Consider the following 56479-nt stretch of genomic DNA (forward strand, 5'->3'; position numbering starts at 1 on the left):
CCGCGCAAGATCATGTGGGCGAGTGATGAGGATTTGCGGGCTGTCGGGCTAAGCCGCCAGAAGATCCGCTATGCCCGTGCTCTGGCTGAAGCGCGTATTGACTACAGGGCGTTACGTGACGCGCCTGATGCAGAGGTTATTTCAATCCTGACCGAAGTATCCGGCATCGGCGTCTGGACAGCCGAGATTTACGCCATGTTTTCGCTGGGCCGCGCCGATGTGATCGCTCCGGGCGATCTGGCCCTGCAGGAAGCCGCGCGCTTTCTTTATGATTTACCCAAACGTCCAACAGACAAGGAACTCAGGCAGATGGCCGAGGCATGGTCGCCCTGGCGGTCGGTTGCGGCGCGGGTTTTGTGGGCCTATTACCGGGTGGCCAAGAAAAGAGAAGGGATCAGATGACACGGGTTTTGAACGCGCTCAGGAAAGAGCCGGTTTCGGGCGACACACGCTCGGTCGTGGTGTTCGTACACGGCTATGGGGCGAACGGGGCCGATCTGTTGGGCCTTGCCGACCCATTGGGCGAGCATTTGCCCGACACGCTGTTCGTCGCCCCCGATGCGCCGGAACAGATCCCCGGAATGCCGAACGGGTTTCAGTGGTTCCCGATCCCATGGATCGACGGCTCGTCCGAAGAAGAGGCGCGCCGCGGGATGGAGATGGCGGTAGAAGACTTCAACGCCTTCCTTGACGCGCTGATGGTGGACGAAGACGTGCTGCCCGAGCAGGTCGTACTGTTCGGGTTCAGCCAGGGCACGATGATGAGCCTGTACGTCGCCCCGCGCCGCGAGGACCCGGTGGCCGGGATCGTCGCGTTCTCGGGCCGTTTGCTAGAGCCAGATTTGTTGCCGGATGAAACCGTCAGCCGGATGCCAATCCTGTTGGTCCATGGGGATGCTGATGACGTGGTGCCTCCGCAGTCTTTGCCCGAGGCGGCAGAGGCCCTGCAGGCGGCGGATTTCAAAGAGGTCTACGCCCATGTCATGAAAGGCACCGGCCACGGTATCGCGCCGGACGGCCTGAGCGTGGCGCTGGCCTTCATGCGCGACAAGCTGAGCCTGTAGGCGTGATTGCGGTTCGCCCCATGATATCCGAGGATTGCGCGGATATTGCCACCTTCACCCGTCGCGATCCTCTTTTGCGCGGCGCAGGGCGGGCGTTGTTTCAGGAAACCTTGAAAACTGCGGCGGCCATGGGGTTCAAGGCGATCAATGCCACCATACGCGCATTTCGCCACACCACATATGGCTGTGTTTCAAGCCGCGCTAGCTGAGGTCGGTGTGATCCCAAGCGCGATCTATCGCGTTGTGGGTGGGGAAAAGCAGCCCTTGCGCTGACGGATTCAGGCCCAAAGATGCCCTTCCGAAAATTCGACTGAATTGCCCGCAGGGTCCCGCACGTACAGGGATCGCGCGCCACTGGGCCAATCGAACTCGGCATCCAGAGGGATGTTCCAATCCAGCAGATGCTTTCGCATTGCAGCCATCTCATCCCGTGTCAGGACAAGGCACACATGCCCCGGCCCACGCGCGCCATGCGGAGGGACCGGCAGATCCGGGTTTAGCGGCGGCTGCTGGGTCTTTTCAGGATTGAAGATCAGCAGGACTGAGGCTCCGACCCGATAGAACACGTGGCGGTCCTGAATGCGTTGTATCTGTTCCAGCCCCAGAACCTCACCATAGAAACGCTCAGCAGCGTCCAGATCATCCACGTACAGCGCCGCTTCCAGAATGGCTGAGGGGGCCGGTATCCCGGGTGTCACCTTCATAGGGTACAGTTTAGCCTGGCCCGCGTGACCTGTCACCGTCGCGGGCGTCGATCGCGTTTACGCTGTGCCGTGGCCTGTATCTGCGGTATCGGCAGGCTGTCCCATTGGCCTGCCTCCAGCCCTTCTAGCGTCCAATCTCCGATGCGATAGCGGATCAGGCGCAGGGTCGGCAGGCCAACGGCCGCTGTCATCCGGCGCACCTGCCGGTTCTTGCCCTCGCGAATCGTCAGTTCGATCCAACTGTCCGGCACAGTCTTGCGTTCGCGGATCGGAGGGGTGCGGGGCCAGAGGTCTTTGGGCTCATCAATTTCCCGCACCTTGGCGGGGCGGGTCAGGCCATCCTTTAACTCGACCCCGTCGCGCAGGGCCTTGAGGGCCGCCATATCCGGCTCGCCTTCGACCTGCACCCAATAGGTTTTGGCCATCTTGTGCTTGGGGTCTGATATCTGCGCCTGCAGCTTGCCATTGTCGGTCAGCAACATCAGCCCTTCGCTGTCACGGTCCAACCTACCGGCGGGATAGACGCCGGGCAGGTCGATGAAATCCGACAGTGTACTGCGCGGCGATTCCGCGTTTGCGCGGTCGGTGAACTGCGGCAGCACGTCAAAAGGTTTGTTGAATCGAATGAACCAGCTCATACCTCCGCCATAGCCTGCAAAACATGCTGTGTGCAACCTGTGGATAACTGTCATCTGTCTGTTACGGATTCGGCTTACCCAGTCTTCGACATATTGTGGAAACTCAGGGCTTGTCAGAGTTTTAACACGATATATAGTTATCTTAAGGCTAGGGCGGGTGCTCTCCGCTCTGGTGTCACAAACGGGCAGCTGAGAGCGAGGAGCGATTCTGTGATGGACGGAGACTTCAGGACCGATTTTGTAAGAGAGCCGGGTATGCTCAAACAGCATCCGGCCTTGGTTTTGAATGCCGATTACCGCCCTTTATCCTACTATCCCTTGTCTCTGTGGCCGTGGCAGGAGGCGGTCAAGGCGGCCTGGCTGGACAGGGTCGATATCGTGGCTGAATATGATGAGGTCGTCCGCAGCCCGAGTACCGAGATCCGAATACCGTCGGTCGTTGTCCTCAAAGACTATGTTAAACCCAGAAAGCGCGTGGCCTTCACGCGCTTTAATTTATTTCTGAGGGATGAATTCCGCTGCCAGTATTGCGGCAGTCGCGACAACCTGACCTTTGACCACGTGGTACCGCGCGCCGCCGGAGGGGTGACGAGCTGGCAAAACGTGGTCGCCGCGTGCAGCCCATGCAACCTGCGCAAAGGCTCCAAGTCGCTTCGTCAGGCAGGCATGAACCTGCGCAAACCGCCGCGTCAGCCCAATGCAGAGGCTTTGCGCAATATCGGACGGAAATTCCCGCCGAACCACCTGCATGACAGCTGGATCGACTTTCTCTATTGGGATGCGGAACTGGACGAGGCTTAGGCTTTCGCCCGCCACGCGGCCAGCCAGAGCAGAACCAGAACCGCAGAGATGGCTGCGTTCCAACCGGCCATGGACAGACCAAACAATTCCCACGGAATCTCGTCGCATCGAACCAGCGGGGCGGACATGATCTGGTTCATCAATTCTTCTGCCGACAACCCTCCGATATCACCCGAGGTGCAGGTTGAGGGACCTTCCCACCATCCCTGCTCGACACCAGCGTGGAAGAAACCAATTCCGGCTGTGATCAACGCAGCCAAAGCTCCGATCAGTGGTAGCGGGTTGAGTTTTGGCAGCATCAGGGCCAGAGCGCCGATCACGACTGCAGCAGCATGTGGATAGCGTTGCCAGATGCACATTTTGCAGGGTGCGAGACCGCCAATATGCTGAAAACCCCATGCGCCCAACAGTAGGGCCGCCGACCCTCCGGCAGCGAGGATCACGTAAGTCGATCGTTTTGTCATAGAAATTTAACCGCCAGAAAGCCACCAAACAGCAGGATGATGAACAGGGTGAACATAAGCCCGAGGCGCTTTTCGATGAAGTCCCGGATCGGTTCTCCGAACTTCCACAACAGGCCTGCCACAAGGAAGAACCGCAACGCGCGCGCCAGAATGGATGTTGCGATAAAGGTGCCCAGCGGCATTGCGGTCCAGCCGGACATGATGGTGATCACCTTGTAGGGGAAGGGGGTCACACCGGCCGCCAACACGGCCCAGAAGCCGAAATCGTTGAAGCGGGTGTTGAACTCTTCCATCGCGTCGGCCTTGCCCATGGACTCGAGAATGGGTTGTCCGATGCTTTCATAGGCAAAAGCGCCAATCGCGTAGCCCAGCATGCCGCCCAGAACCGAGGCCACCAGCGCCACGCCGGCAATCAGCCACGCCCGCGAGGGACGTGCCAGAATCATCGGGATCATCAAGACATCGGGTGGAATCGGAAAGAACGAACTTTCGATAAAGGCCACAACTGCAAGCGCCCACAGGGCGTGAGGGTGCTCGGCCAGCCGAATGGTCCAGTCATACAGGGATCGCAGCATCACACTCTCTTCGTCGCGTCTTGGGTCGTGACAGGCAAACCACGGGCGTGCAGAAGGGTCAACTGCCGTGCGGCCAACAATCGACGGGGCAGTATGTTTTTGCCTCTGGACCTTCCCAGTCAGGGACGCTAATCCAATATCCGTGGCCCAAGTGGCGGAATGGTAGACGCAGGGGATTCAAAATCCCCCGGTAGTGATACCGTGCCGGTTCGAGTCCGGCCTTGGGTACCAAAGTAAAAACAGAGGGATAGGGGAACCTGCTCTCTGTTTTTTCTTTTGTACGTTACTTATCTGGTACTCATGTCGATCCTCGTGGGGCATGAAATCTGCATTCCTCTGAAAAAAACGTGTTTTGCCGCGATGCGGGGCCATTGCCTCAGTAGCCGCCGCGCGATGGGGAAAGATTTGAAAACAACCTCATATCTGATGTCAGCGGCGTTCTGTTGACGGGCTGGCCTTGACTTTCAGTGTATCTGAATGAAACTTCGGACCTGTTGGGAGATATCGGAAAATCAAAATAGCTGACCCTTTTGCAATGCGGATTGACGTGTCCTATCGGCACAATACCCAATGCGGGTCCCGAAAGGGGGGCGTCGGCCTTTTCCCAACCAAGTGATAATAGTGGGAGTTCTACAATGAAAAACAGCAGCAAGCTTAGCCTCGGCGCGTTTGTCACCGCTGCAATGATGGCCCCTGCCGCCTATGCGGAAGAGTTCATCACCATCGGTACAGGTGGCGTGACCGGCGTGTATTACCCGACAGGTGGCGCGATCTGCCGTCTGGTGAATAAAGGCCGCAAGGAACACGGCGTGCGCTGCTCGGTCGAATCGACCGGTGGTTCAGTCTACAACATCAACACCATCCGCGAAGGTGAGTTGGAGTTCGGTGTGGCCCAGTCCGACTGGCAGTACCACGCCTATAATGGCACCTCGAAATTCGAAGATGCGGGCGCGTTCGAAAATCTGCGCGCGGTGTTCTCGGTCCACCCCGAGCCGTTTACCGTGGTGGCCCGTGCCGATTCCGGCATCACCAGCTTCGAAGACCTCAAGGGTAAGCGTGTGAACATCGGTAACCCCGGTTCCGGTCAGCGCGGCACCATGGATGTCGTTCTGGAATCCCTGGGCTGGACCATCGACGATTTTGAGTTGGCATCCGAGCTGAAAGCGGCCGAGCAGTCGGCAGCTCTGTGCGATAACCAGATCGACGCGATGATCTACACTGTTGGTCACCCGTCGGGTTCGATCCAAGAGGCGACCACCGCATGCGATTCCGTTCTGGTGAACGTGACCGGCGATGCGATTGACGGCCTGATCGACGGCAATTCGTACTACCGTACCGCGACCATTCCGGGTGGCATGTATCGTGGCTCGGACGGTGACACCACGACCTTTGGTGTGGGCGCGACGTTCGTGACTTCGGCAGATGTGTCGGATGACGCGGTCTACGCGGTTGTCAGCTCGGTCTTTGAGAATTTCGACGACTTCAAAAAGCTGCACCCCGCATTTGCGAACCTGAAGCCGGAAGAGATGATCTCGGACGGCCTGTCAGCACCGCTGCATCCGGGTGCTGAAAAGTACTACAAAGAAAAAGGCTGGGTTCAGTAAACCAGACCCAAAGCAGGGTGCCCAAGGGCGCCCTGCAACCCAAGCCCGGATCGAACGGGCAAAGAATAAGGCCAAAAAGGCCACATGACGGGGAGACATCTATATGAGTTCCGACACGCAATCCAACCGACCGCTATCCGAAGAAGAACTGCAGGAGCTTGTTGCCTCCTCCGATGCGGGCGGGCGTAACCCGGTCGGCAACGTCGGGGTATTTCTGGCGATTGTTGCCGCGCTTTGGTCAGTGTTTCAGGTCGTTTTGGCCTCGCCAATATCAAACGTGATGTTGCCCGGTAGCGTGGTCAACAACTCGCGCCAGATCCATCTGGCCTTTGCGATGTTTCTGGCCTTTGCAGCCTATCCAGCGCTGAAATCCAGCCCTCGGAACTATATCCCCGTGCAGGACTGGATCATGGGCCTGCTGGGCGCGTTTGTGGCGCTTTACGGCTATTTCTTCTACGAGAAGATTGTGAACGCCGGCGGTCTGGCGGACGACACCGATAAATGGATCGCGCTGGGTGGATTGCTGTTGCTGTTCGAGGCCGCGCGCCGTGCGCTTGGCCCGGCAATGGCGATTATTGCGACGATCTTCCTTGCCTATGTGTTCTTCGGCTCTTCCGAATGGGTGCCTGAGGTGATCCGCTGGAAGGGCGCGAGCCTGAAAAAGGCCATGAGCCATATGTGGATCACGTCCGAGGGCGTGTTCGGTATCGCGCTTGGTGTGTCGACTAAATTCGTCTTCCTCTTCGTTCTGTTCGGCGCCTTGCTCGATAAGGCCGGGGCGGGGAACTACTTTATCAAGATGGCCTTTGGCGCCCTCGGCCACCTGCGCGGTGGCCCGGCCAAGGCGGCGGTTGTAGGCTCAGCGGCGACCGGCCTGATCTCGGGGTCGTCGATTGCAAACGTTGTGACCACTGGCACATTCACCATTCCGCTGATGAAGCGCGTGGGCTTTTCCAGCGAACAGGCGGGCTCGGTCGAGGTCGCCTCATCCGTGAATGGCCAGATCATGCCGCCCGTCATGGGGGCCGCGGCCTTCCTGATGGTGGAATATGTGGGCATTTCCTATGTTGAGGTTATCACCCACGCCTTCCTGCCGGCTGCGATTTCCTACATCGCACTGGTCTATATCGTGCATCTGGAAGCCGTGAAGCGCAACATGCCGACGCTTGGCAACCGTGAGGTTCACCTCGCGCGGACCGTGGTTGGAATGCTGTCCTTCTTCCTCGTCTTCGCCGGGCTTTGCTATGGCTCTCAGTTCCCCGTCGAAGCGGTCACCAGCATGGTGCCAACGGCCGCCGGTCTGGTGCTGAGCCTGATCGTCTGTGCTGTCTATGTGGCGCTGCTGTATCTGGCCGCGCAGGTCCCGGACCTTGAGCCGGATGATCCAAATGCCAAAGAGGTAGAACTGCCCGTCATCGCGGACATCTACAAGGCCGGTCTGCACTACCTGCTGCCGATCATCGTGCTGGTCTACTTCCTGATGATCGAGCAGAAATCGCCCGGTCTGTCCGCCTTCTGGGCAACGGCGCTGCTGTTCGTGATCCTTCTGACGCAAAAGCCGCTCAAGGCGATTTTCCGGGGCCAAAGCGAGGTCTACAACCGCTTCATCGACGGTGTTGCCGACCTATGGCAGGGCCTGATCGACGGCGCGCGCAACATGATCGGGATCGCCTTGGCCACGGCCACGGCGGGGGTGATCGTGGGCACCGTGACGCTGACCGGTGTGGGCCAGGTAATGGCCGATCTGGTCGAGTTCCTGTCAGGCGGCAACCTGATCCTGATGCTGATCATGGTCGGTATCCTCAGCCTGATCCTGGGCATGGGCCTGCCGACCACGGCGAACTATATCGTCGTCAGCTCTCTGATGGCCGGAGTGGTTGTGGAACTGGGTGCGCAGAGCGGATTGATCGTGCCGCTGATCGCGGTACACCTGTTCGTGTTCTATTTCGGGATCATGGCGGACGTGACGCCTCCGGTTGGTTTGGCAAGCTTTGCGGCTGCCGCCGTGTCCGGCGGTGACGCGATCCGTACGGGTTTCACGGCATTCTTCTACAGCCTTCGCACCGTCGCGCTGCCGTTTGTGTTCATCTTCAACACAGACCTGTTGTTGATCGATGTAACATGGTTCGAAGGGATCACCGTCGCCATATTTGCCACGATTGCGATTTTGGTCTTCACGGCGGGCACCATGGGTTATTTCCTGACCCATAACCGCATCTACGAAAGTGTTGCCCTGATCGCGGTGGCTTTTGCGCTGTTCCGGCCGGACTTCTTCATGGACCGCATCTCGCCGCCTTATACCACGGTCGAGCCTGCGGCCTTCGTGGAAACCATCGGAGAAACCCCTCCGGGCACCGAGGTGCGCGTCGTGGTCAGCGGCCCTGACTTCGACACGCTTGAGATGACCGACACGACGGTCGTTGTCACCGTGGGTGAAGAAGAAGGCGGCGCCGCGCGCGTTGACGCCATGGGCCTGCTGCTGTTGGACGAGGACGGTCTGGTCAAGCTCGAAGAGCCGCTTTTCGGTTCGCCCGTCGCGGATGAGCTGGGCATATTCGACTATTACGGCGATGACGCGGTGCGTCTGAGTTCGGTCAGTCTGCCGTCCAGTCAGCCTCCGAAACAACTGATCTATATCCCGGCGATGCTCTTGTTGGGGCTGATCGCCTTCCTGCAACGCGGCCGCGCCGCCAGACAAGAAGAGGTGACAGCATGACACAATCGGTTCTCTGCGCCATTGATATCAGCAACGGTGAACTGGACAGCCCGGTGCTGAAGAAAGGGGCCGCTCTGGCGGATATGGACGGCGCGCAGCTGGATGTGGTGACCGTCCTGCCGGATTATGGTGAAAGCTGGGTCTCGGGGTTTTTCGAGGCCGACCATCACGAAAAGGCGCTGGAACAGGCGCAATCTCAGTTGACCGCGCTTTGTGAGGCGACCCTGGGCGCAGAGCGCAACGCATCTGTCCGGCATGTCGTCGCCACCGGGACCGCCTATCAGGAGATCCTGAAAACCGCGGAAAACGCGGGGTCCGACCTGATCGTAATCGGCGCGCATAAGCCGGATCTCAAGGACTATCTGCTGGGGCCGAATGCCGCCCGCGTGGTCCGGCACGCAAATGCTTCGGTCTATGTTGTGCGGTAAAACGTTTCGAGTTTACCTTGAATCGCTTGTTCGCTGCCTCTCCCTTCGGTCGAACGCGAAAAGCGATGCAGGGGTGTTTCAACAAAAACTCGAAACGCTATAGATCAGTATCCGGTCATCTCTAGATAGCCACGCCCTGCGTGGCTGCCTGAGACGGTGACCGGGCCTTCCCAGTACTCAAATCGCGTTCCCATCCACGCATCAGGGATCAGGGCCCCGACCTCAACATCCACATCATAGTCAGGCAGTGTGACACTCCACAGCACAGGCACGTCGCGCCCAGCAACCGTCGCTTTTTCAAGCGGCGTGAATAAGGCGGACCCATCGGGCAAGGCCCGCGTGCTGCCATCCGCATTGATCCAAGTGGCCGCCGTAAAGTCCTGACGATCGCCACGCAGGCGAAAACCCATCAGTTTCTCGCCGGAGTCGAAGCTGAGCGAGAACCAATCCCAACCGCTCTGATCCTCGGCCAGCGGTTGCGAGGACCACTCGCGATCCAACCACGCCTGACCGGTGACGGTGACATTCCGGTCCGGCAGGTGCAAGGTACCCTCGACGGCGTAGAACGGTTGCGAGTAGTAGTAGCTCGCCTGTCCGTCGGCGGATTTTACCGAAAAGCCATCGTCCCCATGAAAGACCAACGGCCCTTGGGCGTTCAGCGCAAGGTCATAGCCAAAATCCGCGCCATGGGCCGTCAGGGACAGAGTATCAAAGTCCGGTCCACTCATCCGCCATTCGTCGATCCACGCCGCAAAAGGTTGCGCCGTGACACCGGCCTGACCCACACCACCGCGCGACAGGCGTTCCGTAAAGAAGTGGCGCTCAGGTGTGGTCATTGCCGCATGGCCCATCCAGATCTGGGGACTCTGCCAGCCTTCGGTGTCAAAAGGCTTTAGGGCAGATCGGAACAGGGTCCATTGAATGCCATAGTCCGTCCCATCGTCGCTCTTCAGGTTGGCTGTCAGGTACCACCATTCGATCCGGTACGCGGGATGAGGGCCATGATCTGCCGGGAATTCGAACGTGTAGCCGCGCTGAGGCGTTTCGAACCCTTCGGCCGAACCTCCAAGCCCTGCATACCCCTGAGCCAATGCGCCAAAGGGGAATAGAAACAGCAGAGCTATAAAAAAAGCCTTAGCGTTCATTGGCAAATACTCTCAGCAAATCGGCGGGTGGCAGGCGCAGCAGACGCAAGGCGGGTAGGGCGGCCGCGGCCAGTGCGGCGATCAGGGTCAGCAGGAACAGAGCCAACCAGTCCCAAGGGAAGACATACATGGGCAACCGCCAGCCGAAGGCCTCGACATTGATCACGGCCAGCAACACCCAGGCGAGGATCAGCCCAAGAGGAAGCGCAAGGCACGCCGTCATCGCGGCCAGAATGGCGCTGCGCGAAAGTTCCAGCCGCGCCAATTGCGCGCGGTCCAACCCAAGCGCCCAAACCGGCGCGATCTGGGGCAGGCGCTGGGTCCAGAGCGTCAGGAGGCTGGTGAGGATGGCAAACCCCGCAACCCCAAGTGTCAGGACATTGAGGGCAGAGGTCACCACAAAGGTCTTTTCGAAAATCGCGCGGGATTGGGCCTTCATTGCGGCCTGCTGGACGACGGCCTGAGGCGCAAGGTCGAACCTTTCGCGCAGGGTCTGCGCCAGATCGGTTGCGCGGTTTGGGTCGAGACGAATGCCGAACCGGCGCGCCTCTTGCCCCGGTGCGATCAGGTCCAGTTGAGCCATCGAAACAATCGCCTGTCCGGTTGGATTGCCATAGTCCGAATAAACCCCCGCGACCGGCAACCGGTGGTCCGGGCCTAGGCGTAGCACGTCGCCGGGCCAGAGGTCGGCGCGTCGTGCAAGCTGTTCGTTTATCAAAACCGCATCACCCGACATGACCTGATCCCAACTCTCATCGGTGCGCGCGATCAGTGGCCAATACTGGCGATAGCTCGGATCATCGACCACACCATACAGGAACAACGGCCCGGTTTCATGCGCCAGTTCGACGTTGCGGATGGGAAGGATGGCGGTGACTTGCGGCTCTAGCCACTGGGTGATCTCATGCCCTTGTTGGTCGCTTTCAGCGGTCAGATACAGTTCGGAGGTCAGTCGTTGATCCAGCCATCCGACAAAGGTGAGGCGGAAGCTGGAGACCATGGTTCCCACGCCGATATTCGCCGCCAAGGCCAGCAGCAGCGCCATCAGCGCGAGCGACAGACCGGGCAGTTGCGCGCGCATGTCAGCCCAGACCCATTGCGCAACCGGGCCGTGGGCGCGACGGGCGCAGAGGTTTAGCGCAACAGACAGGCTGAGCGGCAACAGCAAGGCCGCACCTGTCAACAGGCCCGCCAGCAGCGCGAAGCCACCGATGAGACCTCCGACCGTGGTATAAACCAGCCCGCCAAAGACAAGCAGCGCCACGCCGCAGTAGGCCGCCAGCCGTTGGCCTTGTCCACTGCCGCGCCAGGCTTGCACGCCCGGACCTGCCAATAACGGCATGCGTGACAGGCGCCAAAGGGCTTGCGCGCTGGCGATCAGGGTCCCTCCGAGCGCCATTCCTAGTCCGGCCAACGCCCATACGGGTTGGAGGGTCAATTGCCCGGTGACAGGTGCGCCGTAGAGACCGCGCAATGTGGCGGCCACATCTGGCAAAAGCGCTCCGGCGAGGAAGAAGCCCAGGATCAGGCCGATGATGCCCCCGATCAGGGCCAGAAGGGTCAGCTCGGCCAGGATCAACCAGACCAGCCGACGCATCGACACCCCCAGCGCACGCAAGGTTCGGATCATGCCGCGACGCTGCGCAAAGGCCAGACCAACCGTACCATTGACGATGAACAGCCCAACGGCAAAGGACAGCATTCCAAACGCGGTCAGGTTCAGGTGGAAACTGTCGGTCAGCTGCGCGGTATCGACTTGTGAGGCGGGGCTGATCCGCTCTAACTCCGGCGCGATTTCGGACAGTGGAGGGGCCGAACGGGGTTGGTTTGGCAGAACCACTAGGCGCGAAATCTGACCGGGCGCACCGAGCAAGGTTTCGGCGACTCCTATGTCGGTCAGGATCACATCCGGAGGAAGCTCGGATGTGATCAGCACCGGTGGCAGATCGTCCTGCGACTGCAATAGGGTGGCCAACTCAGCCGAAGCCAGCAAGCGGCCCGGTGCCGTCAGGATATCTGCAGGATCTGTTTCGGCCTCAGCCTCGGTGATCGCAGGGAGGGCTGGATAGGCGAGCATATCGACGCCGAGCACGCGCAGCGTTTGGCCCTGTATACGATAAGGCCCTTCCAGCACCGCTGCCACCTGCCACCCGGCGCGGCGCAGCTCGGCATAGCGGGCCAGCGGGATCACCCCCGAAGGATCGCGCAACTCATCGAACTGACCCAAGGCAAGCTGCGCATTGGCCCGAGCGTAACTGGCGCGGGCCTCGGCATTGATCGCCTGAACCGCCGACCAAAGCCCTGTTGCCAATGCGATCCCGATCAGTAACGTCGCAAGCTGCAACCAATGGCGTCGCCAATGAGACGTTAGCGCCTGTATTGTGGCTGCCGTCATTGAATGCGCCCGCCTGCCAGATGAACTCTGCGATCCAGTTGGCCTGCAATGTCATGCGAATGCGTCACCAACAGCAGCGCGGCGCCGGACTCAGTTACCAGAGACAGCATCAGGTCGAGCACAGCCGCACTGGCGGTTTCATCCAGATTGCCCGTCGGCTCATCCGCGAGCAGCAGCTTAGGCCGCACGGCCATTGCGCGCCCGATGGCGACGCGTTGCTGCTGACCGCCGGAAAGACGCTCGGGGAAGCGGGGCAAAAGATCGCTCAGGCCGAGACGATCCGCCAGGTGCGCCTCCCATTCGAGGTCGTGGCAACCTGCCAGCCGTGCGTGGAAGGACAGGTTCTGGGCGACCGTCAACGACGGGATCAGGTTGAACTGCTGAAACACCAGCGAAACATGTTTCCGTCGAAGCCCGGCGCGCCCGGCATCGTCCAGATGTGACAGAGCAATACCATCCAGCGTGATCTCTCCGGCGTCGAAATGATCAAGCGCGGCTGAAAGGTTCAGCAAGGTGGATTTGCCACTGCCGCTTTCGCCGGTCAGTGCCAGCGTCTGGCCATGGTCCAGCGTCAGCGAGACATCCTGTAGCACAGGCCGTCCACCGGGATAGGTCTTGTGAACATGTTCAATCGACAACAGCATGATCCGCCTCGCTTTTCGTCCTAGATGTGCAACTGTTTGATCCGCTGTCCAGTGCCGACTGGGCATTGATGTGCAACAAAGGCGTGCGCCCTTGTGCTTGACCGCCGCAAAGGTCATGCTGAGGCGACCGTATCGCAGCTTGATTCAGGACGTAAAAACATGACCTTGCTACATCAGATTGTCTGGGGAAGCACCTTTCTGGGCCTGTGTTTTCTGGTCGAGATCCTTCTGTTGACCTGGTGTACTGTTGTGATCATGAAAATGGGGGCCAACCTGGAAAAGAAAGGTGTGTTTCTGGGAACGGCGGTGCCGATCGGGATTGCGCTTGGCTTTATTATCGCCATCCACACCATTCAGGTCTGGATCTGGGCGATCGTCTGGGTATTGCTGAATGTGCTGCCCGATTGGAATACGGCCATCTACTTTTCCCTGGTGACTTTCACGACGCTGGGATATGGCGATATCGTATTGGGCGAGGCGCTGCGGATTTTTGGATCCTTCGCGGCCGTCACGGGGCTGTTGGCCTTTGGCCTGTCGACCGCGTATATGGTTGCGCTGATGACGCGCGTGTTTCAGGACAGGATTTTCTCTTAAAGAATAGGGGCAAACAACCGCGCAAGAGGGGCGCCAAAACGGATATGGGCCGGTTGCTGGGGCAGAGAGCGTGTCAGCTCGTAACTGTTATCGAAATCGGCAGACAGCATCTGGCTGACGGCGTCCGCCGCGCGCGGGTCGAAAAACAGCGCCATCGCTTCGAAATTCAGCCGGAATGAGCGGTTGTCCAGATTGGTCGTGCCCACCGCGGCCAGAGCATCATCCACCACAAACGCCTTTTGATGCATGAACCCGTCGGTGTAGCGAAAGACGCGCACGCCACAGTCCCGGATTTCATCGAAATAGGCGAAGGCGGCAAGCCAGGGCAGGCGGTGGTCAATCACGTCCGGCACCAGAATGCGCACATCGACCCCGCGCATGGCCGCGTGTTGCAGGGCAGTCATGATGTCGATATCCGGCACGAAATAAGGCGAGGCGATCCACAGCCTCTCTCTGGCCTCGGCGATAGCGGAAAAAAACAGCATGGCACCGGTTTCGGTCTCATCTCCTGGCCCGGTTGCCACCAAAAGGGCGTTCATGTCCTGTTCCGACTCGTTGCCTGCCCAATCGAGCTGGTCAATCAGGTCTTCATTCCGCGCCCAGTGCCAGTCTTCGCAGAAAATCAGTTGAAGCTGCCGCACGATATGGCCGGTCATTTTCAGATGAGTATCGCGCCAATGCCCAAAGCGGGTGCTTTGGCCCAGATACTCGACCCCAACGTTGTGGCCGCCGATGAACCCGGTTTCGCCATCAATGACTACCGTTTTGCGGTGATTGCGATAGTTCAGTTGAAGCCGGAAGTTCGGGCCGCGTTGCTGCTTTGGGTCGCCCACATCTATCCCGGCCTCGCGCATCGTTTCAAGATAAGCGGTCGGAAGACCGTAGCTGCCAACAGCATCCGTCATGAAACGGACATGCACACCGCGTTTCGCAGCGGCGATCAGCTTTTGCTGCAACTCCTGCCCCAGCGCATCATCCCGGATGATGTAAAACTGGATCAGGATGTAGTTTTCAGCCGCGTCAATGGCCTTGAAAATCGCATCGAACGTGGCCTGCCCATCGACCAGCAACTCGGCCCCGTTCCCGCGCGAGACGGGCAGGTGGGCCAGAACCTCAAACGGACGAGGGTTGAGTGTCATGGTCGCGGGATCGGGTTTCGAATAGTCGGCGAAAGTCTTTATGCCTTCGACAACCCGCTCGCTTTCCTGCCGCGCGATGCGGTAGCCGCGAAAGCGGTGGTGGCCCAGAAACAGATACATAGGCACCGCAAGGAACGGGGCCGAGATCAGAAACACCACCCAGCCCACAGCCCCCTGAGGGGTACGCGCGGTCTGCGCCGCGCGTAGCGAGAACACGCCCGCCGTCACGTAGAGACAAAAAACGAGGGCAGAAACAAGCAATGTCCACATGGGTGCGGCGGCCTCCGGCGCGGGTCAGTTTGCACCAGTGTAGATGCGCGACCAGTCCTGCGCCATATCCACAATGACCCAGCCCATGCCGGGGCCTTGATCCAGCCCGTCGACCAGACGACCTACGGCACTGTCACGGTCATAGGCCCATTCCCGTGCAGCATCTGTATGATGAACAAGAACACCCAGACGCGGACCATCACCCGCGGTGGTCCATTCCAGCATGGCGAAATCACCATCCGAGTTGCCTCCGGCAAGGATGGGGCGCTTTCCGATCGTGCGTTCGATGTTGATCGGCTTGCCCTCTTTGTCGTCGACAAAGGCGATGCCCGGTTCCTTGACAATGGTCGGAACGCCATCGACCTGAGTATAGCTGCTCGTGCCATAGGTACCCAAAACCTGTTCGGGCGGGATACCATAGGCCTGTTCGGCAAAGACACGCATGAAGTCCAGCCCGCCGCCCGAGACGATATAGGTCGAGAACCCCTCATCGCGCAGAAAGCGCAGCAGCTCGACCATCGGTTGGTAAGTCATCTGATCATAGGGCAAGCCGGTCTCGGGGTGTTGTGCGTTGTCCAGCCAATCCGCCACAGCGGCTTGAAACTCTTCGACGCTGATGCCCGAGTGCGAGGCGTTTACGACCTCGATCAACGCCTCATGACCGCCTTCCAGAACGGCGGCCAGATCACCCTTGGCAGCGGCTTGCAAGGTCGGAGTGGTCAGGATGGTGGGGTCCTGCGTGGCCAGTTCGGACAGACGGTCCATTGCGAAGATGAACTGAAAATAGACCGGCTGTTCCGCCCAAAGCGTGCCGTCATTGTCAAAGACCGCGATCCGGTCGGCGGGGGTGACATATTCCGGGCTGTCAGGATCGGTCACGGCCACGACAAAATCCAAAATCGCATCTTTCGAGGTGCCTTGCGTCCAGCTAGGCAAAGGATCTGCAAGCAACACAACCGGGGCAATTGATAATAGGGCACTTAGAACAGCGTGTTTCATGAAATTCTCGGTGGTTTCTTGAATGAATAGGGCCGCCCCGTGACGGGCGGCCCGGTGGATCTACGCGCCAAGTTTAGTTGTTGGCCGGCGTTGTCAGCTTTTCCATTACCTGATCCAGGTTGAAGCTCGCCGCCTTCTGACGCGGCGGGTACTCTTCAAACGTGCTCAGGAATGTACCGACATATTGCTGGGCGGGAACCAGGAAATAAGCCCGCTCCAACAGCCAGTCATAGTAGGTGTTCGAGGTCCGGTAGGCCCGCTCATACGGGTCGCGGCGCAGGTTGATGATCAACGGGATGCGCAGCTCGGTCCAGGGTTCGATCCACGCGCGCAGGGTGCCCCAGGCTTTCTGCTCGAGGAAGATCAGCTTCCAGTCTTCGAAACGAAGCGCCGTCAGGTCGCCATCATCCGAGAAATAGAAGATCTCTTTCCGGGGGCTTTCCGTGGCCTCGCCGGTCAGCAGCGGCAGGATGTTGTAGCCATCCAGATGGACTTTGTAATCGCGGCCCATACCGGTCGAACTGTAGCCCGTCTTCAGCTTTTCCTTGATCTCGGGGTCGCCGGCGATCGCAAGGTAGGTGGGCAGCCAGTCCATATGGTGGACGATCTCGTTGGAGACAGAACCGGCCTCAATCTGGCCCGGCCAGCGCACCATCGAGGGCACACGCCATCCGCCTTCCCAGTTGGTATTCTTCTCACCCCAGAACGGCGTTGAGGCGCCATCCGGCCACGTGTTCATGTGCGGGCCGTTGTCGGTGGAGTAGTGAACGATCGTGTTGTCTGCGATGCCAAGCTCGTCCAGCAAATCCAGAAGTTGCCCGACATGCATGTCATGTTCGATCATGCCTGCGGTGTACTCGTCGGCCACACGACCCGAGATTTCGTTGGCCTTGGCGCGCATCTCGTCCTTGACGTGGGTGCGGAAGTGCATCCGGGTGCCGTTCCACCAGACATAGAAGGGTTGACCCTGCTCATTGGCGCGCGTGATGAAGTCGATGGCGGCGGCCACGGTTTCATCATCCACGGTTTCCATACGCTTGCGGGTCAGGGGGCCAGTGTCTTCGATCGTGCCATCGGATTTGGATTTGATCACACCGCGCGGGCCGTACGCTTCGCGGAAGGTGCGACCGTCAGCCAGAATGCGATCACCGGGATAGTCTTCGTTTTCCGGTTCTTCTTCGGCATTCAGGTGATAAAGATTGCCAAAGAACTCGTCAAAACCGTGGTTTGTCGGCAGATGTTCATCTTTGTCACCCAGGTGGTTCTTGCCGAATTGACCGGTGACATAGCCGTGGTCTTTCAACAGACCCGGAATGGTGGGATCTTCGACCTGCATTCCCAAATCCGCGCCTGGAAGGCCGACCTTGGACAGACCCGTCCGATACACGGATTGCCCCATGATATAGGATGACCGGCCCGCTGTGCAGGACTGCTCACCATAGTAATCAGTAAAGATCATACCTTCCTTGGCAACGCGGTCGATATTGGGCGTCTGATACCCCATCATACCCATCGTGTAGGCCGAGATATTCGACTGACCAATGTCATCGCCCCATATCACAAGAATATTAGGCTTCTGGTCCTGTGCCCAGGCAGGCAGGGAAAGCGCAACGGCAACGGTCGTGACAGCGACCCTGCGCAGAGCCTTGCGCCAGTTGTTTGCAATTTCCAGTGGAGGTGACATGGAATACTCCTTAGTAGACGGGAATTATTGGCCCGGCAATTTTGTTTAGTGGCATCGGCTGTTGCAAGACAGATGGCCGCGAACAAGTTGTTGATTATCAGACGAAAAATGATCTATTTTTCCGAGAATCTAACGAGACTAGTTTAAGCTATGAAATGTATCGAAAACCTATCATATGAGAGATTTCAAAGATACAAATGTTTGATGTAGATGAAGATATTCGCACCCTGACCCAATCGGAATGGTTTGGAGGGCGCGGGCACAGGTTTCAGAGCGATCTTATGTCTTGCGCGGTGCGCAAGAACTTTGATGCGGGTGAAACGCTCTATCATTATGGCGACACGGCCAATGGAATTCACGCGGTCCTCAACGGGTCGGTGCAGATCACGGCGCCAGCGGATGACGGGCAGGAGTTTGTCGTACATCGCGATGGGCGCGGGTTTTGGATCGGGGATCTTGCACTGTTTGCAGAAGCGCAGCGTCTTGTCAGTGTTATGGCCATGCAAAAGACCCGGGCCTTGTTCTTTCCCTCATCACGGATTGAAAGGCTGGTGCAGGACAATCCGGAATACATACGCGATTTCTATGCGTTGACGCGTGAGAATATGAAAACCGCGTTGCGTATCACGGCCAATCTGGCCGTAACAGGCACCGAGAAACGCCTTGTGCTGCGTCTGTTGCATCTCGACGAAGGGGCTTCGAATGACGGTGGTTGGATCGTTGTCTCGCAGGAAGAACTGGCTGCGATGGTGGCGGTTTCTCAACCCACCTTGCACCGCAATCTGCATCGTCTGGTGGATCTGGGTCTGGTCGAACTTGGCTACGGGCGCCTGCGCCTGATCGACCGCAGCAAATTGATCGCGAATTGCCAGAGTTGACTAAGGATTGAGCGGAGGCAAAGCATCCCTGTCGCGCGCTACCGGACCTCGCAACGAGGCCACGTTTTGAAGGGCGCGGCCCCAGTCCTCCGTGTTATTGCGGCCTGAATACCGCGCAGCTCCGATACGGGTCAGACATTCCTCTAGATTCCGCGCATTTTCAAGCGGTCCGCCGCGCATTTTCCAAAGCTCCAAAGCGGTATAAGTTGCCGTTAAATCATGGGCTTGTACTGCTGTCTTCAAAGTATCCACGGCATATTGTCGTGATGCCAGGTACCGATTTCGCCGTGCCTGTCGCAGATCGCTGTAGCGTGGGTAGAGAAATCGCACCAACGCGCCAATTGCGATAAGGACAACTGCGACCAACGCGCCCGCTTTCAAGACCTCTGCCAAATTGGGCGGCTGCCATTTCGGCGGCGCAAGCGTCAGCTCTGTCTCCGGAATATAGGCGGTTTCAATCTGGTTGGTCTGCAGGTTGAACCAGTCGATGGATACCGGCGGCAATTGCGCATCACCTTCCTGCTGCGCGATATACACGACCTCTTCCAGGCGTTGGCCGGACAAAACTCCACGTTCCTCAGATTCTGAAATCCGGGGTTCCTTGGGATAAGCGCGCAGCAGCGGGCTTTGCTGTTGCGGTGTCAGAACCGGGATCAACAGCGGCGTTGTGCCAGAGATACGCGCAGTCAACTCGCGCGTAATGGCATCCCCGGCCTGCATGTCGGTTGGGCCTTCGAGATTCTGCTCAAGGGTGAACCCGGTTGCGATGATCAACGGGTCCAGGCCTTCCGCGCCATCCGGTATTTTGGCTGTGACCTTGACCGGAGGCAGGTCAACCAAGGCTTGAACCGGGGCGTTTGTCGCGGGATCGGCATAGGTTACGGCAACTGTCTGCGCGTCGAATGTGATGTCGCCGGCAATCAGAGGATACACACGATAGCTGCGCTGAACACCCGACCATGTCTCTCCGTTTGCGGTCTCGCTGACTGGCCCCGAGGCTCGTTCAGGCAGGCGCACCAAAAGGTTTTGTTGCTCCAGAGAGGGAAATTCCGGCGGTTGTGGCATGAAGGTCGGCACCAGAACCTTGATCCGAACAATCGCTGGCTGGCCGACGATGACGGGCTCCTCCGGTGCTTCAACCGTGATCTGCGGGGCGGTCGTTTCGCGGCCTTGCGCGACGACGGATACCGGGAATAGGAGAATGAAGAGGAGCGCGTATCTCATTCTGTTCGCTCCTGATTTTCCAACAGGAAACGGTTGCGCAGGAAATCCTGCATGTCGGTATCAATGGTGCTTATCCATTGCTCCGCATTCAGCGTTTGCGGTCCATCCTTGGGCGCTTGAACCGTGGTTTCACTGCCCCGCGCGTCGTCATTGTCAAAGACCGTATCGTCCGCACCAATCCCAGCGTCTTCACCTGTGTCCGACTGTTCCCGGGTCGTTTCGACAAAGTCCAAGATGGCTTTAGAGACCTCAAGGTTATGTTGCGCCTCTGGCCAATTCGGGCGACGTTCCAGAGCGACTTCAAACGCCGTAATTGCGGGGCGGTACTCGCGGTTTCGGATACGGGCCATACCTTCGGCAAAAGCGGCCTCGGCCGTATTCAAACCTGCGAAAATCTCAGAGGCCTGTTCATATTGTCCGTCTTTGAGATAGGCATAGCCCTTGTGATACGGGTCCTCAAACAGCTCGGCCGCGTCTCCAAACCGCTTCTGGTTCATCGCAATTTGCCCCTGCTGATCCGATGTCAGGAACCAATCCCGCCAACCCTCGGCGCGTGCGCCCGAGGGCGGAAGGACGAACAGCGCCAAAAACGCCCATCGGATCACCCATCCTTTGCGGAACCACAAAAGCGACAGCAGCGCAGCCGGCCAGGCCAGCATCCAACCCTTGTCTTGCCAGTCCAAACGATCGTCATCGTTCAGGGCTGCGGTATAGGCCGACTGAATTTGGCGTTGCAGCCGAGAGATATCCCGGTCGTCATCCGTAAACGCAATAGTCGAAGCACCTTGGACATTTCCCAGCTGCGCGATCCGGTCGCCATCGGGCAGCATGGTCAGGAAGAAAAGATCATGAGTTGAGGTGCTTAGATCAGGAACCTGAGATGGATCAAGATCGTCCAGAACGAATAAAACCGCACCCGGGCTCTCGCTTTCGTCCAAAATGGATTGCGCCAGCGTCAGGGCATCAGCGGCGGCATCACCTTGCTTGGGCATCACGGCTGGCGTCAGCCCCTCAAGCAGCGGGCGCAGAATGTTGGCATCCTCGGTCAGAGGCGCAACGCTGTGCGAGGTGCCGGCATAGGCGATCAGTGCGGTGCGCGCTCCGGCGCGTTCGGTGATCAGGTCGGCGATTTTGAACTTGGCCCGGTCCAAGCGCGAAGGCGCAAGATCGGAGGTCTCCATACTTTCGGTGACTTTGAGGGCGATCACCAGCGGCGCATTATCCGCGATCAGCGGATTGGGTGCGCGCGACCATGTCGGCCCTGCAGCTGCGAGGGTGACAAGTGAGGCGATGATCATGGCGACGTCGATGGGATGAATTCGACGGGTCTCCTCCGCGCCCAATTGCAGGGCGGCGGCAAGATGGGGCGCGATCCCGGAAGTCCGTTCAGATTGGCGCGAGGGTTTGGGTCTGATCCTCCACCACAGGACCGCCATGGGGATGAGGAGCAACAGGTAATACACTCGAATAAAATGGAAATCCGTTAGGTCCATTGTCAGCTAACTCCCTTTTTTCGGTGGGAGAAATGGAACCCGGCTGTGCTGATCAGAATGGCCATCAGCGCCAGCAGCAATGGAATATAGGACAGGCTTTGACGGGGTCGATAGCTTTGGGTTTCAACGGTTCGTGGGTTCAAATCATCAATTCGCGCATAGGTTTGCGCCAAAGCTGTCGTATCGTCGGCAAAGAAATACTCTCCGTCCGTGCGGTCGGCTATGTCCTGCAAGGCCTGCAGGTCGACGCGATCTTCGCCCGAGGCGTTCGGATCTCCGACGCCAATCGTGTAGATGACCACGTTTTTTTCGGCAGCAATGGCTGAGGCGTTTACCGGCGTCATGCGGCTTGAGGTATCCGCCCCATCGCTGAGAACGATCATCAGGCGCTGGTCCACTTCGCTTGACTCGAACGTGCGTATTCCAAGGCCAATAGCATCGCCAAGCGCCGTGTTTGGACCGGCCATGCCGACTTGAGTTTGATCCAGGAAGCCGTTCAAACTATTGAGGTCTTCGGTGAAGGGGGCCTGAATGAACGCGCGAGTGCCAAAGATGATCAGGGCCATCCGGTCGCCATCACGTTCGGCAATGAACTGTTTCAAGACGCCTTTGACGGCGTCGAGCCTCTGCATCGGCGTGCCAGAGTCAGTCTGAAAGTCGCGCTGATCCATCGAACCTGAGATATCCAAGGCAAGAACAACATCCCGCGCGGATTTCTCGATCACAATTGGCTCGCCCAAACGCTCGGGTCTGGCGAGGGCCAGAACCAGCAGCAGCCAGATAGCCATGACACTGGCTGTTTGCAGTCTGGCGCGGTTTCGGATCACAGACCCGGATTTCGGATCAATACCAGCAGCTTGCGCGACACGGCGAAAGAAGGGAATGCGGACCGAGGCCGTTTTCTCACGCCGAGGTGGGACGAGGAAATACACGGCTGCGGGCAAAGGCAGCAAGAGAAAGACCCAGGGAGCGGCGAAGGAAAACATCAGGCGCTCCGATATGGTTTGTGAGACTTGACCCAATGCCGGGCCATTTGCCTGAGGTCTTCGTTTGAGCGGGTTGTTTTGTAGGGCGCGCCGGTTAGGGCATGGCTCAATTCTTGGTCTAAATCTGCAATATCAGAGGATTGGTTTAGAAACTTAACCCACTCGTCACCATATAGACTTGCGACCTGCTCCCTTGGGTATGCGGCCAAAGCCGTCCGCCGCAGCACCTCGGCAATCTTTGCTGCCGGGATGCCTGGCACCGACAACTCTGCCAGAGCAGCCCGTCGATAAGCATTGTCGTGTCTGTGTTTGCGGATCGCGAAGACGGCGCCGAACAAGACGATCAGCAACAAGACCGCCAAGGCAGCCCATCCCCATGTCTGCGGCATCATTGAAATGGGCAAAGGCTCGGGCGCGGGTTCGAGCATGTTCAGTAAATCAACTAGCGATTTCCCGGTGGTGTCGATGCTCATCGCCGCGCTCCGCCATGTCCGAACAAGCGCAGCAACTGATCCAGCGCCGGTTCCGAAGTCGTCAGGGGAACCACAGGGAACCCATAACGGCGCGACCATTTGTGGAGCTGCGAAAGGCGATCCTCCATTGCGGCGCGGATTTTCGCGGAAAGCTCGGGATCGGAGCTATCGATTTCAATCTGCGCGTCCCCGTCCGAGACGGTTAGTTTGAGGCCCGGGGCCAACCTGCGCGACGTTGGATCGGCGATGGTGAAGACGATCAGATCGTTCGACGCTGCAAGGCGGCGGAGCAGGGCTTCTGACCGGTCATCCAGCCCGTCGCAGTCCGAAAACAGGCAGATCAAACCGCTGGTTTGGCAGACGCGCGCGGCTTCGGTCAGCATATCGTTCAGGGATACGGTCGGTTCTGGCGTCAGGCCGGCATGCAGGGCAGAGTTGGCCGTCGCTATAGAAGACAGCAGTCGCGTCAGGGCCGTTGCGCGGCGCTGAGGGCGATGTTCGGCCACGCTGGTATCGTTGAAGACAAGGCCGCCCACGCGATCTCCCTGACCCAATACGCGATGCGCCGCGATCGCCGCGGCCTCGGCGGCGATGACGGATTTCATGTAGGCAACGGTTCCAAAGAACATCGAAACACGCTGATCGACCAGCAACAGGGCAGGGCGGTCGCGTTCTTCGGTATAGACCCTAACATGGGGGTTTCCGGTGCGGGCGGTGACTTTCCAGTCGATGGTCCGAATGTCGTCACCGGGCAGATAACCGCGAAGTTCTTCAAAGTTCAGGCCGCGTCCGCGCAGGCGCGAGGCATGGCGGCCATTCAGGATCGACCGCGCGGGTTGGCGGGGCAACAGGCTGAGCGCTCGGGCTTGGGGGCCAAGACGCATAAGCTGGTCGGCATCCACATGGATGCGCGGGTCTTTGGAATATGGCGCAGTCTGAGTCATGCGGCCGGTATCCTTAGGGGTCAGGGCAATGCAACCAAACGCAACAGATCGGCAATCACATCATCTGGGGATTTACCCAATCCTTGCGCCTCGAAGCTGAGAGTCACGCGATGGCGCAGCACGTCATGGGCGATGGCGCGGATATCGGCGGGGTCGACATAGTCGCGCTCGTTCATCCATGCATGGGCGCGCCCGCATTTATCCAACGCAAGCGAAGCGCGCGGGCTGGCGCCGATCTCAATCCAACTTGCCAATTCGGGGCTGAGTGCTTCGGGCGTGCGGGTGGCCTGAACGATATCGGCCATGTAGCGATCCATCGCATCCGAGACGTGGATTTGTCCGATCTCGGAACGGGCGTCAAAGATGGCCTCCTGCGGGATTGCTGGCGGACGTTCTTTGGGGGCATCTTTGCCTGCGGCGATGTCCTCACCACGCACCAGACGGATGACCTCAACCTCATCCTCGACCGGAGGGTAGGTGATCTGCACATGCATGAGGAACCTGTCCATCTGTGCCTCGGGCAGAGGGTAGGTGCCTTCTTGCTCGATCGGGTTTTGGGTGGCCATGACGATGAACAGCGGCTCCATCTTGTGGGTGGTGCCGGACACGGTGACCTGACGTTCCTCCATCGCCTCAAGCAAAGCGGCCTGAACCTTGGCGGGCGCGCGGTTGATCTCGTCGGCAAGGACGATGTTGGCAAAGATGGGGCCAGGTTCGAATTTGAACTCGCTGCCTTTGTCCGTTTGCTGATAGATCTCGGTCCCTGTCACGTCCGAGGGCAGCAGGTCCGGTGTGAACTGAATGCGGCTGAACTGCGCGTCCATGTTCTTGGCCATGGCCTTGACCGCGCGCGTTTTGGCCAGACCCGGCAGCCCTTCGATCAGCAGGTTGCCATTGGCCAGAAGGCCGATCAGCAGGCGATCAATCACCTCGGTCTGTCCAATGATCGACTGCGCCATGCGGGATCTGAGATCCATGATCTGATTGAGTGCGCTCATTAAAATATCCCGTTGCGGCCCGAAAGGAAGGCCGCGCAACCAGATGCCTGCAGGGGCCGGGATTCGGGATTTTCGTGTAATGCGAACACTTTATCAGCGCGGCAGCCCGCAAACCAACAGGAATTCCAACTTCCTTATATTTGATTGTTTTCGCGCGGCGTCGAAACTAGCCTGAAATCGCCCCCTTGTCGTCATCCCCAAGCCTGCCATCCAGAGACATCAGGATCGCAACTGGCCTCAGCGCCGGGATATGGCTGAAGACGATCAGGATACAGACGGTCAGGGGGACGCTCAGGAAGGCTCCGATCAGGCCCCATACGGTGGTCCAGAAGGTCAGGGCGAGGATGACCAGAAAGGTCGACATGTTCAGCGACCGGCCCAGCATCGCCGGGTCCAGGAAATTGCCGATCAGGAACTGGATGGTGCCGCAACCCAGTACAACCACTAGAAAGGGCGCGATGCTTTCGAATTGCACCAGGGCGATCATCGCGGGGAAGATGACGGCAATAATCGACCCGATCGAGGGGATGAAGTTCAGCGCAAAGGTCAGTACCGCCCATGTCTCGGCATATTCAAGGCCCAGCGCGCGAAAGATGCTGTAGCTGATGCTTGCCGTGATCAGGCTGATCAGGGTTTTGACCCCGACATAGCGGCGCAGGCTGAACGAGATCGCATCCAGCATGGCTGCGAATTCCCGCCCGGTCTGAGGGGTGCCAGCCGCCATCTGGATCTTCTTTCGGAACGCCAGACGCTCGGCCATCAGAAACGCGACATAGAGGCTGATCAGGAAGAAATGGTTCAGCAGGGATGTTGCGCTGCCCAGAAGGATACGCGCGACATAAGACATGTCGATGCTGACCAGATTGTCCCGGATAAAGCGCGTTACGTCACTGCCGACCAATCCGGCGATGCGGTTCACCGCATTGTCGAACTGGGTCTCATAGGTGCCAATGGTGCGGGCGAATTGGGTGGCCTGACTGCCGAGGATATACATGATCATGAACAGGCCAGCCAGAACCACGGTGACGCCTGCGATGTTGGCCACCCAGACGGGGACACGCGTCAGCGCCGTAATCCGGTCGCTGAGCGCGATGATCAGAACATTGACCAGCAGGGCCATGGTTAGCGGGATCAGGAACGCGGACCCCGCATAAAGCCCCAGAACCACAAGCGTTGCGACAATGCATGTGTCACGCACCATGGGCAGTGTCGCGCGGGGTAGGTCATGTTTATTGTTTGGGTCCAGAGACATGTGCAAACCTGAATGTGGCAAGACGCTTGATACGATCCTGCACAGGGCGATCAGTTTATGCAATGCGCTCAACTATTTATATGATTGATTTTCGACCTGGGTGGCTTCTACCCTTTAGATGCGCAGGGTAGAGTCCGGTATGTCCAGTGTTGCGAATCCCATATCAGGCCGATTGATAAAGGCACTTTTCCTGGCCGTTCGACGCTTTGGCGAGAAGAACGGCTTTGTCATGAGCAGCCATGTCGCCATGTCGATGATGATGGCGCTTTTCCCTTTTGTCCTGTTCACCGTGGCGCTGGCGGGCGCCCTGTCTCAGGGCTATGTGAATGATGAGTTGATCGAGCTGATTTTTGGCGCATGGCCAAAAGATGTGGCAGATCCGATCGTATCCGAGCTGCGCGCGGTGTTGCAAAGCTCGGGCTCGGGGGTGATCACCATCGGGGGTTTGCTGGCGGTCTATTTTGCCTCGAACGGGGTCGCGGCAGTGCGGGTCGCGATGAACCAGGCCTATCACGATCAAGACAGCTGGCCGTTCTGGAAGACGCGGCTTTTGTGCATTGGACTGGTCATTCTGGGCGGTGCCGCGATCCTGATCATCGCCACGGTCGAGGTTGTCTTGCCGGTCTATACCCGGTTGGTGTCCGAGCATACGGATGTGGATGTCTCGAACTGGTTGTCGGTGGACCGGTTGCGCTGGACCTTTACGATTGCGGTTCCGGCGGGAACGATCCTGTTGGCGCATCTGATCCTGCCGACCGGCCGCCATCGGGTGACGCAAATCCTGCCCGGTGTTGTCCTGACCCTTGTTCTGCTGGGTGCTGGGGGGTGGGGATTTTCCATCTATATTGGTCAGTTCGCCAGCTACAGCGCCACCTATGCCGGGTTGGCGGGGGCCATGGCGGCGCTGATCTTTCTGTATCTATGCGCGGCGATCCTGATCCTCGGGGCCGAGTATAACGGCGCTCTGATGGATATGCAGCGCGACGCAGAAAGCGCTCCAGGATGAGATGGGTTTTACTTTTTGTCGCATTGGCCGGGGCCGCCGATGCACAGTCCTATGTTGGTTCGGATCAATGCACCACCTGTCACGTGGAGGAGGCCGAGGCCTGGGCCAACTCTCACCACGCGCTGGCCTGGACCGAGGTCGGGGCAGGTAAGAGGGTTGCCGATTTTGATGGCACCCGCTTTGAGCATGACGGCATGTCGGTCCTGTTTGACCAAAGCGGCCCCATCCCGACGGCTAGGGTTACTGAAAAAGACGGTGTGATGACTGAACATAGCGTCCACTCGGTTGTCGGCATTGAACCCTTGCAGCAATATCTGTTCGAAACCGATCCCGGCCGACTGCAGAGCTTTGACGTGGTCTGGGACACGGAAAACGAGCGCTGGTATCACCTCTACCCGGATCAGGATTTGCCCCCGGATGACGGGCTGCACTGGACCGGGCCCTACAAGAACTGGAACGCCCGGTGTGCTGAGTGCCACGCAACCGGCTTTGAAAAAAACTACGACGCGCAAACGCGCAGCTACCAGTCTCAGCAGGCTGAGATCGGCGTCGGGTGTGAGGCCTGCCACGGCCCCGGCTCGGCTCATATCGACTGGGTCAATGGCCGCGTGCTGCCCGAAGGGGTCGGCGAGGCCGGGTTCGCGATGTCATGGGGCAAAGGTCAGACCGAAGCGGAAATTCAGCAATGCGCGGGGTGCCATTCCCGGCGCGAAGCGCATGAGCAAGGCAACCCGCTGCCCGGAACACCCTATCACGACGCCTATAATCTGGCGCTTCTGCGGCCGGGGGCCTATCACCCGGACGGGCAGATTCTGGATGAGGTCTATGTTTACGGGTCCTTCCTGCAGTCCAAGATGTACGCGCAGGGCGTGGGCTGCATGAACTGCCACGAACCCCATAGCACAACGCTGAGGGCGGAGGGCAACGGGGTTTGCACGCAATGCCATTCTCCGGCTGGCAATCCGGATTTCCCGACTCTGGCCAATAAGGACTATGACACGGCTGAGCATCATCACCACCCAGAGGACAGCAAAGGCGCGCAATGCAAGACCTGCCACATGATCGAGCGTGTATATATGGGCGTCGACGGTCGTCGGGATCACAGTTTCCGCGTGCCGCGCCCTGATCTGGGCCTTGGTCAGGACGCCTGTACTGATTGCCACACCGACGAAGATCAGCCCTGGGCCGCCGAACAAATCGAGGGCTGGTTTCCGGACTCAACCCATCGCGGCCCGCATTTCGGTTCGGTCTTCGCGCCCGCGATGGCGGGGCAGGCGGACAGTCCCGACGGGTTGCTGGCGATTGCCACCGATCCGTCTCAGGCCGGGATCGTGCGCGCAACAGCGGCGTATCTGCTGCAGCCCTTTGGCTCGCGTCAGGTGGCCGACGCCACGGCGGAATTGCTGACAGATGCCGATCCGCTGGTTCGGGCCAACGCTGTGACGTTGCAGCGTCAGGCCTCTCCCCGCGATCAGGTGCAGCGGTTGGAGCCATTGCTCTCGGACCCGCTGCGCAACGTCCGGATTTCGGCTGCCAAAGAAGTCCTGACAATTCCGCCCGAGGCGATGACCGAGGACCAGCGGGTCTTGGCTGGTCAAGTTACCGCCGAGTGGCAGGGGGCAATCGCAAACCGTCTGGATTTCCCTGAAACCCACATGGTACTGGGTGGCATGGCACTGACGTTTCGCAACGCACCCGCCGCCGAGCGTGCCTTTCGTGAGGTTGTGACCCTCGACCCACAACGCGTCGAAGCCTGGCCGATGCTTGTGCAGCTGGCACAGATCAATCGCGGGCCGCAAGCCGCGCGTGCAGTCGTGCAAGAAGGCTTGCAGCGCATACCTAATGATCCAAACCTGCAAGAGCTGTCCCGACAACTCGGGCCATAAGAACGGCCCCAACGCGCCCACGTTGCGCCATCATGCCGGCAGATTTCACCCTTAGACCTGTATCCGAGGGTGTCAGGCCAAAGGGTCGTAATAGGTGTCACATGTCGGATCAGGTTTTGAAACAGCCTAGCGCACGGGGCAGGCAGGTCTCAATGGATCAACGGATCGCGCAGCTTCGGGACCGCAAAGCGATTGACCTGAACCATGGTGAGGGGCTGATGCTGCAAGGCATCGCCGCCGCGTCACTGCGCGAACAGCGGCTAGCTGGTCAGATCGCGCTTGAAGATTAGGCGCCGCCTCGGAACCCTGTTGCAACCACGAACTTCTCGGAACTGTCCGAACGCGATGCAGGCGGTTTGACGTTTGCGACTTTGTCAAATTTCTGCTTGAGCAGCTTTTGCAGATCGCCCTCGGCACCACCGGCCAGAACCTTGGCGACAAAGGTGCCGCCGTCATCCAGCACGTCAAAGGCAAAATAAGCGGCTGTTTCGCACAGGGCCATGATCCGCAAATGGTCGGTCTGCTTGTGACCCGAGGACGAGGCGGCCATATCCGACATCACAACATCGGCCTTGCCGCCAAGCCATTCCTTGACCTTGAGGTCCGCGTCATCTTCCATGAAATCCAGCACATGGGCCGTTGCCCCTGCAACCGGTTCGACCTCTTGCAGGTCAACACCCAGAACGGTGCCGATACGCTTACCGCTTTTCTCGCCCAAAGCATTCACCCGCTTGACCGCGACCTGTAGCCAGCCACCGGGCGCACAGCCCAGATCGACGACGCGCGCGCCGGGGACCAGAAACCGGAATTTCTCATCCAGTTCCAATATCTTGAACGCCGCCCGCCCGCGATACCCTTCGGTATTCGCGCGTTTGACATAGGGGTCGTTCAGCTGTCGTTCCAACCAACGCGTTGAGCTGAGCTTACGCCCACGCGCGGTCTTTACCTTGACCTTCAGGTCACGCTGTCCGCGGCCTGAGGTGTTTTTTCCACTCGGTGTCTTCGCCATCAGAACGGTCCGTCTTCCAATACGCCGTCCGCGCTCATCTGCGCATAAAGCAGGCCTTCACGCAGCCCCCGGTCCGCCACAGACAGGCGGTCGGTGGGCCAGCAACGCAAAAGGGCCTGCAAAATGGCCGAGCCGGACATGATCAGGGCCTGCCGGTCATCCCCAATCCGAGGGTCCCGACGTCGCCCGTGAGGGCCGAGTTCTAAATACCCGCGTATCACTTTGTCAATCTGATCGCTGGTCATGCGCAAACCGTCCACCTTGGTCCGGTCATACCGCTTCAGGCCCAGATGCGAGGCCGCAACGGTTGTCACCGTGCCGCTGGTGCCGACAATCTGAAAACCCGCTCGGGTCTGTTCGTCTTTGTAGGGGGCGAAATCGGCAAGGTTTTCTTCGAAAAACCAGCTCATGAGGGCAAACCGGGCCGAGTCATCCTCGACGTCATGAAACTGGTCGCGCAGGGTTGCGACGCCCAGCGGGACGCTGATCCAGTCCACGACCTTGGCGGCAGGGAATGGGCTGTCGGAGGTGTGAAACCCGTTGTGCAAACGCATGATCGCCGCCGGTCGGTCGCGGCGTGGTACGGATGAGATGTCTATCCAGACCAGCTCGGTCGAGCCGCCACCGATGTCCACGACCAACAACTGGTCCGTCTTGGTTGACACCAGCGGCGCGCAGGAGATGACCGCCAGGCGGGCCTCTTCTTCGGGCTGGATGATCTCAAGATTCAGGCCGGTTTCACGTCGCACCTGCCGGATAAAATCGCGCGAGTTCTTGGCGCGCCGACAGGCCTCGGTTGCGACCAGACGCATCCGTTTGACCTTGTTGCGCTTCAACTTTTGCTGACAAATACGCAGCGCCTGAACGGTGCGTGACATCGATGCCCGAGACAACCGTCCCGTGCGTTCCAGACCCGCGCCCAACTGCACGGATTTGGAGAAACTGTCGACCACATGAAACCCGCTCCCCTTGGGTTGGGCTATCAACATGCGGCAGCTATTTGTCCCCAGATCCAACGCCGCATAGAGTGCATCTGGATCGGGTCTTGCCGGCGCGGGGCTTTCGACCGCCTTCGGGAACGCGCCCGCACCTTTGGGACGCTTGGGCGCCATTCGTAACGCCCTCCGATTTTCGAGTTAAGTTGACCCTAGGCGGGGTCTCGCCGACGCGCAAGTGATTTCAATTTTGAATTTAACGTGAGTGTAACACAGCGTTCATACTGAGATGCAATTCCTGTGCCGATCCCCATTTCGGGATTCTCTTCAAGCCTACAGCCAGATACGGAGACTGCCATGAAAGATGAGCGCACCCTGTCCTTTGATGAATTTGATGAAGTCGTAAATCCACGCCCCGAAGAATGTGAATTCGACCGCGTGGTCGAGCGCGCCTTGTCGCGGCGTGGGTTTCTTGGGGGCGTTTTGGCCATGGGCAGCTTTACCGCAGTAGGCGGCTCGCTTCTGCCCACAGGTGCGCGCGCGTCAGCTGATCGGTTTTCGTTCGAAGCGATTCAGGTCTCCACCGCCGATGAGGTGGTGGTACCCACAGGCTACAAGGCCGAGGTTATGGTGCGCTGGGGCGATCCGTTGTGGTCCGACGCGCCTGAATTCGATCCTGCGACCCGTGGCACCGCCGCCAGTCAGGAGCGCGCCTTTGGCGACAACACCGACGGTCAGGACGTTTTCTTCCATGACGGTCACGTTCTGCTGGTCGTGAACAATGAATACACCAACCGTGATATTCTGTGGGGCAACAACCCCGATGCCAAGGCGGCCTCGGACGATGATGTCGCCAAGGGCATGATGGCGCATGGCGTGACAGTGGTCGAGATTGCCAATACCGACGGCAAATGGGGCATCGTCAAGGACAGCCCGTATAACCGCCGCATCACACCGCAGACCGACATGACCATCACCGGACCAGCTGCGGGCCATGACCTTATGAAAACCGCTGCTGATCCGACCGGCACGACCTCCAAGGGCACTTGGAACAACTGCGGCAACGGCATGACGCCTTGGGGCACTTATCTGGCCTGCGAAGAGAACTTCAACGGCTACTTCTCGGCTGAAGACGAAGCCCACGAAGTCAGCGCCGAGCTGAAGCGCTACGGCGTCTCGTCCAAGGATTGGGGCTATGGCTGGGCCAAGATCGACGAGCGTTTTGACGTCTCGAAGAACCCCAATGAACCGAACCGCGCCGGTTATGTGGTCGAGATCGACCCAACCGATCCAACGTCGACCCCACGCAAACTGACTGCTTTGGGCCGGTTCAAGCACGAAAATGCCGAATCTGTGGTCAACAATGACGGTCGCGTTGTTGTCTACATGGGCGATGATGAGCGCGGCGAGTTCCTGTACCGTTTCGTCTCGGACGGTGTCTATGCGGCGGGCGTCGATACCAACGCTCTGCTGGAAAACGGCACGCTGTCGGTCGCCAAGTTCAACGATGACGGCACCGGTGAATGGCTGGACCTGACGCCCGAGACAACCGGTTTGGCCTCGCAGGCTGAAGTCAGCATCCACACCCGTCAGGGCGCGTCTGCCGTGGGCGCGACCACCATGGACCGCCCCGAATGGGTGGCTGCCAACCCGAACGTGGCCGAGGTTTACTGCTGTCTGACCAACAACAAGAACCGGGGCGTCAAGCCGAATGCCGGTGGAGATGACACCTCGGTCAACGGTCCGAACCCGCGTGAGGCCAACAACTATGGCCAGATCGTACGCTGGCGTCCCGAAGGTGGCGATCATACCGCGTCCGGCTTTGCATGGGATCTCTATGTGCTGGCGGGCAACCCGACCGTGCATCAGGATGCCAATGCGGGTTCTGACAACGTGACTGCCGACAACATGTTCAACTCGCCCGATGGTCTGAAATTCGACAGCAACGGCCTGCTGTGGATCCAGACCGATGGCAAATACTCGAACGAGGGCGATTTCGAAGGGCAGGGCAACAACCAGATGCTGGCAGGAGACCCGGTCACCGGTGAAATCCGCCGCTTCCTGGTCGGCCCGAATGAATGCGAGATCACCGGCCTCAGCTGGTCGCCGGATCGCCGCACCATGTTCGTAGGCGTCCAGCACCCTGGTGAGGACGGCAACAGCCACTGGCCCGAAGGCGGCGATGCCGTGCCACGTTCGGCCATCATCGCGGTCACGCGCGACGATGGTGGCTTGGTCGGCTAAGGCCGAAAACGCCCTTAAAAACAAGCCCCGGACGGTGTTGCCGCCCGGGGCTTTTGCTTGTGTTGAGCCATCCTCATGTAAGCGTTGAAAGTTTTGATATCTGGTTTTCTATGAAACCCGGCTAAAACGACTGTACACCGTCATAAACAAAAAGGTCGCTTGGAAGGCGCTGGGTGTCGAAAACCGACCGCCTTACCCCGTTATAGACGTTTAGAACCGCCCCAATGATTAGGAGGAATCACAGCTATGCCTGACGTCACCATCGTGTACTGGCGCGACATTCCCGCTCAGGTCATCGTCGGCAAAGGCCGACGCGGGGCAAAGCGGCAGTTGGAAGAACGGTTTGAACAAGCCATCGACCGCGCCGCCATGAAGGTGAACGCCAAGGACAGTGATGCCTATCTGGCCGAATGGCGCAAAGCCAAGCCTTTCGCGGTTGAGGGCGACCCGTCCGAGATTGCCGAGGCGCAGGCCGTGCGTCTGGAAACGGAATACGATCAGGACCGCATCAAGGCACTGATCGCGAATGACGGTTGGGCATGAGCCCGAAATCTATATGGGAGGCCGCAATGGCTTTGCTGAATTTCAAGAAACGTGATGCCGCCGAAAACGGCCCTGTAAATCCGACCGTCGAAGCCTTTCTGCAGGGCTACTCGATCGAGGTAATGCCGCGCACCGCCGAAAAAGTCGAAGATTTCCGCGCGCTGCTGCCCGAAGGCACCCGTGTCTACATCGCCCATATCGAGGGCACTCCGATCGAAGACATGGTGAAAACCGCCAAGCGCATCGCCGCCGAAGGCTATCCGGTCATGCCGCACTTTCCGGCGCGCATCATCAAGGATGCCGCGACGCTGGAGAACTGGATCTCGATGTATCAGGGCGAAGCAGGTGTTGATCAGGCGCTGTTGCTGGCAGGTGGCGTGAGCAAACCCCATGGTGATTTCGACAGCTCGATGCAACTGTTGGAATCCGGCCTGTTCGACAAAGCCGGGTTCAAACGCCTGCACGTTGCCGGTCACCCCGAGGGCAACAAGGACATCGACCCGGACGGCTCGACCAAGAACGTCGACGATGCGCTGCGCTGGAAACAGAAATTCAGCGAAACCACCGACGCCGAGATGGCGCTTGCCACGCAGTTCGCGTTCGACGCGAAGCCGATCATCGAATGGGCGAACGGCCTGAAAGAGGCGGGGATCGACATCCCGGTCCATATCGGTATCGCAGGTCCTGCCAAGCTGCAGACCCTGATCAAGTTCGCCATCGCCTGTGGCGTTGGTCCGTCGCTGAAAGTTCTGCAAAAGCGCGCCATGGATGTCTCCAAGCTGCTGCTGCCTTATGAGCCGAATGATGTGATCACCGAGCTGGCCGAGTACAAAGCGGCGAACCCGGATTTCAACATCACCAACGTACACTTCTTCCCCCTTGGCGGCATCAAGACCAACGCCAACTGGGCCATCAACAACGGCGGCGCTTCGGCGAAGCCTGTCAACGCTTAAGGAACGGACATGACCCGTACAGTCGTAGAATCAAAAACAAAAACCGCCGTCCTGGGCTTTGACGAACCGTTCTGCGTGATCGGCGAGAGGATCAATCCTACGGGCCGCAAGAAACTGGCCGCTGAACTTGAGGCGGGCGATTTTTCGACCGTTGAGAAAGACGCACTGGCGCAGGTCGCTGCAGGTGCGACCGTTCTGGATATCAACGCAGGCGTTGTTTACAACTCGAACCCCAACCCGAACGAGACCGAGCCGCCGCTGATGCGCAAGATCGTCGAGATGGTTCAGGGTCTGGTTGATGTGCCGCTGTGCGTCGATTCATCGGTTCCCGGCGCGCTGGAGGCTGGCCTGGAGGCGGCAGAAGGCCGTCCGCTGCTGAACTCGGTAACGGGTGAGGAAGATCGACTGGAGCTGGTTCTGCCGCTGGTCAAGAAGTACAACGTGCCGGTTGTTGCGATCTCAAACGACGACACAGGTATTTCCGAAGACCCCGATGTACGGTTCGAAGTGGCCAAGAAGATCGTTGAGCGCGCTGCTGATTTCGGCATCCCCGCCCATGACATCGTGGTTGACCCGCTGGTGATGCCGATTGGTGCAATGGCAACGGCTGGTTTGCAGGTGTTCGCTCTGGTCCGTCGTCTGCGCGAGGAACTGGGCGTGAACACTACCTGCGGTGCGTCGAACGTGTCCTTTGGTTTGCCAAACCGCCATGGCATCAACAACGCCTTCCTGCCGATGGCGATGGGCGCTGGTATGACCTCGGCGATCATGAATCCGGTGGCTTTGCCAGTTGGTCCGAAGAAACTGGCCGAGAAGAAGGCCGAGGTTGAGGCCAAAGGCATCATCCTGCCTGCTGATATGGATGATGAAACCTTCTGTCAGCTATTCGGTCTGGGCTCGACCTTGCCGCGCGCAGGCAAAGAAATGGAGGCGATCCGCGCCGCCAACCTGTTGACCAACAACGACCCGCACGGTGGTGCGTGGATCAAGTTCAACAAATCGCCTGAAGACGCGGCTGCGGCCGGTGGTGCGGGTGGTCGTCGCGGCGGTGGCCGTCGCCGTCGCGCGTGATCTTGAGAAACAAGTTGGAAAGGCCGGGTTCAACGCCCGGCCTTTTTCGTTCTGTGACTGAGGTTGATAGCGCTTCGGGTTAAACCTGTGACATCAATACCCCGGCACGCTATCCGCGTTCTCGAGACATTCGTGCCAATTGGCGCTTCAGGCAAAGCCCGCAACGCTTCAGGCAAAACCGGGGCAAAGTTCAGCGCGATACGGCTTGCATCACTCGGATCGGGGCAGTATTGAAAACCGTGCTGCGGGTATGGTGAAAAGGTATCACACGAGCTTCCCAAGCTCTTGTTACGGGTTCGATTCCCGTTACCCGCTCCATGCACATGGCGAAATCAGCACATTGACAATCTACTGGTACGCCACGGTTTTCCGAAGCGGCAGTCTCTGACTTTCGCTACATGCAAGGCATGATGAAAACATCGGGTTTGCGGATGCGTTTCGTGATGTTGCAACCAGACTGGATCAGGTTGCAATCTGCCACTGACCTTTTCCTTGAAACGCAATCAGGCTTTCGCGGAAAGGTGGGACATGAAAATCCGGGTCAGAGAAGGCCCACAAAGGGTGTGAGCCTTCCACTACTTTAGCACTGTTTCTTACGAACGCCTGCGACGACGACGTCCGCCGCTGGCGTCGGAATCCCCACCGCCTGTGTTGAAGGACGGCGCGGGCAGGGTGACGACCTGTGCGAGCTCCGGGAACGGGTCGGATTTGTGCGGGATCGCGTTGGCGGCGACAAAATGATCCTGGAACTTTGGCTCGATTGCGGTCTCGATCTTGGTGATCTCGCGCACGACGCGCTCGATCTCGGCGCGCGATCCGATGTTGCACAGGGCGATCCGGGCACCGGTACCGGCCGCGTTACCTGCGCTGGAAACCTTGTCAAGCGGTGCATCCGGGATCATACCCAGAACCATCGCGTGCTTGGTCGAGATATGCGCCCCGAAGGCGCCCGCCAGAACCACGCGATCTACCTTGTCGACCTCCATCTCGTCCATCAACAGACGCGCACCGGCATAAAGCGCCGATTTGGCCAGCTGAATAGCCCGGATATCACCTTGGGTGACAGTGATCCGAGGGCCACCTTCGGCACTTGCGTCATGGATCAGGTAAGAGTTTGTGCGCCCTTCTGGGACACATCGCGAGGTGCCGGTTTGCTCGGCTGATCCAATCAGGCCACTTTCGTCCAAAAGGCCCGCGATGCGCATCTCGGCTACCGCCTCGATGATGCCCGAGCCACAGATGCCAGAGATGCCGGTGGTTGCGATGTCCTGATCGAACCCGTCCTCATTGGACCATTTCTCGGACCCGATTACGCGGAACCGGGGTTCCTTGGTGACTGGATCAATCTCGATCCGCTCAATCGCGCCGGGGGCGGCGCGCTGGCCCGAACTGATCTGGGCACCTTCAAACGCAGGCCCTGTAGGCGAGGAACAGGCCAGAACACGACTGGTATTGCCCAGCAGGATTTCGGCATTGGTGCCTACGTCAACGATCAGCACCAGATCTTCAGATTTGCCGGGCTCTTCCGACAGGGCAACGGCGGCACAGTCGGCACCCACGTGACCGGCGATGCAGGGCAGGATGTAGATCTGCGCCCGCGGGTTCATCGTAGTCAGGCCCATCTCATGCGCGGGCAGGGACATCGCCTCGGACGTCGCCAGCGCGAACGGAGCTTGCCCCAGCTCGACCGGGTCCAGACCCAACAGCAGGTGGTGCATGACCGGGTTGCAGACAAATACGGTCTCAACGATCAGGCTGGCGTTAATTTCGGCGTCTTCCGCGATCGAGGTGGTCAGGTCATTGATCGCCTCACGCACGGCTCTGGTCATCTCCTGATCGCCGCCGGGGTTCATCATGGCGTAGGAGACACGGCTCATGAGGTCCTCACCGAAGCGGATCTGAGGGTTCATCAGGCCCGAGGATGCCTTGACCTCACCGGTCTCCAGATCGGTCAGATGCGCCGCAATCGTGGTTGAGCCGAGGTCAATGGCCAGACCATAAAGGCCCCCTTCGTGCAGGCCAGGCCAGATTTCGACGATGCGGGCCACCGGGTCCTTGTGGCCTTTGTGAACGGCGACCGTGACGTCCCATTTCCCTTTGCGCAGAACCGGTTGCAGCTTGGACATCAGGGACAGATCGGCGGTGACGGCGTCAATTTCCCACTGTTCGCGCAAGGCACGCTCAAGCCGTTCCAGATCGCCTGTGGGCGAGTGCATGTCGGGCTCTTCCACCGACACGAAATATAGACGAGTCGCAGGGTCCATGGTGATGGCGCGTGCAGCAGCCGCCTTGCGGACAACCTGACGGTGGACCTGGCTTTCGGGCGGCACGTCGATCACCACATCACCCTGAACCGAGGCCTGACAGCCCAGGCGACGACCGGGTTTCAGGCCGCGTTTGTCGTCATAGCGCTGCTCGACCGCGTTCCATTCGCTCAGCGCATCCTCAGACACGGTGACGCCGTGCTTGGGAAACTCGCCGTAGCTGGGCGTGATCTGACATTTCGAGCAGATGCCGCGCCCTCCGCAAACCGAATCCAGATCGACGCCCAACTGTCGGGCGGCGGTCAGAATCGGGGTGCCAACGGGAAAGTGCCCGCGTTTGCCCGAGGGGGTAAAGACGACAAGGGGGTCGGTGGTCATGGTCGGCCTGCCTTTATTGTGTTCGCGCGTATGCCGGGGAAGATATGAGTTTATTCACAAAGGGAAAGCCCTGACAGCGGCACGTTTTGTACAACGAGCGTCGTTTTGTGACGTGCTATTCCCACCCAAGGGCAAACAACTTGGGTTCTGGGGCTTTTCCTTCGGGTCAATCCATGCAATAGGGTCACCGCCAAACGGGCTTTTGCATGGGGTTTGATGATGCAGATTCGTGAGGCACTTACCTTTGACGACGTACTTCTTGTTCCGGGCGCATCTTCAGTGCTGCCGGCAACGGCGGATACTAGGACGCGCGTGACGCGTCAGATTACCATGAACATCCCGCTGCTCAGCTCGGCCATGGACACGGTGACCGAGGCGCGCATGGCCATCGCCATGGCGCAGGCAGGCGGGATCGGAGTGGTTCACAAGAACCTGTCGGTCGAGGAACAGGCCCGCGAGGTGCGCCGGGTCAAGCGGTTTGAATCGGGGATCGTCTACAACCCGGTGACGCTGCGCCCCGATCAGACGTTGGTGGATGCGCAGGCGCTGGTGCAACGCTACAACTTCACCGGCTTTCCGGTCGTGGACGAGCAGGGCCGCGTTGTCGGTATCGTGACCAACCGGGACATGCGCTTTGCCACGTCGGATGACACGCCGATCAAGGCAATGATGACCTCGGACAATCTGGCGATGCTGCAGGAGCCCGCCGATCTGGAAGAGGCCAAATCCCTGATGCGCGCCCGCCGGATCGAAAAACTGCTGGTGGTCGATGGTGAGGGCAAGCTGACCGGTCTGCTGACTCTGAAAGATACCGAACAAGCCGTTCTGAACCCGACGGCCTGCAAAGACCACCTAGGTCGTCTGCGCGTTGCCGCCGCGACCTCGGTCGGGGATGCCGGGTTCGAGCGGTCCGAGCAGCTGGTGGATTCAGGTGTCGACATCATCGTCATCGATACCGCGCATGGTCACTCGCAAGGTGTTCTGGACGCCGTGAAACGTGCCAAAACCCTGTCGAACGAGGTTCAGATCATCGCGGGCAACGTCGCCACGGCTGACGCCACCAAAGCGCTGATTGATGCGGGTGCGGATGCGATCAAGGTTGGCATCGGGCCGGGTTCGATCTGTACCACGCGGATGGTCGCCGGTGTCGGTGTGCCTCAGCTGACGGCGATCATGGACTGCGCTTCAGCGGCCGGAGATGTTCCGGTGATTGCCGATGGTGGTATCAAGTTCTCGGGCGATTTCGCCAAGGCCATCGCGGCGGGTGCGTCCTGCGCCATGGTTGGTTCGATGATCGCGGGCACCGATGAAAGCCCGGGTGAGGTGATCCTGTATCAGGGCCGTTCCTTCAAATCCTATCGCGGCATGGGCAGCCTGGGCGCAATGGCGCGTGGTTCAGCAGATCGCTATTTCCAGAAGGATGCAGCCAATGACAAGCTGGTGCCTGAGGGGATCGAAGGGCAGGTGCCCTATAAAGGTTCTGCCGGGGCGGTTGTTCACCAGCTGGTCGGCGGTCTGCGCGCGGCCATGGGCTATACCGGATGCGCCACAGTTGAAGAAATGCGCAAGAACTGCAATTTCGTTAAGATCACCGGGGCGGGCCTGAAAGAAAGCCATGTGCATGACGTTCAGATCACCCGTGAAAGCCCGAATTACCGGATTATGTGATCATGTGATCTGCTGCAGACGGCGCCCCGATGCGGGCGCCGTTTTGCGTTTCTGGAAAACCCGACGGAGGGAAAGATGACCCCGGCAGCCCGTGTTCAGGCCTCGATTGAGATCCTTGACCAGATACTGGACGGCGCGCCCGTTGAAAAAGCCCTGACAGGATGGGCGCGGCGCAGCAGGTTTGCAGGCTCCAAGGATCGCGCAGCGGTAAGGGATCATGTTTTCACAGCCCTGCGTTGCAAGCGGTCCTTTGCCGCACTTGGCGGGGCTGAAACGGGTCGGGGCCTGATGATCGGAGCGTTGCGTGCTGCTGGTCAGGCGCCTGATGCCCTGTTCACTGGCGACCGCCACGCGCCTGCGCCGATCGAAGCCTCTGAGGACGGTCGGGATTTCGTGTCTCTGGCCGAGCAGTTTGACATTCCTGACTGGCTCTGGCCGCGGTTTTCGGCGTCTTTGGGGGATGCGGCCACGGAGGCCGCGACAGCGCTGCAAAGCCGCGCTCCGGTCCATCTTCGGGTCAACTTGCGCAAAACAGACGTGGCCGGTGCGACCCGTGCTTTGGAGGGTGACGGGGTTCAAACTGAACTCCAGCCGGCCTGCGAAACGGCTCTGACCGTCGTTGAAGGCGCGCGCAAGGTTGCGCAGAGCCGGGCTTACCTTGACGGTCTGGTCGAGTTGCAGGATGCGGCCAGTCAGGCGGTTGTGGCGGCTTTACCCCTTGAACCCGGTTGTCGCGTTCTCGACTATTGCGCAGGTGGAGGCGGGAAAGCACTGGCCCTTGCAGCCCATCAGGGGGTCGAAGTGTTTGCACATGACGTCAACCCGAAACGCATGCAGGACCTGCCGAACCGCGCGGACCGCGCAGGCGTCCGGGTGACCTGCCTTGAGACCGCGGAACTGACCCGTTTTGCGCCCTTTGACGTCGTGCTGGTCGATGCGCCCTGTTCCGGTAGCGGCTCATGGCGGCGCGCTCCGGCCGGGAAATGGGCCCTGACCGAAGAGCGGCTGGTCGAGTTGACCAGGATGCAACGCGCGATCCTGCGAGACGTCACGCCCTTGCTCCGGCCCGAGGGTCTTTTGGCCTATGCGACCTGTTCGATGCTTCAGGACGAAAACGAGCGGGTTGTCGAAAACTTTGTGTCCGAAAACCCAGATTGGTCGGTTCTGTCACAGCGGAATTGGCGCGTCACGGACGGTGTAGACGGTTTTTTCACGGCGCATCTGAAAAGATAGCCAGACCAACTTAAGCAACCACAGGTAGTTTTCTTGCCCCCGCAACTCTGTTAAGCGGGCATTAACCATTTTGGGGCGTTATGGCTCTCAAAAAGCTATCCGGGTCGTTCATGTCCGATTCAATATATCCGTTCTCCGATCCCCGTTTGCGTAGAACGCCGTCGGCGGTACGCGTTTTGGCGCTGGTCGGGCTGGCCGCTTTGCTATACGCCGCACCCTATACGGGCAGGGTGCCTTCGGACTGGACGCAGGGCTTGATCGTAGTAGGGGTCTCGATCCTGTTTGCGACGCTCTGGATTCTGGTCAGGGGGATTTTTGCCGACAGGGCAGCGCGTCAAACCCTGGATGTGTTGGCGGGCTTTGTCGATCAGGACGATTGCGCAACACTTGTTGCGGATTCTGAAGGCACTGTGCTTGTCGCAAACCCCGTTGCGCGCTCGCAATTAAATGCAAGCCCGGACACAACATTGCCCAAGGTTCTGCGCTCGGTTTTTGCCAACCCATCAAGCCTGCTTTTGAGGATGCAGACCTTGGCGCAGGCAAGTGGGGCAGCGAATGAGGATATCATCTCCGGTGCCGAGACTATCCCGGTTTCGGTGGTTCGATTGGGCGATCATCTGTTCTGCTGGCGGTTCAAGATTGGTCATCAAGGTCAATGGGACAGGATCAACCTTCCCGTGCTGACCCTCGGCCGAGGCGGATGTCTGCTGCACAGTAACGCAGCAGCCAGAACGTTTTTCGGCACGACTCCGGCTTCTGTTGAAGAGGTGTTTCCGAACGGATTGCCACAGGATGGGCAAATCTGTTCGGTGCGCTCAGGCAAAGGGGATACGCGTGTCGCAGTCACCGGTGTTTCTGCGTCATGGTCTGTTCAGCACCTTATATTGATGCCTGTATCTCAGAATTCCGAACCCGACCGCGGGTCCTCGCTGGCTGATCTACCGGTGCCTATTCTTTGTATGACGCCGGAGGGGGGGATCCTTGAGGCAAACCAGATGGCTCGCGTGCTTCTGGGTGATATCCGTTTGAACGGAGCCAATATCGACCAGATTCTGCAAGGGCTGGGACATCCGATTCTAGAGTGGCTGGCTCAAACCGCGTCGGGCGAGAATGCACCCCGATCCGAATTCCAGCGTTTGACCCGGGGCGACAAAGAGCTGTTTGTCCAGGTGACTCTGGACCGGGTTCAGATCGACGGGAAAACCCGACTGATCGCGGTTCTGAACGACGCGACCGAACTGAAGACGCTCGAGGCGCAGTTTGTACAGGGGCAGAAGATGCAGGCTGTTGGTCAGTTGGCCGGCGGCGTTGCGCATGACTTCAACAATCTTTTGACCGCAATTTCAGGCCATTGCGATCTGCTGTTGTTGCGTCATGATCAAAACGATCCCAACTATGGTGACCTTGTTCAAATCCATCAGAATGCCAATCGCGCGGCGGCTCTGGTCAGCCAGCTTCTGGCCTTTTCGCGCAAGCAAACCTTACGTCCCGAGGTGCTGGATGTGCGCGACACCATCTCGGACCTTATTCACCTGCTGAACCGGCTGGTCGGTGAGAAAGTGCAACTGACACTCAGCCATGATCCTGTCCTGAAGCCGGTGCGCGCGGATAAGCGGCAGTTGGAGCAGGTGTTGATGAACCTCGTCGTCAACGCGCGTGATGCGATGCCCGAGGGCGGCGAGATTCGCATCGAAACCGAGGTGCTGAGCCTGACCGAGCCTCTGCACTATGACCGGGCTACCGTTCCGCCCGGCGAATACATGACCGTCAAGGTAATCGACAGCGGCATCGGTATTCCTGCCGACAAGCTGCAAAAGGTGTTTGAGCCGTTCTTTACCACCAAACGCACGGGCGAGGGCACGGGGCTGGGCCTTTCTACCGTTTACGGGATCGTCAAACAGACGGGTGGCTTCATTTTTGTCGACAGCGTTGTAGGTCGCGGCTCGGAGTTTTCCCTGCTTCTGCCGGTTTGCGTCGAAGCGAAACCCGCTGACGTTGAGTCAGAAGATGTGCCGGATTTCAAGACCGCGCGTCAGGGTGAGGGCGTAATTTTGCTGGTCGAGGACGAAGCCCCGGTGCGCGCCTTTGCAACCCGTGCGTTACGCCTGAAAGGCTACACGGTGCTCGAGGCTGAATCCGCCGAGGACGCCTTGACCTTGTTGGAAGATGTCGACCTGAACGTGGATGTGTTCGTAACCGATGTGGTCATGCCCGGAATGGATGGCCCGACTTGGGTTGCCAAAGCTATGCAGACGCGGCCCGATGTCCGGGTCGTGTTCGTCTCGGGCTATACCGAGGGCGCGTTTGGCGATTCCGGTCCCCAGGTTCCGAATTCGACCTTTCTACCCAAACCGTTCTCGCTGACACAGCTGACCGAGGCGGTTTTTCAGCAGATGAACTGACGCCTATTGCGCCGCATCGTACACCGCAAAATCCGCCTTGGAATGCGTGCGAAACGCTGCTTCGGTTTCCGGTGACAGAGTTGTTTCTGCGGGCGGCGAGACGTTTTCGCGCTGTAATATGAAATCGTAATTCAGCCTGTTTTGCAGGAAATCTACGATTCTATCCTGATGGTCATATTTGAAAACATGACTGGCCCCGACGCCATTGTTGCGGGTGCGAAAAAACTGGCTCTGACTGCCGACATCTGCAAATTCGGGCTTTGGGGTCTGCATATAGGCCTGTACGAAGGCATCAAAGCTCAGATCTCGCGTTGAATGCGGATGCCCGATGCGATCTTCGCGTCGACGAAACCGGTACCAACTGCCCAGCCAGTCAATGGGTTCGCGGACAACGGCCATGATCTCCATCTCGGTGTCGTACATTTTGCGGAACATGTTCTGGATAAAGCGGTCATATCGGCGCACCGGCGCGTGTTTCAGCTCGGGCGGATGGGTGATCACAAGATCGGCCCGAGCACGCAACGCAGAGTGATAGGCGGTGCTGCCGGTTTTGGGAACAGATAAAAACGCAAGGCGTTCTTTATAAAAAACAAGCATTTAGTGTTCCCGTGTCGATCGCCGTTAAGATGGCAGATTGCCGTAAACGGATATTTAACACAATTGGCCAAGTGTAGGTTCTGTAAGTTTTAGTTGAAATGTTCTCTTTTTGGTCTCATAAGGAACAAGAGGCGAACAAAGCAGCGATTGCCGCCCGGCAAAGGGTGTGACAAAAGGGAAGGCGACAGGACAATGGCGGATCTTCTGACGATGAGCGACAAGAAAAACGCGGACAAGCAAAAGGCGCTCGATAGCGCGCTGGCCCAGATCGAACGGCAGTTCGGTAAAGGTTCGATCATGAAGCTGGGCGAAGATGCCAAGCAGGATATCGAGGCGAGCTCGACCGGGTCTCTGGGTCTGGATATCGCGCTGGGAATCGGCGGCCTGCCGATGGGCCGGATTGTTGAGATTTACGGGCCTGAAAGCTCGGGTAAAACCACACTGACCCTGCATTGTATCGCGGAACAGCAAAAGCGCGGTGGTGTCTGTGCCTTTGTCGACGCAGAACATGCGCTGGATCCGCAATATGCCCGCAAGCTGGGTGTTGATCTGGATGAGTTGCTGATCTCGCAGCCCGATACCGGCGAACAGGCGCTTGAGATCACCGATACACTGGTCAGGTCCGGCGCGGTGAACATGGTCGTGGTCGACTCGGTGGCGGCCCTGACGCCGAAATCCGAGCTTGAAGGCGATATGGGCGACAGCAGCGTGGGCGTGCAAGCCCGCCTGATGAGCCAGGCGATGCGCAAACTGACCGGCTCGATCAGCCGTTCGAATTGTATGGTGATCTTCATCAACCAGATTCGGATGAAGATCGGCGTGATGTTTGGCAGTCCGGAAACCACGACCGGTGGTAATGCGCTGAAATTCTACAGCTCGGTCCGTCTGGACATCCGCCGCATCGGCGCGATCAAGGATCGGGACGAGGTTGTCGGTAACCAGACACGTGTAAAAGTCGTTAAGAACAAGGTAGCACCGCCGTTCAAGCAGGTGGAATTCGACATCATGTATGGCGAAGGCATCAGCAAAATGGGTGAACTGTTGGATCTGGGCGTCAAAGCCGGTGTGGTCGAGAAGTCGGGTTCGTGGTTCAGTTACGGCGACGAACGGATCGGGCAGGGGCGTGAGAACGCCAAGCAGTATCTGCGCGATCACTCTCGGATTGCCCTGGATATCGAAGACAAGATCCGCGCGGCCCATGGTCTGGACTTCGACATGCCGCCCGGCGCGGCCGAGGATGACGATATCCTCGAAGCCTAAGGAACGCGTGAGAGGGAATACCAGAACTCCCCGGCACTCCAACAGTGCTGAGAAAACTTTAAGCAGGGCGGTCCATGGGGGTCGCCTTGTTTCGTTTGGAAGGTCAATGCTGTGGACACTCTGCGGGCACGGCGATAAACCTGCGCAGACCATTCTGATTGCGCGCTGAGAGAGCCCCATGCCCACGTTGAACGACATCCGATCGACCTTTTTGAACTACTTTGCCAAGCAGGGGCACGAAGTGGTGGCGTCCAGCCCTCTGGTGCCGCGCAATGATCCGACTTTGATGTTCGTGAACTCGGGCATGGTACAGTTCAAGAACCTGTTCACCGGTGTGGAAACACGCGACTATCAGCGCGCAACTACCGCGCAGAAATGTGTGCGCGCGGGCGGCAAGCACAATGACCTCGACAATGTGGGTTATACGGCGCGCCACCACACTTTCTTTGAGATGCTGGGGAACTTCTCCTTCGGTGACTACTTCAAGCACGACGCGATTCCTTTCGCGTGGGAGCTGATCACCAAGGAATTCGGCATCGACAAGAACCGGCTGTTGGCCACCGTCTATCACACCGACGACGAAGCCTTTGAAATCTGGAAGAAAGTCGGCGTTCCCGAAGACCGTATCATCCGTATCGCGACCAGCGACAATTTCTGGCAGATGGGCCCGACCGGTCCCTGCGGCCCATGCACCGAGATTTTCTATGACCATGGCGATCACATCTGGGGCGGCCCTCCGGGATCGGCCGAGGAAGATGGCGACCGTTTCATCGAAATTTGGAACATCGTTTTCATGCAGAACGAGCAGTTCGAAGACGGCTCGATGGTGGAACTCGACATGCAGTCGATCGACACCGGCATGGGTCTGGAGCGGATCGGCGCACTTCTGCAAGGCAGCCATGACAACTATGACACCGACCTCTTCAAGACGCTGATCGAGGCTTCGGCGGAAGCAACCGGCGTTGATCCTTACGGCGATCAGAACGTCCACCACCGCGTGATTGCGGATCACCTGCGCTCGACCTCGTTCCTGATTGCCGATGGCGTGATGCCCAGCAATGACGGACGTGGTTATGTACTGCGCCGGATCATGCGCCGTGCCATGCGTCACGCGCATCTTCTTGGTGCGAAGGACCCTGTTATGCACCAACTGGTGCCCTCGCTTGTACAACTGATGGGTGCGCAATACACGGAACTGGGGCAGGCGCAGGCGTTGATCGAAGAGACTCTGCTGCTGGAAGAAACGCGGTTCAAGCAAACGTTGGATCGCGGCCTGAAATTGCTGGATGACGAGGTGGCGGGCCTGCCCGACGGCGCGGCCTTGTCCGGAGATGCGGCGTTCAAGCTCTATGACACATACGGTTTCCCACTCGATTTGACACAGGATGCCCTGCGGGAAAAAGGCCGGACCGTCGATACCGACGGGTTCGATGAGGCCATGGCAGAGCAGAAAGCCAAGGCTCGTGCGGCTTGGTCCGGGTCGGGTGAGGCAGCGGATCAGGCGGTTTGGTTTGACGTGGCCGACAGCGCTGGCGCAACCGATTTCCTGGGCTATGACACCGAAAAGGCTGAGGCTCAGGTCGCGGCGCTGATCGTCGATGGCGCTTTGGTCGAAAAGATTGAACAGGGCGGCAGTGGCTGGGTCGTCGTGAACCAGACCCCGTTCTATGGCGAGGCTGGCGGTCAGGTCGGCGACAGTGGTGAACTACGCCGTCTGGAAGCGCGTGAAGATGTCGCGCGCGTTGAAGACACCAGGAAATTCGCCGATGGCAAGGTCTATGCGCACAAGGTGACCGTGGACCATGGCACCCTATCCAAGGGTGACGCGGTTGAGCTGGAGGTCGATCACACACGCCGGTCGGCCATTCGGGCCAACCACTCGGCCACGCACCTTCTGCACGAAGCCCTGCGTGAAACGCTGGGCGATCATGTGGCGCAGCGGGGTTCATTGAATGCCTCGGATCGTTTGCGGTTCGATTTCAGCCATTCGAAGGCTCTGTCATCGGAAGAAATCCAAAAGGTCGAGCGTGAGGTGAATGATTTCATTCGCCAGAATTCGAGCGTTGAGACCCGGATCATGACACCGGATGACGCACGCGAGCTGGGCGCTCAGGCGCTGTTTGGTGAGAAATATGGCGACGAAGTTCGCGTTGTGTCGATGGGCAAGGCGCCGACCGGCAAGGGCCAGGATGGCGAAACCTGGTCGATTGAACTGTGCGGGGGCACACATGTCCGCCAAACCGGCGATATCGGTACGTTCGTGGTTCTGGGTGACAGCGCAAGCAGTGCGGGTGTCCGGCGGATCGAGGCGCTGACAGGCGATGAAGCCTTCCGCTATCTGTCCGCTCAGGATCATCGATTGGCACAGGTCGCGTTGGAGCTGAAGGCGCAGCCGGATGATGTGGTGGCCCGTGTGAAATCGTTGCTGGATGAACGCAAGGCACTGCAGAACGAAGTCGCACAACTGCGCCGCGACCTCGCCATGGCAGGTGGGGCCGGGCAGGGCGGCGGCGCGGAAGCGACTGAAATCAATGGCGTAAAGTTCCTGGCCCAAACACTCAGCGGTGTGTCCGGAAAAGATCTTCCTGCGCTGATCGACGAACACAAAAGCCGCCTTGAATCCGGTGCGGTTTTGCTGATCGCCGACACAGGTGGCAAGGCGGCCGTTGCTGCCGGCGTTACTGCGGACCTGACCGAAACGATTTCCGCCGTTGATCTGGTCAAGGCCGCAGTGGTTGAGCTGGGCGGCAAGGGCGGCGGTGGTCGTCCGGATATGGCCCAAGGTGGCGGCAAGGACGCGACCAACGCAGATGCGGCGATCAAAGCCGCCGAACAGATATTGGAGGGATAAGATGGCTGCTCTTTGGATTGCACATGTTACGGTGACCGACACCGAGGCCTATGGAAAATACGCTGAGCTGGCTGGCCCTGCAATCGCTCAGCATGGCGGAGAGTTCATCGCGCGTGCGGCGCGTTATGTGCAGCTTGAGGGGAAAGAACGCCCGCGCAACGTGGTCGCGCGTTTCCCGTCGGTAGAGGCCGCAGTCGAGTGCTACAACTCTGCCGAGTACCAAAAAGCGCTTGATCACGCCCGAGGCGCAAGCGAACGCGAACTGGTTGTCGTCGAGATCACGGATTGAGAATCAGCCGGTTCGGCCGGGACTGACTGGCGATCTCGGCGAAAATCAGCACATGGAAGCCAGCGCGGCTTCCACGTATCCCTTGGGGGCTGCAATTTCATAAAAATACCGTTGAAACAATCGCTTACGGTGTCTTCGCCTTTAAGGCCCGACACAAATGTGGCGCGATGCCCTCATTTCTTGCGCGAAATCGCCTTGGATTGTGACGAATTTCCGCCTTTTTTACCCCTGATCCTAAACCTTGATTGCGTCAGCAGAGCCTCTTGCGGTTAAAGTCGGAAAACTTCGACACCCAGATTGGCCGCAATGACGCGGACAAACTTGGATTGAGGAACGGGCATGACAAATTCGGCAGTAGGTATTTCGGCGGGTCTTCGGTCGGTCGCCCGTTTTTCAGGGCGCTCGGTTGGGGTTTGTGCTCTGGTCCTGACGTCGTTCTTTGCCACTTCGGCGGCGCAAGCATCCGAGGGGGCTTTCATCACTGCCATCTCAACCTCTCCGCCACCATCCGGAGCTCAGCAGCTTTGTCGTCAGTACAGCTGGGCTTGTTCGGGCCAAAAAGTCGCATCGTTGACAAGCAAGCAGGAAATGCAGATCGTCAAAAAAGTGAATCTGCAGGTCAATGCGTCCACCCGTTCTATTACGGACCAATCGCAATACCGCCAGCGTGAGTTTTGGGCCTTGCCGACCACAAGAGGTGGCGATTGCGAAGATTTCGCTCTGTTGAAAAAGCGCAATCTGATCAAAGCGGGTATTGATCCCAGCAAGCTTTTGATTGCGACCGTTCTGGATACGCGTCGGAATGCACATGCTGTGCTGGTCTATCGATCAGCTCAGGGCGATCTGGTTCTGGACAACCTGACCAACAGCATCAAACCTTGGAAGGCGACCCGCTATCTGTTTCTGAGGATGCAAGACCCAAAACAGCCGCGCCGTTGGGTTGGGGTTTACGGGAACAGCTAAGAAGTCTGGACATTGGAAGCTCAGCAAATTTGCTGAGCTTCATTTCCTCATCTTCCATGTTGTTCAACTGACGGAAGGAACAAGCCTAGGACGATTAGTTCTATTACTGATCGGCCTTTGGTTCACCTTTGGGCTCTCCCTTTGGTTCACCTTTGGGCTCTCCCTTTGGTTCACCTTTGGGCTCTCCCTTTGGTTCACCTTTGGGTTCTCCCTTTGGTTCACCTTTGGGCTCTCCCTTTGGTTCACCTTTGGGTTCGCCCTTTGGTTCTCCCTCAGGTCCGGGTCCTTCGCCACCCCCAGTCGGGCCACCCGGATTTCCGGTTGGATCAGGTTTGCCATCACCGGATCTTTGGTCAGCGAACCCTGTGGATGCGGTCGGCAAATCCGAAAGCAACGCGGCAAGTTGAGGGCATTCCGCACCCGTGCGGGCCAAGAAGTTTCCGAAGTCGGCACGACGCTGAATATAACGGATCATGCCCGATGTGACGGCGTCACATTCGCAGAGGATCTCGGGCGAGCTTGCTGCCTGTCGTGCCGTTGAAACGGTGCAAGCGGCTTGTGCGGCTGTAACGCCTACCATTTGAAGGGCAATGGCTGCGGTGATTACTTTTAGTTTGCTGGTATGGATGCCCATGATGGAACTCCTCGGTACTCGTTAATCTCTGCGTCGAACTTATGCACGGAAAACAAACCTGCTTGTATGAACGACGTCACACTTTGGACAAGATTACACCTTTTTAAGGTCGAACTTGCAAGTTGCTGCCCACTTGGTGAGATTGCCAAAGGACCAGGAAAATCGCTAAAATCACGTAAAACCAATAAGAAAGGCCAGCCGAGGGCTGACCTTTCCTAGAGTATCATTTTTCAGGATTGAGGAAATAATGTCACAAACATGGCATTGTTTCCCAATCGAGAACGCCTGTTTACCCGGCTCTCGACATCCGTTTCCGCTCATGCGGGTCAAGGAATCGTTTGCGAAGACGGATGGCATTGGGCGTCACCTCGACCAGTTCGTCGTCATCGATATAGGCAATGGCTTCTTCCAGCGAGAACTGAATGTGAGGCGTCAGGCGAACAGCGTCGTCCGAGCCGCTGGCCCGCACGTTGGTCAGTTTCTTACCTTTCAGCGGGTTCACTTCCAGATCGTTGTCGCGGGAATGCTCACCAATCACCATGCCCTGATACACATCGGTCTGAGGGCCAACGAACATGCGGCCACGCTCTTCGAGGTTCCACAGGGCGTAAGCGACGGCCTGGCCGTTCTCCATCGAGATCAGAACGCCTGCGCGGCGGCCCGGGATTTGACCTTTATGTGCGGCCCAGCCATGGAACACGCGGTTCAGAACGCCGGTGCCGCGGGTATCGGTCAGGAACTCTCCGTGATAGCCGATCAATCCGCGCGATGGCACATGGGCGATGATCCGGGTCTTGCCGGCACCGGCGGGGCGCATCTCGACCAGTTCACCTTTGCGCGCACCGGTGATCTTTTCGATCACAGCGCCCGAGTATTCGTCATCCACGTCGATCGTGACTTCTTCGACTGGCTCCAGCCGTTGACCATCTTCCTCACGGAACAGAACCTGCGGGCGCGAGATGCTGAGCTCGAAGCCTTCGCGGCGCATATTCTCGATCAGAACGCCCATCTGCAATTCGCCACGACCGGCCACTTCGAACGCCTCGCCACCCGGTGTGTCGGTGATACGGATCGCGACGTTGGATTCCGCCTCTTTCATCAGACGGTCGCGGATCACACGGGATTGCACCTTCTTGCCGTCACGACCAGCCAGAGGCGAGTCGTTGATGCCGAAGGTTACAGTGATGGTCGGCGGGTCGATGGGTTGCGCGGGCAGGGCCTCTTCAACCTGCGGCGCCACCAGCGAATCCGCAACGGTGGCTTTGCTCATACCTGCAATGGTCACGATGTCACCGGCTTCAGCTACGTCGATCGGCTGTTGGGCCAGACCACGGAAGGCCAGGATTTTCGATGCGCGGAAATTCTCGATCAGCGCGCCATCGCGGCTGAGCGCCTTGAGGCTGTCGCCCGCCTTCAGAGTACCGCTTTCCACACGACCCGTCAGGATGCGGCCGATGAAGGGATCGCTGCCAAGGGTGGTCGCGAGCATGCGGAACGGCTCATCCTTCTTTTCAGCCTGTTTCGGCGCAGGCACGTGATCCACGACCAGATCGAACAGCGCGGTCAGGTCCTTGCGCGGCCCATCCAGCTCCATATCCGCCCAGCCTGAGCGGCCCGAGGCATACATGGCCGGGAAGTCCAGCTGATCGTCATCCGCGCCGAGGTTGGCGAAGAGGTCGAAACACTCATCCAGCGCGCGATCGGGTTCGGCATCGGGTTTGTCGACCTTGTTCAGGACCACAATGGGGCGCAGGCCCAGTGCCAGCGCCTTGGAGGTTACGAATTTGGTCTGAGGCATCGGGCCTTCAGCCGCATCAACCAGCAGGACAACACCATCCACCATGCTGAGGATACGCTCAACCTCACCACCGAAATCGGCGTGGCCGGGGGTGTCGACGATGTTGATGCGCGTGCCTTTCCATTCGACCGAGGTCGCCTTGGCCAGAATGGTAATGCCGCGTTCGCGTTCCAGATCGTTGCTGTCCATGGCGCGTTCCGCCACGGCCTGATTTTCCCGGAACGCGCCGGATTGTTTGAGCAGCTCATCCACCAGGGTCGTTTTGCCGTGGTCAACGTGAGCGATGATTGCGATATTGCGCAGGTCCATGAGAGGTCAGCCTTTGAACGGGAAGTTGCCCGGCGCATAGCGCGGCTTGACCCAATATACCAGCCCAAACCGGCGTTCAGTGACCTGCGGTCTTCGAAAACAGATGAATGATCAGGATTCCGGCCAATATCAAGGCCAGCCCCAGAACCGCCCATAAGTCTAACTTTTGTCCGAACACCACAAAGCCGATGATGGCGATGAAGAAAATCCCAAGCCCGGACCAGATCGCATAGACGATGCCCACCGGCATGTATTTCAACGTCAGCCCCAACAGGTAGAACGCTACCCCGTAACCGACTACGACTAGAACCGAAGGCCAGAAGCGCGAGAATTGCTGACTTGCCTGCAAGGCCGTTGTACCTACGGTTTCGGCAAAGACGGCCATCAGCAGGATCAGGTAGGCTTTGGGCATGATCTCAACCTCGTGCATGCAAATCACGCGCGAATTCTCAACATGAAAAAGGCTGCCACGGCAAGCACATTCGGTTGCCTGGACGCGTGACACCACAAGATAAAGGTCGGGTATACCTGACTACGATCTGATCAAAATTTATGTAAGTAACAGAACAGTATTTGTTGATTTGTTTTCGAGTTTTTCAATGACTGTTTTTGCTAGATACGTCGTTTTTGCTTCGACTCTTATTGCGGCGCTAGGGTGGCTTGCAGACGGGGGGTCCGTCGATTTTGATGCAGCCCAAATGTTAATTGGTTTCTTTGTTTTGTAGTTTTGGCGTTAGTGAAGATCCAAGCAGGGAAAAGGGCCGTTTTGGGCCCTTTTTCTTTTGCCTAACCACTCGCTGAAACCGTGAAGTAATCCGCCAGCTGCGGTTGCAACCAATTCCAAAGAAAGGGCGAACCGCGTTCTATGGCGGGCCGGACCCGCGCTTCGATCTGAGGGTAGGTCACGGCATAATCCACCCACGAGCCGCCGCCCGTTTCAAGATTGGCAACTGGGGTTTGAAACCGGTCCACGGCCTTGGCAAAACGCGCATCGGCTGAGCTAGCGCTCTCAAACTCGTGCCAGAGATCGGACAACGCCTGCGTTTGATCTTGGGGCAGTAGGCCGAACAACCGCCGCGCTGCGGCCTCTTCCTTTGCGGCTTGTGCGGTGTGATCGACCTGACCGTGGATTGGGTGGTCTCCGGCGTCGATCTCGACGATATCGTGCAGCAGTAGCATTCGCAGGACTCGGTCCAACTGAACCTCAGCTTCGGCATGTTCGACAAGAACCCATGCGTACAGCATGATGTGCCACGAATGTTCGGCCGAGTTTTCGAACCGGTCCGTTGCCATCAGGCGCGACGCACGCATGACGGATTTCAACTGATCCGCCTCAACCAGAAACGCCAGCCGTTGGGTAAAGCTGTTATCCTCGGTCGGCGCATCGGCCAACAATGCAGCTGCGTGTTCATAGGCCTGAGGCAGCGCCTCAGACAGATAGGCCGCACGTCCCGTCGCCAGATTCTCGCGCGCGATCTCGATATGGTCAGGCCGTTTGGGCGAGGCATACAACACCTGAAACAGAGGCTGACACCGGTCGAGCATCTTGGCGAACTTGGCGTCAGGCGTCTGGTCGGCTTCGAATTCCGTCCATAGATCCAGAAAACCCTGGGTCTGGTCCGGCGGCAATAAACCGAACAAATCCAATGCGGCGGCATGTTCGGCCTTGGCAACGCTCTGCCAGTCGGTCTCCAGATGGATTGGGTGGTCGCCCACAATGATCTCAACCAAATCATGCAGCAACAACATGCGGATGACGCGATCAATTGACACATCCGGCCCGGCCAGAGGCCCCATGACCAGCGCCCAAAGCGCCAGATGCCAGCTATGTTCTGCAGAGTTTTCCGGGCGAGACTGATCCAGTAGGGTGTTTGCCCGATCCACCGTTTTCAACCTGTCCGCCTGTTTCAGAAACGCGATTTGCGCGGACAGTCGTTCATTCATTGTTTTTCAATCGCTTTCAGCTTGGAGCGGTGATCCGTCAGACGTTTGATCACGAATTGGCGGGCCTGACGTTCCGACAGGCGTACGCGGATTTCTGTCAGAAAAGCCTCTTCCAGAGATTGGGAGGAGGCCGCCAGCAAGTTGCCGACCTCCATGTAAAACCGGTCATCGCCGGTTTCGTCCATGACCTTCAATGTATCCTCGGCCAGTTTGGCGGCGAGGGTATTGATGGTGTTTGTCATCAGCGCGTAGTCTCGGTCAGGCGGCGTTTCACATAGTCGCTGACATCGGTGATCAGCGTGTCCATGTGCTGATCCTGGAAGAAATGGTCCGCGCCTTCGACCTCATTATGCGTGATGGTGATGCCCTTCTGCTCATGCAGCTTGTTGACCAGTGCGGTTGTATCCGCCGGAGGCGCCACGCGGTCGGACAAGCCGTTGATGATCAGACCCGAAGACGGGCAGGGGGCGAGGAACGAGAAGTCATACATATTCGCCGGGGGCGACACGCTGATGAAACCGGTGATTTCCGGGCGTCGCATCAGCAACTGCATTCCGATCCATGCACCGAACGAGAAGCCGGCAACCCAGCAATGCTTGGAGTTGTTGTTCATCGACTGCAGGTAATCGAGCGCTGATGCGGCATCGCTCAACTCGCCTACGCCCTGGTCATATTCACCCTGGCTGCGGCCTACACCGCGGAAGTTGAATCGCAACACGGTGAATCCCATGTTGTAAAACGCGTAGTGCAGATTATAGACCACCTTGTTGTTCATGGTCCCGCCGAACTGAGGATGCGGGTGAAGCACGATGGCGATCGGTGCGTCTTTTTCCTTTTGCGGGTGGTAACGGCCTTCCAGGCGGCCTTCGGGTCCGGGAAAAATCACCTCGGGCATGTGTGCTTTGGTCCTGTCTTTATCTTGGGCGCCGGGAAATACTTGACTGTATTCGTTGGGCACCTTAGAACGGTTCTAAATGTGATATCCTGCGCAACGCGCTGTCAGTCGGAGATACGCACTGGCGGCGGCGGCGTCAATGATTTCGCGTCCAACGTGCCGAAGGGAATTGACAATGAAGCTGTCGACAAAGGGCCGGTATGCCATGGTGGCGCTGGCGGACATTGCGCTGCAGCCCTCGGACAAGATCGTGACACTGGGTGAAATCTCGGAACGGCAGGATATCTCGCTGCCGTATCTTGAGCAGTTGTTCGTCAAACTGCGTCGCGCCGAGCTTGTGACCTCGACCCGAGGTCCGGGGGGAGGATATCGCCTTGCGCGGCAGCCCTCCGAGATTCGTGTGGTCGAGATTCTGTCGGCCGTCGATGAGACGGTGGATGCGTTGACCAAAGGGGCCGGTGCTACGGGTGCGTCCTCGGGCAGCCGGGCGCAATCCCTGACAAACCGGCTTTGGGAAAGCCTCAGCGCTCATGTCTATGTGTTCCTGCACCAGACCCGCCTGTCGGACGTGATCAAGAATGACCTCGCGCCCTGTCCTGCGGTTCCGAGCCTGTTTGCTGTTGTGGATGAGTGATCCGTAGCCTCTGAGTACAAGTTTCAGAAATATCCGGGAAAAGATGACTCCATGAATCGCGTTTATCTCGATCATAACGCCACCACGCCTTTGCGACCCGAAGCACGGGACGCGATGGTTGCGGCGATGGATGTCTGCGGAAACCCATCCTCGGTCCATGCCGAGGGGCGGGCGGCGAAGGCTTTGATCGAACGCGCACGGGCACAGGTGGCCTCGGCCTTTGGGGCGGATGGTGCGGATATTGTGTTTACTTCGGGATCAACCGAGGGGGCTGCATTGGCTCTGTCTGGCCGGAAAATTCACGGCACGTCTATTGAGCATGACGCGATAAGGTCTTGGATTACTGAGGATATCCCGGTTTCTTCTGACGGGTTGGTCGCTCTGTCCGATCCGGCAAACGCGACACTGCAGGTTGCGAACTCGGAAACGGGTATTGTTCAGACGCTGCCCAAGGGGCTTGCGGTGACCGATGCGACTCAGGCGTTCGGCAAGCTGCCGATTGCGTTCAACTGGATGGACGTTCAGATGGCGCTGGTGTCTGCGCATAAACTGGGTGGCCCAAAGGGGATCGGAGCCATCGTGATGAAACGCGGCACGGATC

General features: G+C 58.6%; 52 protein-coding genes and 2 tRNA genes (2 of these 54 only partly in view). 27 read left to right on the forward strand and 27 right to left on the reverse strand.

All coding sequences use genetic code 11. The annotated features are described in order from the left end of the window. The 3 genes from AC2FD8_RS10400 to AC2FD8_RS10410 form a co-directional block, all read left to right on the forward strand. A protein-coding gene (locus AC2FD8_RS10400) for a DNA-3-methyladenine glycosylase family protein (protein ID WP_496855847.1) crosses the window boundary here: on the forward strand, positions 1 to 402 show its 3' portion. It extends 231 nt beyond the left edge of the window; only the last 402 of its 633 coding nucleotides appear in the window; its start codon lies beyond the left edge, outside the window; it ends in the stop codon at positions 400 to 402. Next, complete coding sequence (locus tag AC2FD8_RS10405; protein WP_170757582.1) at positions 399 to 1064, forward strand: alpha/beta hydrolase; 666 nt, start codon at positions 399 to 401, stop codon at positions 1062 to 1064. The genes AC2FD8_RS10400 and AC2FD8_RS10405 overlap by 4 nt, the downstream gene beginning before the upstream one ends. Positions 1065 to 1211: 147 nt before the next feature. After that, positions 1212 to 1337, forward strand: a complete 126-nt coding sequence (locus tag AC2FD8_RS10410; protein WP_496855850.1) for a hypothetical protein — start codon at positions 1212 to 1214, stop codon at positions 1335 to 1337. 5 nt (positions 1338 to 1342) lie between these two features. Here AC2FD8_RS10410 and AC2FD8_RS10415 read toward each other — a convergent pair whose 3' ends face one another. Both AC2FD8_RS10415 and AC2FD8_RS10420 read right to left on the reverse strand, forming a co-directional pair. After that, positions 1343 to 1768: a VOC family protein gene (locus AC2FD8_RS10415; protein WP_496855852.1), complete on the reverse strand. Its 426-nt coding sequence runs from the start codon at positions 1766 to 1768 to the stop codon at positions 1343 to 1345. Positions 1769 to 1800: 32 nt separating this feature from the next. Continuing rightward, positions 1801 to 2406 (reverse strand): rRNA large subunit pseudouridine synthase E, encoded by a 606-nt coding sequence (locus tag AC2FD8_RS10420; RefSeq protein ID WP_496855854.1) that lies wholly within the window; start codon positions 2404 to 2406, stop codon positions 1801 to 1803. Positions 2407 to 2619: 213 nt separating this feature from the next. Between AC2FD8_RS10420 and AC2FD8_RS10425 the strand changes: the two genes are divergently transcribed. Continuing rightward, positions 2620 to 3207 (forward strand): HNH endonuclease, encoded by a 588-nt coding sequence (locus AC2FD8_RS10425; RefSeq protein ID WP_496855856.1) that lies wholly within the window; start codon positions 2620 to 2622, stop codon positions 3205 to 3207. On the opposite strand, the gene AC2FD8_RS10430 is transcribed toward AC2FD8_RS10425, so the two are convergent. After that, entirely contained in the window at positions 3204 to 3671 is a 468-nt protein-coding gene (locus AC2FD8_RS10430; RefSeq protein ID WP_496855858.1) for a disulfide bond formation protein B, read from the reverse strand. The two genes, AC2FD8_RS10425 and AC2FD8_RS10430, sit on opposite strands and share 4 nt — an antisense overlap. Next, positions 3668 to 4246: a YqaA family protein gene (locus AC2FD8_RS10435; RefSeq protein WP_496855860.1), complete on the reverse strand. Its 579-nt coding sequence runs from the start codon at positions 4244 to 4246 to the stop codon at positions 3668 to 3670. Before AC2FD8_RS10435 ends, AC2FD8_RS10430 begins: the two co-directional genes overlap by 4 nt. A gap of 145 nt (positions 4247 to 4391) precedes the next feature. Between AC2FD8_RS10435 and AC2FD8_RS10440 the strand changes: the two genes are divergently transcribed. From AC2FD8_RS10440 to AC2FD8_RS10455, 4 genes are all read left to right on the forward strand, one after another. Then, a tRNA-Leu gene (locus AC2FD8_RS10440) sits at positions 4392 to 4477 on the forward strand. A gap of 404 nt (positions 4478 to 4881) precedes the next feature. Further along, positions 4882 to 5850, forward strand: coding sequence for a TAXI family TRAP transporter solute-binding subunit (locus AC2FD8_RS10445; RefSeq protein ID WP_496855862.1), 969 nt, complete (start codon positions 4882 to 4884; stop codon positions 5848 to 5850). Positions 5851 to 5953: 103 nt separating this feature from the next. Further along, positions 5954 to 8566, forward strand: a complete 2613-nt coding sequence (locus AC2FD8_RS10450) for a TRAP transporter permease (RefSeq protein WP_496855864.1) — start codon at positions 5954 to 5956, stop codon at positions 8564 to 8566. Next, complete coding sequence (locus AC2FD8_RS10455; RefSeq protein ID WP_496855866.1) at positions 8563 to 8994, forward strand: universal stress protein; 432 nt, start codon at positions 8563 to 8565, stop codon at positions 8992 to 8994. Before AC2FD8_RS10450 ends, AC2FD8_RS10455 begins: the two co-directional genes overlap by 4 nt. Positions 8995 to 9098: 104 nt before the next feature. On the opposite strand, the gene AC2FD8_RS10460 is transcribed toward AC2FD8_RS10455, so the two are convergent. From AC2FD8_RS10460 to AC2FD8_RS10470, 3 genes are read right to left on the reverse strand one after another with little or no spacing between them, the layout of a single operon-like run. After that, entirely contained in the window at positions 9099 to 10139 is a 1041-nt protein-coding gene (locus AC2FD8_RS10460) for a lipocalin-like domain-containing protein (RefSeq protein WP_496855868.1), read from the reverse strand. Continuing rightward, positions 10129 to 12534, reverse strand: a complete 2406-nt coding sequence (locus AC2FD8_RS10465) for an FtsX-like permease family protein (protein WP_496855869.1) — start codon at positions 12532 to 12534, stop codon at positions 10129 to 10131. The genes AC2FD8_RS10460 and AC2FD8_RS10465 overlap by 11 nt, the downstream gene beginning before the upstream one ends. Continuing rightward, a complete protein-coding gene (locus AC2FD8_RS10470) occupies positions 12531 to 13178 on the reverse strand; it encodes an ABC transporter ATP-binding protein (RefSeq protein WP_496855871.1) in 648 nt (215 codons plus the stop codon). Before AC2FD8_RS10470 ends, AC2FD8_RS10465 begins: the two co-directional genes overlap by 4 nt. Before the next feature lie 159 nt (positions 13179 to 13337). On the opposite strand from AC2FD8_RS10470, the gene AC2FD8_RS10475 reads away from it, so the two are divergent. Further along, entirely contained in the window at positions 13338 to 13772 is a 435-nt protein-coding gene (locus AC2FD8_RS10475) for an ion channel (protein WP_496855873.1), read from the forward strand. Here AC2FD8_RS10475 and cls read toward each other — a convergent pair. The 3 genes from cls to AC2FD8_RS10490 form a co-directional block, all read right to left on the reverse strand. Then, positions 13769 to 15181 (reverse strand): cardiolipin synthase, encoded by a 1413-nt coding sequence (gene cls / locus AC2FD8_RS10480; protein WP_496855875.1) that lies wholly within the window; start codon positions 15179 to 15181, stop codon positions 13769 to 13771. The genes AC2FD8_RS10475 and cls overlap by 4 nt on opposite strands. 24 nt (positions 15182 to 15205) lie before the next feature. Next, a complete protein-coding gene (locus AC2FD8_RS10485) occupies positions 15206 to 16180 on the reverse strand; it encodes an HAD family hydrolase (protein ID WP_496855877.1) in 975 nt (324 codons plus the stop codon). A gap of 73 nt (positions 16181 to 16253) precedes the next feature. Next, complete coding sequence (locus AC2FD8_RS10490) at positions 16254 to 17864, reverse strand: arylsulfatase (RefSeq protein WP_496855879.1); 1611 nt, start codon at positions 17862 to 17864, stop codon at positions 16254 to 16256. 197 nt (positions 17865 to 18061) lie between these two features. Between AC2FD8_RS10490 and AC2FD8_RS10495 the strand changes: the two genes are divergently transcribed. Next, positions 18062 to 18742 (forward strand): Crp/Fnr family transcriptional regulator, encoded by a 681-nt coding sequence (locus tag AC2FD8_RS10495; protein ID WP_496855881.1) that lies wholly within the window; start codon positions 18062 to 18064, stop codon positions 18740 to 18742. Here AC2FD8_RS10495 and AC2FD8_RS10500 read toward each other — a convergent pair whose 3' ends face one another. The 7 genes from AC2FD8_RS10500 to AC2FD8_RS10530 form a co-directional block, all read right to left on the reverse strand. Next, the gene (locus tag AC2FD8_RS10500) at positions 18743 to 19966 is read right to left on the reverse strand and encodes a hypothetical protein (RefSeq protein ID WP_496855883.1); all 1224 of its coding nucleotides are present in this window, start codon (positions 19964 to 19966) and stop codon (positions 18743 to 18745) included. It abuts the gene before it with no gap. Further along, the gene (locus AC2FD8_RS10505; protein ID WP_496855885.1) at positions 19963 to 21459 is read right to left on the reverse strand and encodes a VWA domain-containing protein; all 1497 of its coding nucleotides are present in this window, start codon (positions 21457 to 21459) and stop codon (positions 19963 to 19965) included. Before AC2FD8_RS10505 ends, AC2FD8_RS10500 begins: the two co-directional genes overlap by 4 nt. Positions 21460 to 21461: 2 nt before the next feature. Continuing rightward, entirely contained in the window at positions 21462 to 22445 is a 984-nt protein-coding gene (locus tag AC2FD8_RS10510) for a vWA domain-containing protein (RefSeq protein ID WP_496855886.1), read from the reverse strand. Further along, positions 22445 to 22918 carry a DUF4381 domain-containing protein gene (locus AC2FD8_RS10515; protein ID WP_496855888.1) on the reverse strand — a complete coding sequence of 158 codons (474 nt, stop codon included), beginning with the start codon at positions 22916 to 22918 and terminating at the stop codon, positions 22445 to 22447. Before AC2FD8_RS10515 ends, AC2FD8_RS10510 begins: the two co-directional genes overlap by 1 nt. Further along, positions 22915 to 23862 carry a DUF58 domain-containing protein gene (locus AC2FD8_RS10520; protein ID WP_496855890.1) on the reverse strand — a complete coding sequence of 316 codons (948 nt, stop codon included), beginning with the start codon at positions 23860 to 23862 and terminating at the stop codon, positions 22915 to 22917. The genes AC2FD8_RS10515 and AC2FD8_RS10520 overlap by 4 nt, the downstream gene beginning before the upstream one ends. A gap of 20 nt (positions 23863 to 23882) precedes the next feature. After that, the gene (locus tag AC2FD8_RS10525) at positions 23883 to 24860 is read right to left on the reverse strand and encodes an AAA family ATPase (protein WP_496855892.1); all 978 of its coding nucleotides are present in this window, start codon (positions 24858 to 24860) and stop codon (positions 23883 to 23885) included. Between the two features lie 166 nt (positions 24861 to 25026). Then, entirely contained in the window at positions 25027 to 26112 is a 1086-nt protein-coding gene (locus AC2FD8_RS10530) for an AI-2E family transporter (protein WP_496855894.1), read from the reverse strand. Between the two features lie 139 nt (positions 26113 to 26251). On the opposite strand from AC2FD8_RS10530, the gene AC2FD8_RS10535 reads away from it, so the two are divergent. The 3 genes from AC2FD8_RS10535 (at position 26252) to AC2FD8_RS10545 (ending at position 29294) form a co-directional block, all read left to right on the forward strand. Beyond that, on the forward strand, positions 26252 to 27118 hold the full coding sequence (locus tag AC2FD8_RS10535) for a YihY/virulence factor BrkB family protein (protein ID WP_496855896.1): 867 nt from the start codon (positions 26252 to 26254) through the stop codon (positions 27116 to 27118). Further along, on the forward strand, positions 27115 to 29004 hold the full coding sequence (locus tag AC2FD8_RS10540) for a cytochrome c3 family protein (RefSeq protein ID WP_496855897.1): 1890 nt from the start codon (positions 27115 to 27117) through the stop codon (positions 29002 to 29004). The genes AC2FD8_RS10535 and AC2FD8_RS10540 overlap by 4 nt, the downstream gene beginning before the upstream one ends. A gap of 152 nt (positions 29005 to 29156) precedes the next feature. Continuing rightward, positions 29157 to 29294 (forward strand): hypothetical protein, encoded by a 138-nt coding sequence (locus AC2FD8_RS10545; protein ID WP_496855899.1) that lies wholly within the window; start codon positions 29157 to 29159, stop codon positions 29292 to 29294. On the opposite strand, the gene AC2FD8_RS10550 is transcribed toward AC2FD8_RS10545, so the two are convergent. Together AC2FD8_RS10550 and AC2FD8_RS10555 are read right to left on the reverse strand one after the other, a co-directional pair. Beyond that, positions 29291 to 30013 (reverse strand): RlmE family RNA methyltransferase, encoded by a 723-nt coding sequence (locus AC2FD8_RS10550; RefSeq protein WP_496855901.1) that lies wholly within the window; start codon positions 30011 to 30013, stop codon positions 29291 to 29293. The genes AC2FD8_RS10545 and AC2FD8_RS10550 overlap by 4 nt on opposite strands. Then, on the reverse strand, positions 30013 to 31125 hold the full coding sequence (locus AC2FD8_RS10555; RefSeq protein WP_496855903.1) for a Ppx/GppA phosphatase family protein: 1113 nt from the start codon (positions 31123 to 31125) through the stop codon (positions 30013 to 30015). Before AC2FD8_RS10555 ends, AC2FD8_RS10550 begins: the two co-directional genes overlap by 1 nt. A 180-nt stretch (positions 31126 to 31305) precedes the next feature. Here AC2FD8_RS10555 and AC2FD8_RS10560 point away from each other — a divergent pair, with 180 nt between their 5' ends. From AC2FD8_RS10560 to AC2FD8_RS10580, 5 genes are all read left to right on the forward strand, one after another. Beyond that, on the forward strand, positions 31306 to 33192 hold the full coding sequence (locus tag AC2FD8_RS10560) for a PhoX family protein (protein WP_496855905.1): 1887 nt from the start codon (positions 31306 to 31308) through the stop codon (positions 33190 to 33192). A 246-nt stretch (positions 33193 to 33438) separates the two neighbouring features. Further along, positions 33439 to 33735: a virulence factor gene (locus AC2FD8_RS10565; RefSeq protein ID WP_496855906.1), complete on the forward strand. Its 297-nt coding sequence runs from the start codon at positions 33439 to 33441 to the stop codon at positions 33733 to 33735. Positions 33736 to 33761: 26 nt separating this feature from the next. Further along, on the forward strand, positions 33762 to 34688 hold the full coding sequence (locus AC2FD8_RS10570) for a methylenetetrahydrofolate reductase (protein WP_496855908.1): 927 nt from the start codon (positions 33762 to 33764) through the stop codon (positions 34686 to 34688). Between the two features lie 9 nt (positions 34689 to 34697). Next, positions 34698 to 35759 (forward strand): methyltetrahydrofolate cobalamin methyltransferase, encoded by a 1062-nt coding sequence (locus tag AC2FD8_RS10575; RefSeq protein ID WP_496855910.1) that lies wholly within the window; start codon positions 34698 to 34700, stop codon positions 35757 to 35759. 244 nt (positions 35760 to 36003) lie between these two features. Further along, positions 36004 to 36077 (forward strand) — tRNA-Gly (locus tag AC2FD8_RS10580). Between the two features lie 275 nt (positions 36078 to 36352). On the opposite strand, the gene AC2FD8_RS10585 is transcribed toward AC2FD8_RS10580, so the two are convergent. Further along, positions 36353 to 38401 (reverse strand): ASKHA domain-containing protein, encoded by a 2049-nt coding sequence (locus AC2FD8_RS10585; RefSeq protein ID WP_496855912.1) that lies wholly within the window; start codon positions 38399 to 38401, stop codon positions 36353 to 36355. A gap of 219 nt (positions 38402 to 38620) precedes the next feature. Between AC2FD8_RS10585 and guaB the strand changes: the two genes are divergently transcribed. From guaB to AC2FD8_RS10600, 3 genes are all read left to right on the forward strand, one after another. Further along, positions 38621 to 40069, forward strand: coding sequence for an IMP dehydrogenase (gene guaB, locus AC2FD8_RS10590; RefSeq protein ID WP_496856202.1), 1449 nt, complete (start codon positions 38621 to 38623; stop codon positions 40067 to 40069). Positions 40070 to 40144: 75 nt separating this feature from the next. Continuing rightward, positions 40145 to 41302 (forward strand): RsmB/NOP family class I SAM-dependent RNA methyltransferase, encoded by a 1158-nt coding sequence (locus AC2FD8_RS10595; protein WP_496855914.1) that lies wholly within the window; start codon positions 40145 to 40147, stop codon positions 41300 to 41302. A gap of 110 nt (positions 41303 to 41412) precedes the next feature. After that, entirely contained in the window at positions 41413 to 43704 is a 2292-nt protein-coding gene (locus AC2FD8_RS10600) for an ATP-binding protein (RefSeq protein WP_496855916.1), read from the forward strand. 3 nt (positions 43705 to 43707) lie between these two features. On the opposite strand, the gene AC2FD8_RS10605 is transcribed toward AC2FD8_RS10600, so the two are convergent. Further along, positions 43708 to 44301, reverse strand: coding sequence for a sulfotransferase family 2 domain-containing protein (locus tag AC2FD8_RS10605; RefSeq protein WP_496855918.1), 594 nt, complete (start codon positions 44299 to 44301; stop codon positions 43708 to 43710). A gap of 192 nt (positions 44302 to 44493) precedes the next feature. Here AC2FD8_RS10605 and recA point away from each other — a divergent pair, with 192 nt between their 5' ends. From recA to AC2FD8_RS10625, 4 genes are all read left to right on the forward strand, one after another. Then, positions 44494 to 45561, forward strand: a complete 1068-nt coding sequence (recA, locus tag AC2FD8_RS10610) for a recombinase RecA (RefSeq protein ID WP_496855920.1) — start codon at positions 44494 to 44496, stop codon at positions 45559 to 45561. Positions 45562 to 45739: 178 nt separating this feature from the next. Then, positions 45740 to 48412, forward strand: coding sequence for an alanine--tRNA ligase (alaS, locus tag AC2FD8_RS10615; protein WP_496855922.1), 2673 nt, complete (start codon positions 45740 to 45742; stop codon positions 48410 to 48412). 1 nt (position 48413) lies between these two features. Continuing rightward, entirely contained in the window at positions 48414 to 48701 is a 288-nt protein-coding gene (locus AC2FD8_RS10620) for a DUF1330 domain-containing protein (protein ID WP_496855924.1), read from the forward strand. Positions 48702 to 49040: 339 nt separating this feature from the next. Continuing rightward, positions 49041 to 49664, forward strand: a complete 624-nt coding sequence (locus AC2FD8_RS10625) for a transglutaminase-like cysteine peptidase (RefSeq protein ID WP_496855926.1) — start codon at positions 49041 to 49043, stop codon at positions 49662 to 49664. A gap of 103 nt (positions 49665 to 49767) precedes the next feature. On the opposite strand, the gene AC2FD8_RS10630 is transcribed toward AC2FD8_RS10625, so the two are convergent. The 6 genes from AC2FD8_RS10630 to AC2FD8_RS10655 form a co-directional block, all read right to left on the reverse strand. After that, positions 49768 to 50298: a hypothetical protein gene (locus tag AC2FD8_RS10630; protein ID WP_496855928.1), complete on the reverse strand. Its 531-nt coding sequence runs from the start codon at positions 50296 to 50298 to the stop codon at positions 49768 to 49770. Between the two features lie 289 nt (positions 50299 to 50587). Beyond that, complete coding sequence (gene typA / locus AC2FD8_RS10635; protein WP_496855930.1) at positions 50588 to 52405, reverse strand: translational GTPase TypA; 1818 nt, start codon at positions 52403 to 52405, stop codon at positions 50588 to 50590. A gap of 76 nt (positions 52406 to 52481) precedes the next feature. Beyond that, complete coding sequence (locus tag AC2FD8_RS10640) at positions 52482 to 52817, reverse strand: SMR family transporter (protein WP_170487184.1); 336 nt, start codon at positions 52815 to 52817, stop codon at positions 52482 to 52484. A 374-nt stretch (positions 52818 to 53191) separates the two neighbouring features. After that, positions 53192 to 54349, reverse strand: coding sequence for an HD domain-containing protein (locus AC2FD8_RS10645; RefSeq protein WP_496855932.1), 1158 nt, complete (start codon positions 54347 to 54349; stop codon positions 53192 to 53194). Next, positions 54346 to 54591 carry a hypothetical protein gene (locus AC2FD8_RS10650; RefSeq protein WP_496855934.1) on the reverse strand — a complete coding sequence of 82 codons (246 nt, stop codon included), beginning with the start codon at positions 54589 to 54591 and terminating at the stop codon, positions 54346 to 54348. The genes AC2FD8_RS10645 and AC2FD8_RS10650 overlap by 4 nt, the downstream gene beginning before the upstream one ends. Beyond that, entirely contained in the window at positions 54591 to 55244 is a 654-nt protein-coding gene (locus tag AC2FD8_RS10655; protein ID WP_496855936.1) for an alpha/beta hydrolase, read from the reverse strand. The genes AC2FD8_RS10650 and AC2FD8_RS10655 overlap by 1 nt, the downstream gene beginning before the upstream one ends. Before the next feature lie 175 nt (positions 55245 to 55419). Between AC2FD8_RS10655 and iscR the strand changes: the two genes are divergently transcribed. Together iscR and AC2FD8_RS10665 are read left to right on the forward strand one after the other, a co-directional pair. Further along, complete coding sequence (gene iscR / locus AC2FD8_RS10660; protein ID WP_496855938.1) at positions 55420 to 55878, forward strand: Fe-S cluster assembly transcriptional regulator IscR; 459 nt, start codon at positions 55420 to 55422, stop codon at positions 55876 to 55878. 51 nt (positions 55879 to 55929) lie between these two features. Further along, positions 55930 to 56479 carry the 5' portion of a cysteine desulfurase family protein gene (locus tag AC2FD8_RS10665; protein WP_496855939.1) on the forward strand. It continues 494 nt past the right edge of the window, so only the first 550 of its 1044 coding nucleotides appear in the window; its start codon is at positions 55930 to 55932; its stop codon lies beyond the right edge, outside the window.

Source organism: Ruegeria sp. YTSC192, from assembly GCF_059609705.1.

Bases quoted from the DNA above. Each gene is read 5' to 3' on its own strand.
- AC2FD8_RS10405 (WP_170757582.1), top strand. From the start codon at position 399: ATGACACGGGTTTTGAACGCGCTCAGGAAAGAGCCGGTTTCGGGCGAC.
- AC2FD8_RS10410 (WP_496855850.1), top strand. From the start codon at position 1,212: ATGCCACCATACGCGCATTTCGCCACACCACATATGGCTGTGTTTCAA.
- AC2FD8_RS10415 (WP_496855852.1), bottom strand. From the start codon at position 1,768: ATGAAGGTGACACCCGGGATACCGGCCCCCTCAGCCATTCTGGAAGCG.
- AC2FD8_RS10420 (WP_496855854.1), bottom strand. From the start codon at position 2,406: ATGAGCTGGTTCATTCGATTCAACAAACCTTTTGACGTGCTGCCGCAG.
- AC2FD8_RS10425 (WP_496855856.1), top strand. From the start codon at position 2,620: ATGGACGGAGACTTCAGGACCGATTTTGTAAGAGAGCCGGGTATGCTC.
- AC2FD8_RS10430 (WP_496855858.1), bottom strand. From the start codon at position 3,671: ATGACAAAACGATCGACTTACGTGATCCTCGCTGCCGGAGGGTCGGCG.
- AC2FD8_RS10435 (WP_496855860.1), bottom strand. From the start codon at position 4,246: ATGCTGCGATCCCTGTATGACTGGACCATTCGGCTGGCCGAGCACCCT.
- AC2FD8_RS10445 (WP_496855862.1), top strand. From the start codon at position 4,882: ATGAAAAACAGCAGCAAGCTTAGCCTCGGCGCGTTTGTCACCGCTGCA.
- AC2FD8_RS10450 (WP_496855864.1), top strand. From the start codon at position 5,954: ATGAGTTCCGACACGCAATCCAACCGACCGCTATCCGAAGAAGAACTG.
- AC2FD8_RS10455 (WP_496855866.1), top strand. From the start codon at position 8,563: ATGACACAATCGGTTCTCTGCGCCATTGATATCAGCAACGGTGAACTG.
- AC2FD8_RS10460 (WP_496855868.1), bottom strand. From the start codon at position 10,139: ATGAACGCTAAGGCTTTTTTTATAGCTCTGCTGTTTCTATTCCCCTTT.
- AC2FD8_RS10465 (WP_496855869.1), bottom strand. From the start codon at position 12,534: ATGACGGCAGCCACAATACAGGCGCTAACGTCTCATTGGCGACGCCAT.
- AC2FD8_RS10470 (WP_496855871.1), bottom strand. From the start codon at position 13,178: ATGCTGTTGTCGATTGAACATGTTCACAAGACCTATCCCGGTGGACGG.
- AC2FD8_RS10475 (WP_496855873.1), top strand. From the start codon at position 13,338: ATGACCTTGCTACATCAGATTGTCTGGGGAAGCACCTTTCTGGGCCTG.
- cls (WP_496855875.1), bottom strand. From the start codon at position 15,181: ATGTGGACATTGCTTGTTTCTGCCCTCGTTTTTTGTCTCTACGTGACG.
- AC2FD8_RS10485 (WP_496855877.1), bottom strand. From the start codon at position 16,180: ATGAAACACGCTGTTCTAAGTGCCCTATTATCAATTGCCCCGGTTGTG.
- AC2FD8_RS10490 (WP_496855879.1), bottom strand. From the start codon at position 17,864: ATGTCACCTCCACTGGAAATTGCAAACAACTGGCGCAAGGCTCTGCGC.
- AC2FD8_RS10495 (WP_496855881.1), top strand. From the start codon at position 18,062: ATGTTTGATGTAGATGAAGATATTCGCACCCTGACCCAATCGGAATGG.
- AC2FD8_RS10500 (WP_496855883.1), bottom strand. From the start codon at position 19,966: ATGAGATACGCGCTCCTCTTCATTCTCCTATTCCCGGTATCCGTCGTC.
- AC2FD8_RS10505 (WP_496855885.1), bottom strand. From the start codon at position 21,459: ATGGACCTAACGGATTTCCATTTTATTCGAGTGTATTACCTGTTGCTC.
- AC2FD8_RS10510 (WP_496855886.1), bottom strand. From the start codon at position 22,445: ATGTTTTCCTTCGCCGCTCCCTGGGTCTTTCTCTTGCTGCCTTTGCCC.
- AC2FD8_RS10515 (WP_496855888.1), bottom strand. From the start codon at position 22,918: ATGAGCATCGACACCACCGGGAAATCGCTAGTTGATTTACTGAACATG.
- AC2FD8_RS10520 (WP_496855890.1), bottom strand. From the start codon at position 23,862: ATGACTCAGACTGCGCCATATTCCAAAGACCCGCGCATCCATGTGGAT.
- AC2FD8_RS10525 (WP_496855892.1), bottom strand. From the start codon at position 24,860: ATGAGCGCACTCAATCAGATCATGGATCTCAGATCCCGCATGGCGCAG.
- AC2FD8_RS10530 (WP_496855894.1), bottom strand. From the start codon at position 26,112: ATGTCTCTGGACCCAAACAATAAACATGACCTACCCCGCGCGACACTG.
- AC2FD8_RS10535 (WP_496855896.1), top strand. From the start codon at position 26,252: ATGTCCAGTGTTGCGAATCCCATATCAGGCCGATTGATAAAGGCACTT.
- AC2FD8_RS10540 (WP_496855897.1), top strand. From the start codon at position 27,115: ATGAGATGGGTTTTACTTTTTGTCGCATTGGCCGGGGCCGCCGATGCA.
- AC2FD8_RS10545 (WP_496855899.1), top strand. From the start codon at position 29,157: ATGGATCAACGGATCGCGCAGCTTCGGGACCGCAAAGCGATTGACCTG.
- AC2FD8_RS10550 (WP_496855901.1), bottom strand. From the start codon at position 30,013: ATGGCGAAGACACCGAGTGGAAAAAACACCTCAGGCCGCGGACAGCGT.
- AC2FD8_RS10555 (WP_496855903.1), bottom strand. From the start codon at position 31,125: ATGGCGCCCAAGCGTCCCAAAGGTGCGGGCGCGTTCCCGAAGGCGGTC.
- AC2FD8_RS10560 (WP_496855905.1), top strand. From the start codon at position 31,306: ATGAAAGATGAGCGCACCCTGTCCTTTGATGAATTTGATGAAGTCGTA.
- AC2FD8_RS10565 (WP_496855906.1), top strand. From the start codon at position 33,439: ATGCCTGACGTCACCATCGTGTACTGGCGCGACATTCCCGCTCAGGTC.
- AC2FD8_RS10570 (WP_496855908.1), top strand. From the start codon at position 33,762: ATGGCTTTGCTGAATTTCAAGAAACGTGATGCCGCCGAAAACGGCCCT.
- AC2FD8_RS10575 (WP_496855910.1), top strand. From the start codon at position 34,698: ATGACCCGTACAGTCGTAGAATCAAAAACAAAAACCGCCGTCCTGGGC.
- AC2FD8_RS10585 (WP_496855912.1), bottom strand. From the start codon at position 38,401: ATGACCACCGACCCCCTTGTCGTCTTTACCCCCTCGGGCAAACGCGGG.
- guaB (WP_496856202.1), top strand. From the start codon at position 38,621: ATGCAGATTCGTGAGGCACTTACCTTTGACGACGTACTTCTTGTTCCG.
- AC2FD8_RS10595 (WP_496855914.1), top strand. From the start codon at position 40,145: ATGACCCCGGCAGCCCGTGTTCAGGCCTCGATTGAGATCCTTGACCAG.
- AC2FD8_RS10600 (WP_496855916.1), top strand. From the start codon at position 41,413: ATGTCCGATTCAATATATCCGTTCTCCGATCCCCGTTTGCGTAGAACG.
- AC2FD8_RS10605 (WP_496855918.1), bottom strand. From the start codon at position 44,301: ATGCTTGTTTTTTATAAAGAACGCCTTGCGTTTTTATCTGTTCCCAAA.
- recA (WP_496855920.1), top strand. From the start codon at position 44,494: ATGGCGGATCTTCTGACGATGAGCGACAAGAAAAACGCGGACAAGCAA.
- alaS (WP_496855922.1), top strand. From the start codon at position 45,740: ATGCCCACGTTGAACGACATCCGATCGACCTTTTTGAACTACTTTGCC.
- AC2FD8_RS10620 (WP_496855924.1), top strand. From the start codon at position 48,414: ATGGCTGCTCTTTGGATTGCACATGTTACGGTGACCGACACCGAGGCC.
- AC2FD8_RS10625 (WP_496855926.1), top strand. From the start codon at position 49,041: ATGACAAATTCGGCAGTAGGTATTTCGGCGGGTCTTCGGTCGGTCGCC.
- AC2FD8_RS10630 (WP_496855928.1), bottom strand. From the start codon at position 50,298: ATGGGCATCCATACCAGCAAACTAAAAGTAATCACCGCAGCCATTGCC.
- typA (WP_496855930.1), bottom strand. From the start codon at position 52,405: ATGGACCTGCGCAATATCGCAATCATCGCTCACGTTGACCACGGCAAA.
- AC2FD8_RS10640 (WP_170487184.1), bottom strand. From the start codon at position 52,817: ATGCCCAAAGCCTACCTGATCCTGCTGATGGCCGTCTTTGCCGAAACC.
- AC2FD8_RS10645 (WP_496855932.1), bottom strand. From the start codon at position 54,349: ATGAATGAACGACTGTCCGCGCAAATCGCGTTTCTGAAACAGGCGGAC.
- AC2FD8_RS10650 (WP_496855934.1), bottom strand. From the start codon at position 54,591: ATGACAAACACCATCAATACCCTCGCCGCCAAACTGGCCGAGGATACA.
- AC2FD8_RS10655 (WP_496855936.1), bottom strand. From the start codon at position 55,244: ATGCCCGAGGTGATTTTTCCCGGACCCGAAGGCCGCCTGGAAGGCCGT.
- iscR (WP_496855938.1), top strand. From the start codon at position 55,420: ATGAAGCTGTCGACAAAGGGCCGGTATGCCATGGTGGCGCTGGCGGAC.